The sequence below is a fragment of the Corynebacterium sp. genome (assembly GCF_030538285.1).
Lineage (GTDB): Bacteria > Actinomycetota > Actinomycetes > Mycobacteriales > Mycobacteriaceae > Corynebacterium.
On sequence record NZ_JAUNUG010000026.1, the window covers coordinates 1 to 40,537 of the forward strand.

At 65.0% G+C, this 40,537-nt stretch carries 49 protein-coding genes; 19 read left to right on the forward strand and 30 right to left on the reverse strand.

The genetic code is table 11. The annotated features are described in order from the left end of the window. Together Q4G50_RS09395 and panC are read left to right on the forward strand one after the other, a co-directional pair. A partial coding sequence (locus Q4G50_RS09395) for a 3-methyl-2-oxobutanoate hydroxymethyltransferase (protein WP_303377402.1) occupies nt 1–426 on the forward strand: 426 nt, incomplete at its 5' end. Further along, nucleotides 423–1,274, forward strand: coding sequence for a pantoate--beta-alanine ligase (panC, locus tag Q4G50_RS09400; RefSeq protein WP_303377403.1), 852 nt, complete (start codon nt 423–425; stop codon nt 1,272–1,274). The genes Q4G50_RS09395 and panC, both read left to right, overlap by 4 nt. On the opposite strand, the gene Q4G50_RS09405 is transcribed toward panC, so the two are convergent. Next, entirely contained in the window at nt 1,237–2,193 is a 957-nt protein-coding gene (locus Q4G50_RS09405; RefSeq protein ID WP_303377404.1) for an FAD-dependent oxidoreductase, read from the reverse strand. The genes panC and Q4G50_RS09405 overlap by 38 nt on opposite strands. A gap of 1 nt (nt 2,194) precedes the next feature. After that, complete coding sequence (locus tag Q4G50_RS09410; protein WP_303377405.1) at nt 2,195–2,509, reverse strand: helix-turn-helix transcriptional regulator; 315 nt, start codon at nt 2,507–2,509, stop codon at nt 2,195–2,197. Nucleotides 2,510–2,560: 51 nt separating this feature from the next. On the opposite strand from Q4G50_RS09410, the gene arsB reads away from it, so the two are divergent. Beyond that, complete coding sequence (gene arsB / locus Q4G50_RS09415) at nt 2,561–3,622, forward strand: ACR3 family arsenite efflux transporter (protein WP_303377406.1); 1,062 nt, start codon at nt 2,561–2,563, stop codon at nt 3,620–3,622. Continuing rightward, nucleotides 3,619–4,014, forward strand: a complete 396-nt coding sequence (locus tag Q4G50_RS09420) for a low molecular weight phosphatase family protein (RefSeq protein WP_303377407.1) — start codon at nt 3,619–3,621, stop codon at nt 4,012–4,014. Before arsB ends, Q4G50_RS09420 begins: the two co-directional genes overlap by 4 nt. Here the strand turns inward: Q4G50_RS09420 and Q4G50_RS09425 are convergent. Further along, nucleotides 4,004–4,540 carry a gamma carbonic anhydrase family protein gene (locus tag Q4G50_RS09425; RefSeq protein ID WP_303377448.1) on the reverse strand — a complete coding sequence of 179 codons (537 nt, stop codon included), beginning with the start codon at nt 4,538–4,540 and terminating at the stop codon, nt 4,004–4,006. The genes Q4G50_RS09420 and Q4G50_RS09425 overlap by 11 nt on opposite strands. Continuing rightward, nucleotides 4,519–5,097: an HAD family phosphatase gene (locus Q4G50_RS09430; RefSeq protein ID WP_303377408.1), complete on the reverse strand. Its 579-nt coding sequence runs from the start codon at nt 5,095–5,097 to the stop codon at nt 4,519–4,521. Before Q4G50_RS09430 ends, Q4G50_RS09425 begins: the two co-directional genes overlap by 22 nt. 32 nt (nt 5,098–5,129) lie before the next feature. Between Q4G50_RS09430 and Q4G50_RS09435 the strand changes: the two genes are divergently transcribed. Both Q4G50_RS09435 and Q4G50_RS09440 read left to right on the forward strand, forming a co-directional pair. Further along, a complete protein-coding gene (locus Q4G50_RS09435) occupies nt 5,130–5,684 on the forward strand; it encodes a DNA-3-methyladenine glycosylase (RefSeq protein ID WP_303377409.1) in 555 nt (184 codons plus the stop codon). Between the two features lie 194 nt (nt 5,685–5,878). Beyond that, on the forward strand, nt 5,879–6,385 hold the full coding sequence (locus Q4G50_RS09440) for a GNAT family N-acetyltransferase (RefSeq protein ID WP_303377410.1): 507 nt from the start codon (nt 5,879–5,881) through the stop codon (nt 6,383–6,385). Here Q4G50_RS09440 and Q4G50_RS09445 read toward each other — a convergent pair. After that, on the reverse strand, nt 6,382–6,906 hold the full coding sequence (locus Q4G50_RS09445; RefSeq protein WP_303377411.1) for a hypothetical protein: 525 nt from the start codon (nt 6,904–6,906) through the stop codon (nt 6,382–6,384). The two genes, Q4G50_RS09440 and Q4G50_RS09445, sit on opposite strands and share 4 nt — an antisense overlap. 33 nt (nt 6,907–6,939) lie before the next feature. Further along, nucleotides 6,940–7,602 (reverse strand): DUF1801 domain-containing protein, encoded by a 663-nt coding sequence (locus Q4G50_RS09450; protein WP_303377412.1) that lies wholly within the window; start codon nt 7,600–7,602, stop codon nt 6,940–6,942. 32 nt (nt 7,603–7,634) lie between these two features. On the opposite strand from Q4G50_RS09450, the gene Q4G50_RS09455 reads away from it, so the two are divergent. Both Q4G50_RS09455 and Q4G50_RS09460 read left to right on the forward strand, forming a co-directional pair. Continuing rightward, complete coding sequence (locus Q4G50_RS09455; RefSeq protein WP_303377413.1) at nt 7,635–8,207, forward strand: LppP/LprE family lipoprotein; 573 nt, start codon at nt 7,635–7,637, stop codon at nt 8,205–8,207. Nucleotides 8,208–8,241: 34 nt separating this feature from the next. Beyond that, a complete protein-coding gene (locus Q4G50_RS09460; protein ID WP_303377414.1) occupies nt 8,242–9,252 on the forward strand; it encodes an App1 family protein in 1,011 nt (336 codons plus the stop codon). Nucleotides 9,253–9,274: 22 nt separating this feature from the next. On the opposite strand, the gene Q4G50_RS09465 is transcribed toward Q4G50_RS09460, so the two are convergent. From Q4G50_RS09465 to Q4G50_RS09480, 4 genes are all read right to left on the reverse strand, one after another. Further along, complete coding sequence (locus Q4G50_RS09465) at nt 9,275–10,399, reverse strand: FUSC family protein (RefSeq protein WP_303377415.1); 1,125 nt, start codon at nt 10,397–10,399, stop codon at nt 9,275–9,277. Then, the gene (locus tag Q4G50_RS09470; RefSeq protein WP_303377416.1) at nt 10,399–10,779 is read right to left on the reverse strand and encodes a sensory rhodopsin transducer; all 381 of its coding nucleotides are present in this window, start codon (nt 10,777–10,779) and stop codon (nt 10,399–10,401) included. Before Q4G50_RS09470 ends, Q4G50_RS09465 begins: the two co-directional genes overlap by 1 nt. Next, nucleotides 10,776–12,002: a D-arabinono-1,4-lactone oxidase gene (locus tag Q4G50_RS09475; protein WP_303377417.1), complete on the reverse strand. Its 1,227-nt coding sequence runs from the start codon at nt 12,000–12,002 to the stop codon at nt 10,776–10,778. The genes Q4G50_RS09470 and Q4G50_RS09475 overlap by 4 nt, the downstream gene beginning before the upstream one ends. 89 nt (nt 12,003–12,091) lie before the next feature. Then, on the reverse strand, nt 12,092–12,646 hold the full coding sequence (locus Q4G50_RS09480) for an NADPH-dependent FMN reductase (RefSeq protein ID WP_303377418.1): 555 nt from the start codon (nt 12,644–12,646) through the stop codon (nt 12,092–12,094). A gap of 490 nt (nt 12,647–13,136) precedes the next feature. Here Q4G50_RS09480 and Q4G50_RS09485 point away from each other — a divergent pair, with 490 nt between their 5' ends. Further along, nucleotides 13,137–13,838, forward strand: a complete 702-nt coding sequence (locus tag Q4G50_RS09485; RefSeq protein ID WP_303377419.1) for a DUF3800 domain-containing protein — start codon at nt 13,137–13,139, stop codon at nt 13,836–13,838. 530 nt (nt 13,839–14,368) lie between these two features. On the opposite strand, the gene Q4G50_RS09490 is transcribed toward Q4G50_RS09485, so the two are convergent. Genes Q4G50_RS09490 through Q4G50_RS09500 form a run of 3 tightly spaced genes read right to left on the reverse strand, consistent with a single transcriptional unit; the run spans nt 14,369 to nt 17,093 of the window. Beyond that, a complete protein-coding gene (locus tag Q4G50_RS09490) occupies nt 14,369–14,956 on the reverse strand; it encodes an LUD domain-containing protein (protein ID WP_303377420.1) in 588 nt (195 codons plus the stop codon). After that, entirely contained in the window at nt 14,953–16,350 is a 1,398-nt protein-coding gene (locus Q4G50_RS09495; protein ID WP_303377421.1) for a LutB/LldF family L-lactate oxidation iron-sulfur protein, read from the reverse strand. The genes Q4G50_RS09490 and Q4G50_RS09495 overlap by 4 nt, the downstream gene beginning before the upstream one ends. Next, nucleotides 16,344–17,093 (reverse strand): (Fe-S)-binding protein, encoded by a 750-nt coding sequence (locus Q4G50_RS09500; RefSeq protein WP_303377449.1) that lies wholly within the window; start codon nt 17,091–17,093, stop codon nt 16,344–16,346. Before Q4G50_RS09500 ends, Q4G50_RS09495 begins: the two co-directional genes overlap by 7 nt. Nucleotides 17,094–17,157: 64 nt before the next feature. Here Q4G50_RS09500 and Q4G50_RS09505 point away from each other — a divergent pair, with 64 nt between their 5' ends. Continuing rightward, nucleotides 17,158–17,859, forward strand: coding sequence for a FadR/GntR family transcriptional regulator (locus tag Q4G50_RS09505; RefSeq protein WP_303377422.1), 702 nt, complete (start codon nt 17,158–17,160; stop codon nt 17,857–17,859). Here the strand turns inward: Q4G50_RS09505 and Q4G50_RS09510 are convergent. Next, nucleotides 17,856–19,010, reverse strand: a complete 1,155-nt coding sequence (locus Q4G50_RS09510; RefSeq protein ID WP_303377423.1) for a CaiB/BaiF CoA-transferase family protein — start codon at nt 19,008–19,010, stop codon at nt 17,856–17,858. The two genes, Q4G50_RS09505 and Q4G50_RS09510, sit on opposite strands and share 4 nt — an antisense overlap. Nucleotides 19,011–19,055: 45 nt before the next feature. Next, on the reverse strand, nt 19,056–20,504 hold the full coding sequence (locus tag Q4G50_RS09515) for a DASS family sodium-coupled anion symporter (RefSeq protein ID WP_303377424.1): 1,449 nt from the start codon (nt 20,502–20,504) through the stop codon (nt 19,056–19,058). A 263-nt stretch (nt 20,505–20,767) separates the two neighbouring features. Between Q4G50_RS09515 and Q4G50_RS09520 the strand changes: the two genes are divergently transcribed. Further along, nucleotides 20,768–21,430 (forward strand): GntR family transcriptional regulator, encoded by a 663-nt coding sequence (locus Q4G50_RS09520; protein ID WP_303377425.1) that lies wholly within the window; start codon nt 20,768–20,770, stop codon nt 21,428–21,430. 3 nt (nt 21,431–21,433) lie between these two features. Here Q4G50_RS09520 and Q4G50_RS09525 read toward each other — a convergent pair whose 3' ends face one another. Both Q4G50_RS09525 and Q4G50_RS09530 read right to left on the reverse strand, forming a co-directional pair. Beyond that, nucleotides 21,434–21,979: a MaoC family dehydratase gene (locus Q4G50_RS09525; RefSeq protein ID WP_303377426.1), complete on the reverse strand. Its 546-nt coding sequence runs from the start codon at nt 21,977–21,979 to the stop codon at nt 21,434–21,436. A gap of 14 nt (nt 21,980–21,993) precedes the next feature. Further along, nucleotides 21,994–23,163 carry an acyl-CoA dehydrogenase family protein gene (locus Q4G50_RS09530; protein WP_303377427.1) on the reverse strand — a complete coding sequence of 390 codons (1,170 nt, stop codon included), beginning with the start codon at nt 23,161–23,163 and terminating at the stop codon, nt 21,994–21,996. 149 nt (nt 23,164–23,312) lie between these two features. Between Q4G50_RS09530 and Q4G50_RS09535 the strand changes: the two genes are divergently transcribed. Both Q4G50_RS09535 and Q4G50_RS09540 read left to right on the forward strand, forming a co-directional pair. Continuing rightward, a complete protein-coding gene (locus Q4G50_RS09535; protein ID WP_303377428.1) occupies nt 23,313–24,095 on the forward strand; it encodes a CoA ester lyase in 783 nt (260 codons plus the stop codon). Between the two features lie 98 nt (nt 24,096–24,193). Then, nucleotides 24,194–24,472 carry a DUF1540 domain-containing protein gene (locus Q4G50_RS09540; RefSeq protein WP_303377429.1) on the forward strand — a complete coding sequence of 93 codons (279 nt, stop codon included), beginning with the start codon at nt 24,194–24,196 and terminating at the stop codon, nt 24,470–24,472. Between the two features lie 72 nt (nt 24,473–24,544). Here Q4G50_RS09540 and Q4G50_RS09545 read toward each other — a convergent pair whose 3' ends face one another. Genes Q4G50_RS09545 through Q4G50_RS09555 form a run of 3 tightly spaced genes read right to left on the reverse strand, consistent with a single transcriptional unit; the run spans nt 24,545 to nt 28,485 of the window. Continuing rightward, nucleotides 24,545–25,309, reverse strand: a complete 765-nt coding sequence (locus Q4G50_RS09545; protein ID WP_303377430.1) for a hypothetical protein — start codon at nt 25,307–25,309, stop codon at nt 24,545–24,547. A gap of 31 nt (nt 25,310–25,340) precedes the next feature. Continuing rightward, nucleotides 25,341–28,025, reverse strand: a complete 2,685-nt coding sequence (locus Q4G50_RS09550; protein WP_303377431.1) for an FAD-binding and (Fe-S)-binding domain-containing protein — start codon at nt 28,023–28,025, stop codon at nt 25,341–25,343. Then, nucleotides 27,922–28,485: a hypothetical protein gene (locus tag Q4G50_RS09555; protein ID WP_303377432.1), complete on the reverse strand. Its 564-nt coding sequence runs from the start codon at nt 28,483–28,485 to the stop codon at nt 27,922–27,924. The genes Q4G50_RS09550 and Q4G50_RS09555 overlap by 104 nt, the downstream gene beginning before the upstream one ends. A 220-nt stretch (nt 28,486–28,705) precedes the next feature. Between Q4G50_RS09555 and Q4G50_RS09560 the strand changes: the two genes are divergently transcribed. Then, nucleotides 28,706–29,833, forward strand: a complete 1,128-nt coding sequence (locus Q4G50_RS09560) for a 2-keto-3-deoxygluconate permease (RefSeq protein WP_303377433.1) — start codon at nt 28,706–28,708, stop codon at nt 29,831–29,833. On the opposite strand, the gene Q4G50_RS09565 is transcribed toward Q4G50_RS09560, so the two are convergent. Then, on the reverse strand, nt 29,799–30,680 hold the full coding sequence (locus Q4G50_RS09565; RefSeq protein WP_303377434.1) for a LysR family transcriptional regulator: 882 nt from the start codon (nt 30,678–30,680) through the stop codon (nt 29,799–29,801). The two genes, Q4G50_RS09560 and Q4G50_RS09565, sit on opposite strands and share 35 nt — an antisense overlap. A gap of 80 nt (nt 30,681–30,760) precedes the next feature. Here Q4G50_RS09565 and Q4G50_RS09570 point away from each other — a divergent pair, with 80 nt between their 5' ends. Further along, nucleotides 30,761–31,264 carry a type II 3-dehydroquinate dehydratase gene (locus Q4G50_RS09570; protein ID WP_303377435.1) on the forward strand — a complete coding sequence of 168 codons (504 nt, stop codon included), beginning with the start codon at nt 30,761–30,763 and terminating at the stop codon, nt 31,262–31,264. After that, on the forward strand, nt 31,264–31,776 hold the full coding sequence (locus tag Q4G50_RS09575; RefSeq protein WP_303377436.1) for a type II 3-dehydroquinate dehydratase: 513 nt from the start codon (nt 31,264–31,266) through the stop codon (nt 31,774–31,776). The genes Q4G50_RS09570 and Q4G50_RS09575 overlap by 1 nt, the downstream gene beginning before the upstream one ends. A 6-nt stretch (nt 31,777–31,782) precedes the next feature. On the opposite strand, the gene amn is transcribed toward Q4G50_RS09575, so the two are convergent. Both amn and Q4G50_RS09585 read right to left on the reverse strand, forming a co-directional pair. Next, complete coding sequence (gene amn, locus Q4G50_RS09580; RefSeq protein WP_303377450.1) at nt 31,783–33,204, reverse strand: AMP nucleosidase; 1,422 nt, start codon at nt 33,202–33,204, stop codon at nt 31,783–31,785. 127 nt (nt 33,205–33,331) lie between these two features. After that, nucleotides 33,332–33,844 (reverse strand): ferritin, encoded by a 513-nt coding sequence (locus Q4G50_RS09585; protein ID WP_303377437.1) that lies wholly within the window; start codon nt 33,842–33,844, stop codon nt 33,332–33,334. 63 nt (nt 33,845–33,907) lie between these two features. On the opposite strand from Q4G50_RS09585, the gene Q4G50_RS09590 reads away from it, so the two are divergent. After that, nucleotides 33,908–34,789, forward strand: a complete 882-nt coding sequence (locus tag Q4G50_RS09590) for a triacylglycerol lipase (RefSeq protein WP_303377438.1) — start codon at nt 33,908–33,910, stop codon at nt 34,787–34,789. Between the two features lie 22 nt (nt 34,790–34,811). On the opposite strand, the gene Q4G50_RS09595 is transcribed toward Q4G50_RS09590, so the two are convergent. From Q4G50_RS09595 to Q4G50_RS09605, 3 genes are read right to left on the reverse strand one after another with little or no spacing between them, the layout of a single operon-like run. Continuing rightward, nucleotides 34,812–35,753 (reverse strand): Sir2 family NAD-dependent protein deacetylase, encoded by a 942-nt coding sequence (locus Q4G50_RS09595; RefSeq protein WP_303377439.1) that lies wholly within the window; start codon nt 35,751–35,753, stop codon nt 34,812–34,814. 7 nt (nt 35,754–35,760) lie between these two features. Then, nucleotides 35,761–35,889 carry a hypothetical protein gene (locus Q4G50_RS09600; protein ID WP_303377440.1) on the reverse strand — a complete coding sequence of 43 codons (129 nt, stop codon included), beginning with the start codon at nt 35,887–35,889 and terminating at the stop codon, nt 35,761–35,763. A 10-nt stretch (nt 35,890–35,899) separates the two neighbouring features. Continuing rightward, nucleotides 35,900–36,640 (reverse strand): SDR family oxidoreductase, encoded by a 741-nt coding sequence (locus Q4G50_RS09605; RefSeq protein WP_303377441.1) that lies wholly within the window; start codon nt 36,638–36,640, stop codon nt 35,900–35,902. Between the two features lie 12 nt (nt 36,641–36,652). Here Q4G50_RS09605 and Q4G50_RS09610 point away from each other — a divergent pair, with 12 nt between their 5' ends. Continuing rightward, nucleotides 36,653–38,029 (forward strand): succinic semialdehyde dehydrogenase, encoded by a 1,377-nt coding sequence (locus Q4G50_RS09610; protein ID WP_303377442.1) that lies wholly within the window; start codon nt 36,653–36,655, stop codon nt 38,027–38,029. On the opposite strand, the gene Q4G50_RS09615 is transcribed toward Q4G50_RS09610, so the two are convergent. Together Q4G50_RS09615 and Q4G50_RS09620 are read right to left on the reverse strand one after the other, a co-directional pair. After that, on the reverse strand, nt 38,026–38,190 hold the full coding sequence (locus tag Q4G50_RS09615; RefSeq protein WP_303377443.1) for a hypothetical protein: 165 nt from the start codon (nt 38,188–38,190) through the stop codon (nt 38,026–38,028). The genes Q4G50_RS09610 and Q4G50_RS09615 overlap by 4 nt on opposite strands. A 2-nt stretch (nt 38,191–38,192) precedes the next feature. Further along, complete coding sequence (locus tag Q4G50_RS09620; protein WP_303377444.1) at nt 38,193–38,459, reverse strand: Rv0909 family putative TA system antitoxin; 267 nt, start codon at nt 38,457–38,459, stop codon at nt 38,193–38,195. Nucleotides 38,460–38,682: 223 nt separating this feature from the next. Here Q4G50_RS09620 and Q4G50_RS09625 point away from each other — a divergent pair, with 223 nt between their 5' ends. After that, nucleotides 38,683–38,847, forward strand: a complete 165-nt coding sequence (locus Q4G50_RS09625; RefSeq protein WP_303377445.1) for a hypothetical protein — start codon at nt 38,683–38,685, stop codon at nt 38,845–38,847. A 229-nt stretch (nt 38,848–39,076) separates the two neighbouring features. On the opposite strand, the gene Q4G50_RS09630 is transcribed toward Q4G50_RS09625, so the two are convergent. Together Q4G50_RS09630 and bioB are read right to left on the reverse strand one after the other, a co-directional pair. Beyond that, a complete protein-coding gene (locus Q4G50_RS09630) occupies nt 39,077–39,313 on the reverse strand; it encodes a hypothetical protein (protein ID WP_303377446.1) in 237 nt (78 codons plus the stop codon). Then, nucleotides 39,313–40,311, reverse strand: a complete 999-nt coding sequence (bioB, locus tag Q4G50_RS09635; protein WP_303377447.1) for a biotin synthase BioB — start codon at nt 40,309–40,311, stop codon at nt 39,313–39,315. Before bioB ends, Q4G50_RS09630 begins: the two co-directional genes overlap by 1 nt. Nucleotides 40,312–40,537 lie beyond the last annotated feature (226 nt).

The following is a 40,537-nucleotide window of genomic DNA, read 5'->3' on the forward strand; positions in this document are numbered from 1 at the left end:
CTCGTCGACGCCGGCATCCCCGTCATGGCCCACATCGGCTACACCCCGCAGTCCGAGCACGCCCTCGGCGGCCACGTCGTCCAGGGGCGCGGCGCGGCGGCGGCCCAGCTGCGCGCGGACGCCCTCGCCGTGCAGGAGGCGGGTGCCTTCGCCGTCGTCCTCGAGATGGTCCCGGCGGGCATCGCAGGCGAAATCTCCCGCGAGCTGGAGATCCCGACCATCGGCATCGGCGCCGGCCCGGACACCGACGGCCAGGTCCTCGTGTGGACCGACGCCTTCGGCCTCACCCGCGGCCGCACCCCGCGTTTCGCGCGGAAGTACGCCGACGTGGGCTCCGTGCTTCTCGACGCCGCCCGCGCCTACCTCGCCGACGTCGAGTCCGGCGACTTCCCCAACGCCGCCGAGTCCTTCGGGGACGAGAAGTGACCGTCGTCGCGCGGACGGTCGCGCAGCTGCGGTCCGCCGTGGCGGACTTGGAGGGCTCCGTGGGCCTGGTGCCCACGATGGGTGCCCTCCACTCCGGCCACGGCCGCCTGGTGTCCCTGGCCGCCGAGGAGAACGGATCGGTGGTGGTGAGCATCTTCGTCAACCCGCTGCAGTTCAGCGATCACGGCGACTGCGACGACTACCGCCACTACCCACGCGACCTCGACTCCGACGTCGCCTACCTGGAGTCTCTCGGCGTCGACGTCGTCTTCGCCCCCACGGTCGAGGAGATGTACCCCGGCGGGCTGCCGCAGGTGTGGGTGCGTTCCGGAGAGATGGGCGAGCGCCTCGAGGGAGCCTCCCGCCCGGGGCATTTCGACGGCGTGACCACGGTGGTGGCCAAGCTCTTCCACCTGGTTCGCCCCGACCGGGCCTACTTCGGGGAGAAGGATGCCCAGCAGCTGGCGATCATCCAGCGCATGGTGGCCGACCTCAACTTCGACCTGCGTATCCGCCCCGTGCCCATCATCCGCGGCGCCGACGGGCTGGCGGAATCCTCCCGCAACCAGCACCTGAGTTCCGAGGCCCGGGAGCAGGCGCTCGTGCTGCCGCGCACCCTGGCGGCGCTGCGGGAACGCGCCGCTGCGGGCGAGCCGCTCGATGTCGAGGGTGCCCGCGCCGCGCTGCGCGGTGCCGAAGGCGTGGAGCTCGACCACCTCGAGGTCGTCGACGCCGCCACGCTGCTGCCGGTCACCGAGGTCGGCGACGGCGCCCTTGTGGTCGCCGCGATCCACGTCGGTGGGACGCGCCTCATCGATAATGTGCGACTGCTGCCGCCACGCGCTTAGCGTAGGGGCCGACGCCGGCGAGGGTCGCTGAGCCGGGGCCCAGCCAGTCGCCGTAGCCGACCAGGTGCAGCGGCAGGCCCCGGTCGAGCACCCCGCGGAAGGGGCGCAGCGCGGGCCGGAAGCCGGTGCACCAGATGAGGTGCTCGGCGGTGAGCTCGTCGAGGCTGCGGAACTGCGGGGTCGTGGGCAGACGACCGGCATCGCGGGCCGCCTTCACGGCGGGCAGGACGACGATGTCGCCGAGGTCCGAGTCCGCCCCGGGGTCGTCCTCACCGCGCAGGATCGCGAGGGCGCGCAGGCGGTTGCGCCGGAAGAGCACGCGCCCGTCGACGTCGTCGGGCATCCACCGCGGCTCCGCGCGCGTGTACCAGGTGACGTCGGCAACCTCACTGAGTTCCGCGGCGATCTGCGCCGCGGAGTTCGCCGCGCCCACCACCGCGACCTGCTTGTCGACGAACCGTTCCGGCCCCGGGTAGTTCGCCGAGTGCCACTGCTCACCGTCGAACGTGCCCGGGTAGGCGGGCACGAAGGGCGCGGACCACGTGCCGGTGGCCGCCACCATCTGGCGGGCCCGCCACTGCCGTTCCCTGGCGTGGAGGGTGAAGGCGGCGCCGTCGTGGGTGACCTTCTCCACCGTGACGGGCCGTTCGACCTGCAGGTCGTAGCGTATCTCGTAGGCGGCGAGGTAGTCGATGACGTGGCTGGCCGGTGGGAAGCCGTCGTAGGCGGGCATCGGCATGCCGGGGAGGTTGGAGAACTCCGCGGTGCTGAACAGGGTCATCGACGGCCACGCGTGGTGCCAGGCGGCACCGGGGGTGGGGTGGGCGTCGATAAGCAGCGGGGTGATGCCCTGCCGACGGAGGTAGTACGCCGTGGCGAGGCCCGCCTGCCCGGCGCCGACGATGATAACTTCGTGCACGTCAGTCCAACTGGAGGACGCCGCGCAGTTCCGCGAAGGCCTCGGGAACGACGGTGTGGGTGGCGGTTTTACCCTGCTGCTCGCGGTTGATGAGTCCGCACTCGGTGAGCTTCTTAAGGTGGTGCGAGATGGTCGGCTGACTGAGGCCGATGCGCTCGGCGAGTTCATTGACAGTGACGGGGTCGCAGCCGCAGCCGGCGATCTCGGAGAGGATCCGCAGGCGGGCCGGTTCGGCGACGCAGGAGAACAGCTTCGCGTAGTGGGCGGCCTCGTCGTCGGAGAGAGGGCCGGAGTTGAGCGCGCAGCAGTCATCCATGCCTCCAGCATAGTACGATCACATTGACAACCATCAATACGAGAGGTTCCCATGTCTTTCCTTGATCGCTGGCTCCCCGCCTGGATTCTGCTGGCCATGGCCGCCGGCCTCATCATCGGCCGGACCGTCCCCGGCATCGCCGAGATCCTCAGCTCCCTGGAGATCGGCCAGATCTCCCTGCCCATCGCCCTCGGACTCCTCGTAATGATGTACCCGCCCCTGGCGAAGGTGCGCTACGACAAGGCCGCCGGCATCACCGCCGACCGCCCTCTGATGATCACCTCTCTGCTGCTCAACTGGCTGGTCGGCCCCGCCTTCATGTTCGCGCTGGCCTGGATCTTCCTGCCCGACCAGCCCGAGCTGCGCACCGGCCTCATCATCGTCGGCCTGGCCCGCTGCATCGCCATGGTGCTGATCTGGAATGACCTGGCCTGCGGTGACCGCGAGGCCACCGCCGTGCTCGTCGCCGTGAACTCGGTGTTCCAGATCCTCATGTTCGGTGTCCTCGGATGGTTCTACCTGCAGATCCTGCCCACCTGGCTGGGCCTGCCCACCACCGCCGCGGAGTTCTCCTTCTGGTCCATCGTCATCTCCGTACTGGTCTTCCTCGGCATCCCCCTGGCCGCCGGCGCGGCCTCCCGCATGTTCGGCGAACGCCTCCAGGGGCGCGAGTGGTACAACACCGTGTTCATCCCGAGGATCTCCCCGCTGGCGCTCATCGGACTGCTGTACACCATCGTCCTACTGTTCTCCCTGCAGGGCGAGAAGATCACCAGCCAGCCGTGGACCGTCGCCCGCCTGGCGATTCCTCTGCTCGGCTACTTCGTGGGCATGTTCCTCATCTCCGTGGCGGCCACGAAGATCGTCGGCCTCAACTACGAGAGGTCGGCGGCCGTCGCCTTCACCGCGGCGGGCAACAACTTCGAGCTGGCGATCGCGGTGAGTGTCGGCACCTTCGGCGCCACCTCCCCGCAGGCCCTGGCCGGCACGATCGGCCCCCTCATCGAGGTCCCTGTGCTCGTCGGCCTCGTCTACTTCATGCTGTGGTTGGGGCCGCGCCTCTACCCCGGCGACCCCTCACTCCCCTCCGAGAAGGAACTGGTGCACTCATGAGTTCTGTCCTGTTCATCTGCGTCGGCAACGGCGGCAAGTCCCAGATGGCCGCCGCCTTGGCGGAGAAGCACGCCCCCGGCTGGGAGATCCACTCCGCTGGCACGAAACCGGGGTCGAGGCTCAACGCCGAGTCCGTCGCGGCCATCGCCGAGATCGGCGCCGACATGTCCGGCGGCACCCCGAAGGCTGTCGACGAGGACCTGCTGCGCCGCGTCGACCACGTCATCATCCTCGGAGCCGACGCCCAGCTGGAACTCCCTGAGGACGCCACCGGAGGGCTCGAGCGCTGGGTCACCGACGAGCCCTCCGAGCGCGGGATCACCGGCATGGAGCGCATGCGCCTCGTGCGTGACGACATCGACGCCCGCGTGCAGTCACTCGTCACCGAGTAGCGTCCAACGCCGCGTGCCGCTTCGACAGGTCGACATAGCGGCCGGCGTGCGGGATGAAGCCCTCGTACTGCTCCGGCTCCAGCTCCCGGCGAATCTTCGCCGGCACGCCGGCCGCGAGCGTGCGGTCGGGGACCTCGAAGCCCTCGAGCACCACGGCTCCGGCGGCGATGAGTACACCCGAGCCGATGACCGAGCGCGAAAGCAGCGCCGACTTCATGCCGACGAGCGTCCCGTCCCCCACGGTCGTGCCGTGCACGAGAGCCATGTGCCCGACGGTGACGTCATCGCCGAGGGTGCAGGGGGCGTCCCGGTCGACGTGCAGCACCGAGTTGTCCTGGATGTTGGTACGGGCGCCGATGCGGATGGTGTTGACGTCGCCGCGGAGGACGCAGCCGTAGAACACGGAGCTGTCCGGCCCGATCTCGACGTCGCCGATGATGACGGCCGTCGGCGCGATCCACGCCGAGGGGTGGATCCGGGGAGCCTTGCCCTCGAACTCGATTATCACAGTGCCTCCTTGACTGATTCAATGCCGTCAAAACGCACGGTCGGCATACCCAACTCGGCGGCGACCGCGACATTGGCGGGGTCCGCGTCGACGAAGAGTACATCCTTCGCCGCCACCCCCATGGCGTCGAGCGCGACGGCGAAGGCCCGCGGATCCGGCTTGATGAGGCCGATATCGCAGGACATCGTCACCGCATCGAAGCTCCCCAGCCACGCGTGTTCGGCGCGGGCGCGTTTCGCCAGGCCGGCGGGGAGGTTGGAGAGGACGCCGGTACGGACGCGGGCGTCGATAAGCGAGAGCGCCAGCTCGACCATCTCGGGGTCCTCCTCCATGAAGGATTCCCAGTCGGCGGCGACGGCTTCGCTGATGTCGAAGGGCTCGAGCCCGGCGCGTACCTGCAATTGGCGCCAGAAGCGCTCGTCGCTGACGTCGCCGGAATCATAGGCGGGGCGCAGGTCTTCGTAGATGGGCCAGATGGCCGCGTCCCCACCGACGGCGCGTTCCACGCGGCGCCGTCCCGCGTCGGTGCGCTCGTGCAGCAGCACCCCGAAGAGGTCGAACAACACAGCTTTCATGCCCCCACTCTACGTAAATACACTGGGGCGCCATGATCGATTTCTCCCGCCCGGCCGATGTCGTCGCCCCCGAATTGCTCGGCTGCGTGATCACCCACGGCGGTGTGTCTGTGCGGTTGACCGAGGTGGAGGCCTATCTCGGCGCGGAGGACGCCGCCGCCCACACCTACCGCGGCATGACCCCGCGCAATGCCGCGATGTTCGGCCCGCCGGGCCGGCTCTACGTCTACCTCTCCTACGGCATCCACCTGGCGGGCAATATAGTCTGCGCCCCGGAGGGCACGGGACAGGGGTGTCTGCTGCGGGCCGGGGAGGTGGTTGCCGGACACGATATTGCTTATCGACGCCGCGGTGACGTCCCCGCCGCCCGCCTCGCTTCCGGCCCCGGCAACCTGGGGAAGACGCTGGGTTTATCGCTGGAGGACAATGGCACGCCGGTGACGCTGGAACTGCCGGAGGAGGCACCGGAGTGGGTGGCGGGGCCGCGGATCGGTATCTCGAAGAACGTCGACGCGCCTTGGCGTTTCTGGATCCCCGGCGATACGAGCGTCTCCGGCAGGCGTGGGCGGCCGCGGCGCAATAGCTAAACTCCCCGCACCAGAACTGCTCAACTTGGACAAAAGAGGGGAATATGTCCAAACTGCTGGGGAATTCCGGGGTGAGCTCACCCCGTCTCCTCAAGGACCTCACTGCAGGTCGTTTCGTCCTTTCTGCCGGCGGCAAGGAGTTCCTTGAGCTTCCTGACCCAGATGCCCGACTCTGAAGGTCGTATGCTTAGGGCATGAATAGCTTCACCATTCGCCGCGAGGCCGAGGCAGACATCCCGGCGATCCGTGATCTCACGTCCCGGGCGTTCGCGGACAAGCCCTATTCACGGCAGCGGGAAGCGGAGATCGTCGAAAGGCTCCGCGACACTGACGCGCTGACCTTTTCGTTCATGGCGGTCAAGGGCGCATCACTGGTGGGCCACATCGCGGCGTCGCCGGTGACGATGAGCGACGGCACCGCGAACTGGTTCCATATCGGGCCGATCAGCGTCGCCCCGGAGCGCCAGGGCGAGGGCATCGGTTCGCTGCTCATGCAGCGCGCACTCGATGAGCTGCGGGAGATGGGCGCGGCCGGTGCCGTGTCCGTCGGTGACCCGGCATTCCTGGAGCGTTTCGTGTTTGTGGAGGCGCCAAAGTTGGAGTTCCCACTTATTGAGCAGCAGTATTGCCGGGCCCGGCCGCTGGCCGCCGATGCCCTGCCCACCGGCACCGTCACCTACCACGAGGCTTTCCTGGGCTAGAGGGCAACTTCGCGACGCTCGTAGTCGTAGCGCCGCTTCTCACCTTCCTGGTAGTCGCGCGGCGGTGTCGGCAGCTGCACGTCGGGGCCGGTGAGCATAGCCACCTCAATGCTCACCGGGGACTTGCAGTGGATGACCAGCTGCTGGCCGGTATCCAGCTGCACCCGGATCCCGGAGTCGCGCCACCACTCCCATTCCTGCTCCCCGCTGAGTTTGTTGATCAGGGCCACTTTGTCCTGGATCCGGTCGATTCCGGTGATGGTGCCGACCAGGTCATTGGCCTCGCCGTCGGCCACGCCCGCACGGGCCTCCAGAACAGACTCGACGCGCTCGCCGTCGGCGAAATCCACGACCTGCTCGACGAATTCCAGCTCCACCACGCCGCGATCGGTGTCCAGCCACGCCCCGAAGGCACCGACCTGGTCGTCGAGTTCCAGGTCCGTGCCGAAAGCGCGTAACTGCGCGCCGAGGAGGTCGCGGAGGACGGTGAGGCCGGGATAGTTAAGAAAAGTGTCAGTCATGGTGTTCCTTTGCAGAGTTGTTGGGGAGTTGTTTTAGCAGCTCCCCGGATCAGTTTCCCAGGCATGCCGGATCAGTGCTTCGAGGACGTCGAGGTCAATGTCCTCCGGTTTGTTCACGTACACACACGACACCGCTGTTTGGTGTTTCCCCAGCTTGCTCAGCAGTTCCTCCGAACGCGGTAGCCCCTGCAAGCCGTACAGGGAGATCTTCGCTTTCCGCGGGCTGAAGCCGACGTGGAAGGTGTCCCCCTCCCGGCCAGTGGCGTATTTGTAGTGGGTCTGCCCGTAGCCGATCATGCTCGGCCCCCACATCACCGGCTGCTCCCCGGTGGCACGATAGAAGATCTCCAGAAGCAGTTTCCCGTGTTCCCGGCGGCGCCCCTCCAGCTTCTCGACGTAGCTTTCCGGCGACTCCTGCGTCTTCGCCGTCTTGAGGTCCGGGGAGTTGGTACCGGTATTGCCGCGGCTCCACTCCGCGGTCCGCTGTTCCGGTTCGGGGGCTCCGGACATGCTCAGGCCGCGTTCGAGCAGCGCCGCCTGGAGCCTTTCCAGACCCCGCACACCCACACCGTGCAGTGCCAGCACTTGCTCCCACTCGGCACCGTCGAGGGATGCCACGTCGGGGTAGCCGGCGGCGGTCAAGGCGTCGCGGGCCGGCCGACCGACCCCCGGAACCTGTGTGAAGGAAGTGTTCATAGCGGCCATCCTAGATGTGGTGAGATGTATATATGCGCTTATCGACGCCCGCTCTCCTCATCGTCGGCCTCATCCTCACCGCCTGCGGAACGAGCTCCCCCGCCCCGCCGGAACCGACCCTGACCACGGCTGCCACCGCGGAGGAATCCTGTCGGGACACCGCGCTGGCAGCCACCGGTTTCGGGCGGCACCTCAACACCGGGCGGATCGCGGCAACCGACACCGCTGACACCGGCGCCTGGTGGCATTTCGATGTCGTCGCCGACCACTTCGATCCCTGCGCTCAACTGAGCTGGGTGCAGCTGACGGGCATCTGGGGCCAGGAACAAGCCCCCGGGCCCGGTGCAGGCGAGACCCAGTCAGAGGCGGTCATTTTCTTCGCTGGGTCGGAGTTGATCACCGAGCCTGCCCCGGTGGTGCGGGCCCGCCTGGTGGGTGTCGAGCGTGCGGCCGACAACGAACTCACCGTCACGTGGCGCGATTGGGGCGAGAACTACTTCGACCCTTTCACCGCCCCGTTTAAAGCCTCGTACACGCTTGAGGGCACCCAGCTCCGGGTCGCCGGTGAGGGCCCAAGCGATACGCAGTTGGATCTCCTCCGCTGATTTCTTCACCGGATAATCACGTAATATTCGGAGCATGGGAATCGCCGATATTGCGCGCACGATTGAAGGCAAGATCAACGACGTGGGAGTGCGTCGAAAAGAAGCGAAGGGCTGGCAGCCGACCATCACCGGCTTCTACGGCTACGGCAGTGAAAAGCGGGTCCACGTCCTCGGGCGTCTCACCCTGCAGGATCCGGAGCCGCCGTCCACTGAGGTCCAGCGCGGGTGGCGCCAGTTCATCACCTACTCGCTGGAGGAGGTCCCCATTACGGTGCACTTCGGCGAAAAGACCATCGAGTCACACACGAACGACCAGGGCTACCTGGATGTCCTCGTGCACGATCATGGTCTGGAACCCGGCTGGCACGAGGCCACGATCGAGGCCGAGGGGGCGGAGCCGACGAAGGCACAGGTCCACATTGTGGATAGGAACGCGAAGTACGGTCTCATCTCCGACATCGATGACACCGTCCTGGTGACCTGGCTGCCGCGCGCCATGCTCGCCGCCTGGAACTCGTGGGTGAAAAAGACCAACACCCGCCAGCCCGTCGACGGCATGGCCGAGTTCTACGCCGAGCTCCTGCGCGACCACCCAGAGACCCCCGTCTTCTACCTCTCCACCGGCGCGTGGAACACCTTCGACACCCTAGTGAACTTCCTCGACCGCCACGGTTTGCCGAAGGGCCCGCTGCTGCTCACCGACTGGGGCCCTACCCCCACCGGCCTGTTCCGCTCGGGCGTCGAGCACAAGAAGGTGCAGCTGCGCAACCTCATCATCGAATACCCCGAGATCAAGTGGCTGCTCGTGGGTGACGACGGCCAGCACGACCCCCTCACCTACGGCGACTTCATCTTCGAGCACCCCGACCGCGTCGCCGGCATGGCGATCCGCCAGCTCAGCCCCCAGGAGCACGTGCTCTCCCACGGCACCGCCGCTCCGCTCGCGCAGGCCCGCCGCGAGGAGGTCTACGGCGTGCGCACCCTCCTCGGCGAGGACGGACACGAACTTCTCGCGGAGTACCGGAAGGATCCTTTCCTGACGTAGGTGCTTATCGACGCCCCCGGCGTCACCACCCGTCCACGTCGGCCCGCCCCGCCGCCTCCTCGAGGCAGGCGACGGCGGCGGCCTGCTCCAGGCCGGTGATCCGCAAAACGTCAACCACGGCGGAGCGGATCTGTCCCACCATCACGGCCGACGCCTGGGTGACCGGCCGTTGCCCGGAGGCCGTGGTGGCGGCCTGCAGCGCGAGTTGCCGGGCACGGTCCGCCCCCTCCTCGGTGTCGAGCCGGGGCAGCTGCTCCACGGCTACGACGAGCTCATCGACCGCCCTCGCCAGCCCCCGGCGCACCTGATCGGTGACCCCCGAGGTTTCGCCCGCGTGGCGCACCAGGTTCGCCCCGGCGCGGCACAGCCCACGACCCGTCGCGACGAGGATGTCGCCCCGCTCGGCGACAGCTTCGAAACCCCGGATGCTCTGCCTCCGCTCCCGGCGTGTGGTGCGGCTGAGGATGATGCGCTCGCGGGTGGCGGCGAGGGCATCACCAAGGTCATCGCGGACACTGTCCAGCGAGCTCATGTCGTTGAGGGACGCTTCCGCCTCGCTGAGCGAGCCCGTGCGCAGGCTGCCGCCGAGCCGCCGGAGGACAGCCGAGTAGTCCTCGACCACCCCGCTCACCGCGGACCGGGCGGAACGGTAGGGGTCGACGGGGACCACGGCGTTGAGGACCACCGCCACCGCCCCGCCGATGAGGGCGTCGACGACGCGGACCCAGGGGTCGGCGTCGAGAAGCGGGACCAGCGCGACAACGACCACGGCTGCGACAGCCGCCTGATTGGACATCAGCCCGCTGGGTCGGACCGCGACAGCGGCGGCCATCGCGAGCAGCACCGCGAGCGCGAGCTGGAGGGGGCCGAGCCCGATGAGGCGGGTGAGCAGGTCGGCGGCCACGATGCCCAGCACCACGCCGATCGAGATCTCGGTGGCGCGTTGCACCCGCTGACCGGCGGACAGCCCGGTGGCGACGACCGCCGCCACCGGCGCGAACACCGCGTCACCGGGCCCGACGACGAGGCCCGCCACGAAGAAGGCCACACCGGCGGCGGTCGCGGCGAGCAGCAGGGACACGGCGTGCGCGCGTACGCGACGCACCGCTGCCCGCACCCCGCCGCGCCATCGCGGGCCCGCCCCCATCAGCTGTCTCCGGGCAACCCGGAGGACAGTGCGACACCGAGTTCGGCCTGGCGGGTGTCCAGATGCCGCATCTGGATCACCAGCGGGACATCACTGGTGACGCTCAAACCGTAGGGCTCCCCGAGCGGGATCGCCTCTGGATCGACGAGATCGTTGATCCGGATGTGGCGCACACGCTGCGCCGCCACCTCTATCCGGTAGGGGCCGACCGGGTCCTTGTCGGCGTGGAAGACCGTCACCTCCGCGCAGGCCTCCTGTGTGCTTGTGTTGAGCAGGCAGAGCTCATCGCGGCTGGTGAACTCCGGTTCCCGCCCGGTTGAGCCGTCGGGCATGTGGCCGGCCGCGAAGGCCCACTGGGTCCGTCCCATGATGGCGGTCATCGATCATCCTCTCCGAGCAGGGTACGTAGATAGTCGTTGAGGAAGATGCCGTCGGGGTCCAGCTCCCGGCGGATCTCCTGGAAGCGGTCCCACTCCGGGTACATCTCACGCAGGTGTGCGGCCGTGCGGGTGTGCTTCTTGCCCCAGTGCGGGCGTCCACCGGCCTCGAGAAACAGCGGTTCCATGTCACGGAAGTACTCGTCGTGTTCCAGTGCCGCGTTGTGCAGCAGGGCGATGGTCAAGGTGTCGCGCTCCCGGGCATTGGACAGCATCGCGCTGTCCGGTGCGATGGTGCGCACCAGTACCCGCCAGGCCACATGCTTCCGGTGCTTCCGCTTGACCCGCTCGCGCACCTTCCGGAAGACGTCCAGACCGACCTCGCGCGGCAGCATGTACTCGATCTCATCGAACTTCAGCTGGCGGTCATTGGGGATGATCTGGTGCGAGGGCCCGCGGGTCTCCGTCTTCAGTTCGCCGGGGATGTCCAGGTCATCGAGGTTGCCCGGCTCATCGAGCACACGGATCTGGGCGAGGTCGCTGCGCGGATACCAGTAGAAGTCGACGAGCCGGTATCGGGAGGTGAGGCGGTCGAAGTTCTCCAGGGCCCAGTCGATGTGGGTGATGTAGTTGCGGCGGTGCAGGTCATAGGCGGGCCGCACCTGCAGCGTAAGGGAGGTGAAGATGCCGAGGGTGCCCAGCGACACCTGGGCCGCACGCGTCAGCTCGGAGTCCGTGGCCTCCCCCGCATCAAGCCCGAAGGGGACCACCTCACCGTTGCCGGTGACCAGGCGGCCCCCGACCAGGTCCGCGGAGACGTTGCGCAGCCGCTCCCCCGTACCGTGCGTTCCGGTGCCGATCGCGCCGGCGATGGTCTGGTAGTTGACGTCCCCGTAGTTCTCCAGGGCCAGGCCCGCATCCTCGAGCTCTTTCCCCAGGTCCTCCAGACCGGTGCCGGGAAGCACGGTGGCCAGGCACTTGTCGGTGTCGGTGGCCGTCACCCCGCTCATGTTCTCGAAGCTGACGAGCAGGTCCTCCGTCACCATCACCGGGGTGGAGGAATGGCCCGACCCGATGGGCCGGACGGTCAATCCCTCCTGCCTGGCGTAGCGCACGAGGTCGACGACCTCCTCCTCCGAGCGCGGGCTGATCTTTCCGCGCACGGTGAAGGAGATCGTCTCGGACCAGTTCTGACAATGCACGTCGTCCTGGCGAGGCGACTGCATGAACATCTGATTCCCACTTCCGGCAGGTCGGGGCGGGCCGTCCGGCCCATGAACACGTGCTTATACGTGCCCCACCGTACCTGCCGACCTCAGCGGACGGTCTTGAGCGCCTTCGACCAGGTCTCGACCTGCTCGTAGACAGAATCGAGGGCCTCGGTGGAGCCCTCGGACGGGGCGAACTCGGTCATGGAGGCGAAATCGTTGCCGAAGGTGAGGAACACCTGGGCGCGGACATCGGCCATCTGCAGCTCGGCGGCAATGAGGCGCCACGCCTCGACCGCGCGGGTGCCGCCGGCGGAACCGTAGGAAACAAAGCCGATGGCCTTGTTGTTCCACTCGGCGTAGAGGTAGTCGACGGCGTTCTTCAACGCGCCCGGCACGGAGTGGTTGTACTCGGGGGTGACAAAGATGTAGCCATCGAAGGAGGCGATCTTCTCCGCCCACTTCTTCGTGTGCTCGTTCTCGTACTGGCCCATGGCGGGGGGCATGGGCTCGTCGAGAAGCGGGAGGTCGAAGTCGGCAATGTCGACGAGCTCGTACTCGGCATTCGCTCGGTTCTGCGCGTTCTCAAACACCCACTCGGCGACGGCCGGGGCGTTTCGGTTCGGGCGGGTGCTGCCGACGATGACGGCGATACGGGTCATTGCTGTTCCTTACGTTGATGTACTTGGTGGACCAGCGCCCGCAGCCTTGTCACTACAGGCGCTGCTGGGACCCACGGTACATATTTCCCGCGAGGCATGCCGGTGCGGATCTCGGCAGGTTCCGGCAGGTGCACGCGTAAGCTTCCTTGAATTTTCGCAGTCGGATCCGCGCCCACGTTCCTTGCAGCGACAGATTCGCTTGTCGACGCACGCCGGTTCCCCAGCCTCACATTCATGTTCAAACGACAGGGCATGCCGGGTCCATGAATCCGCAACCTATCCACGATATGCTCTCCGGCAATCTTCGGTTGGCCGTCCTCGCTCTTCTCGCCCTGACCGGTTTAGCTGTACTCCAGGCCGCGCTCGTTAACGGGGTTCCCGTGGGGTTACAGATTCACTGCCCGTGCATCAAACCTCCAGGATGCGAAATACTCATCCACATCACCAAGCCAAAAAGCACGTGCACAGCTGTCAAGTACCGTCTGAAACCATGAACGAAATCTCTTCCGGTACGAGCCACCCGTCAACTTCGTTCGTCTTCTTGGATGAGTCCGGTGACATGCAGTTTGGTCCCCGTGGTTCCCAGCATTTTGTATTGACGGCGGTCTACACAGTCACGCCCGCCATCTCCGCATTCACTATGCAGTCGCTGAAATACTCGCTCTTAGCCGCCGGGAGCGAAGATGTCGAGTTCCACGCCACCAACAACTCGCGCGGGACACGGAAAAGGGTCATCGACACCATCGGCAGCATTGACTGCATTGGCGCGCACACGCTCTGGATCGACAAGACATACACACATCCGAAACTCCAGGACGAAATCTCTCTTCTGGGGCAGTTCGGAAAGTCGATGGGCCGGTGGATCTACCAGACTCAGTGCCGCCCAGAGTTCAGCCAGATCGAACAAGTGGTCCTTGTCTTTGACTCCGTCCTGACTGGAAAGAAGCAGGCCGCGTTTCTAAAACTGTTGAAACCTCAACTCGGCGCTCTCCCCATTCCCTACCGTGTGCTTTTCCATCCGGTAAAACAGGACCTCAACGGTCAGATCGCAGACTATTTCTCGTGGGCTTGGTACCGGAAGGTGGAGAGAGGAGATCCAGAACACGCGCGGGAACTGATGTCCCTCGCCGACTGGAGCGAGTTCAACCTGTTCCAGTCTGGTCATACTCCCTACTGGTCGCGGAACCAGTGAGAATGCGACCACCCCGCCTACCGGGGAACCGGAGAGCCCAGGGGCTCTTATCAGCGGGGTGGAACCTTTGAAGCCTCATTATTACAGCAAGGAGCACCCTCAGTCAATGGGAAAACCCCTGTTAGAGTGCTCCTAAGCAGAAGTAGCCCGAGCACGGTGGGGGCACAGCAGTGCGCAGCACTGGCCCGGCGCGCGGCCACTCACTGATGCCAGCCGGCAAGACATAGGGAAACTGCGCGACAACCTCCGGCGGCGACTCGATTCCGGCGTTCCATTGCCGTTTGGTGGGCATGAAAGAGAGCACTATCCGGGCAGAATTCGCCGACCTGCTCCACGGTACGACCCTGACTGCGAATCAGATCGGATTCGTACGATGAGTCGTCGACATGCTCGCCCGCAACGGGCGCCTGGTGTTCACCGGCGTCGGCGACGTGGTGACGTCGTTCGGCGAACCATAGGCGGTGAATCTCACCTGAAATCTCAACTGCACCGCATCAACAGCACCGCCGATGCGGTGAGCTGACCAGCCCCTACCCGAGGATCACCACGTCCAGCTGACGCGGCCCGTGGACGCCTTCGACGCGCTCGAGTTCGATGTCGGAGGTGGCCGACGGTCCGGAGATCATCGTGATCGGGCCCTCGAGCCCGGCGGCGATGACGCGCTCCCAGGCCTCCGGGAACAGTTCCACGATCGTCTCAGCAGGCACGATGCAGATGTGGTGGTCGGGGATGAGCGACAGGGCCCGGCGGCCTTCCGCGGGCTGTCCGGTGAGGATGATGGTGCCGGTCTCCGCGCAGGACACGGTCGAACTCGTCACGACGCACGCCGCGTCCAGGGGATCGGTCACCTCCTCGGCCAGGGGCAGCCAGGTGGGGTCGAGGCCGTCCGGTACCACGACGGCTCCGGTGATGAGGCTGTCGAGCAGCGCCGGAAGGTCTGCCTCGACCGCGGTGTGCACCGCGGCGCGATAGTCCACGAGGCGGTCGACGAGCATCTCGCGGACCTCTTCCGGGCTGCGGGCGGAGGAGCGTCGATAAGCACGCGGGACCTCGGGGGCGGCCGGGGCGTCGGACAGGGACGCACGCAGGCGGTTCATGATGTCAGCGCGGGCACTCATCGATTCTCCTTGAACCAGTGGCGGAAGGATTGCTGCGGGGGCTTGGGCACGCTACGTTGCTGCGTCCAGCCGCCCACCAGGCCGGGCAACCACCTGATGCGGAAGCGCGCGAGCGGCAGGGCCCGCTCAAGCAGGGACATGACGCGCCCGGAGCGCATGACCAGCGAGGCACCCTTCATGAGCACCGTCATCTGGCCGGGCTTCTCCACCTCTTCCACGGAGCGGGCGCGCAGGTGCACGAGGATGTCGGGAATATTGATCTTCACGGGGCACACGTCGTAGCACGCGCCGCACAGGGTGGAGGCGAAGGGCAGCGAGGCGTTGTGCTCCGATTCCAGGCCCGTGAGCTGCGGCGACAGGATCGCGCCGATGGGCCCGGGGTAGGTCGAGCCGTAGGCGTGGCCGCCGGCGTGCTCATATACGGGGCAGACGTTGAGGCAGGCGGAGCAGCGGATGCAGTGCAGCGCGGAGCGTCCGGCCTCATCCGCCAGCACGCTCGAGCGGCCGTTGTCCAGCAGTACGAGGTGAACGTTGCGGGGACCGTCGCCGTCGTGGACACCGGTCCACAGGGAGGTGTAGGGGTTCATCCGCTCGCCGGTGGAGGAACGCGGCAGGAGCTGCAGGAACACCTCCAGGTCCTCGAATGTCGGCACGATCTTTTCGATGCCCATCACCGTGATGAGCGTTTCCGGCAGCGTCAGGCACATCCGCCCGTTGCCCTCGGATTCGACGACGGCGAGCGTCCCTGTCGATGCCACCCCGAAGTTGGCTCCCGACACCGCGACCTTGGCGCGCAGGAATTTCTCACGCAGGTGTTTTCGTGCGGCCTCGGCCAGCACGCGGGGTTCATCTGTCAGGGGCCCGGGCATGTGAGGAGCGAAGATGTCGCGGATCTCGCGGCGGTTGCGGTGGATGGCGGGGACGAGGATGTGTGAGGGTTTGTCATTGCCGAGCTGGACAATGAGTTCGGCGAGGTCGGTCTCAATCGCGCTGATCCCCGCGGCCGCCAGGTGTTCATTGAGCCCGATCTCCTGGGTGGCCATGGATTTGATCTTGAGCACCTCGGTTTCGCCCGTGTCGCGCACCAGCTTCTCGACGATCGCGTTCGCCTCCGCCGCATCCCGCGCCCAATGCACCACACCACCCCGCGCGGTGAATTCGCGCTCGAACTGCTCGAGGAGTTCGGGCAGCCGCGCCATGACGGACTCCTTTATTGCCGAGCCAGCGGTGCGCAGTTCCTCCCAATCGGGCAATTCTTCGACCACTGCTGCACGTTTCCCGCGGATGGTGTGGGTGGCATGCCGGATGTTGGCACGCATCTGCGCGTTTTTCATTTCCTCCCGCGCGACGACGGGAAACGGCAGGGGTGTCGTGAGGTTTCCGGTGCCTACCATGGCTGCTCCTTGGTGGATGCGAGGATTTCCGCGAAGTGAACGGTCCGCTTATCGACGCCCCGTTTCTCCATCACCCCACCCAGGTGCAGGAGGCAGGCGGCGTCGCCGCCGGTGCAGATATCGGCACCGGAGGCGGTGACATTGTTGATTTTGGCTTCGGCCATCGCCCCGGAGACATCCGGGTTTTTGAAGGAGAAGGTGCCGCCGAAGCCGCAGCATTCGGCGGCGTCGGGAAGCTCGTGGACGTCGATGCCTTCGACGGTGCGAAGGAGGGAGAGCTGGCGGTCGCCCAGCTGCAACAAACGTTTACCGTGGCAGGAGGGGTGATAGGTGACCGCGTGAGGGAAATAGGAGCTGAGCTGGGAGGAATGGGTGACGCCGAGGACGTCGATAAGCAGCTGGGACAGCTCGAATGTGCGGGCGGCGACGTCGGTGGCGGCCTGCTCGAGGCCGGTGTCGCCGCCAGCGCGAGCGACCATTGGTTGCTGGTGGCGGGCGGAGGCAACGCACGAACCGGAGGGGGCGACGATGACATCAGCGTCCTCGAAAGCACGGACGTGATTGCGCACGACGGGCAGGGCGTCGGCCAGGTAGCCGCTGTTGACGTGCATCTGCCCACAACAGCCCTGACCTGCGGGGAAGATGACCTCGTGGCCGAGGCGTTCGAGGATGCGGGTGGTACTGATGGCCACGCGGGGAAACATCGCGTCGACGATGCACGTGGCGAAAAGCGCAATTTTCATGAAATCTCCCGGAAGCGTGACGTAAAGCACATCCGGGTCCATCGTACTGGCTAGAATCAGGTTCATGACTGGTACTCCGCGCGCCTACTCTGTCGTTCTCGACTGGCTCGAGGACCAACTGCGCTCCGGTGACATCGTCGTCGGAGACAAACTGCCGGGCGAGCGGGCGTTGGCGGAACAGTTCGGGATTTCGCGGGCGTCGGTACGCGAGGCCACCCGCATCCTCGACGCTATGGGGCTCGTCCGTTCCGGCGTCGGCTCCGGGCCCAACGCCGGGGCGATTGTCATCTCCGAACCTTCCGCCGCGCTGGCCTGGGCGCTGCGGATGCACGTGGCGACGCAGGCGCTGCCCGTCGCCGACCTCGTCAATACCCGCGTGCTGCTGGAAACCCAGGCCGCCCGCACCCCCTCCCCCGAACACGTCGACCGCGCGGAAATCCTGCGCCAGGCCGGGGAACTGCTCGATCAGATGGATCACCCCGGCATCCCCACCGCCGAGTTCCACGCCCTTGACGCCCAATTCCACATCCTGCTGACCTCCCTGGCCGGCAACGTGGTGGTGGAAACCATGATGGGCTCGCTGCGCGAAGCAACCGTGGGCTACCTGCGGGAAAAGGTGGCCACCCTCGATGACTGGGCGTCCATCAGGCGTGATCTGCAAGAACAACACCGGGCGATTTTGGCCGCCACCGAAGCAGACGACGGTGAGCGCGCTGCCACTCTGCTGCGCGCCCACATCACCGAATTCCCGGAGCTGGGAAGCTAGTCCAGGCCGAACTCCTTGAGGACCGCGTCGGTGTGCTCCCCGAGGGCTGGTACCTTGCCCCAGCGCGGCTCCACACCCACAGGCAACGACGAGGGCAGCAGCGCACGCGCGCTGGAACCCGTGCTGGTGATCACCTCGCGCCAACGGTCACGTTCCGCCAGCTGCGGGTGGTCGTTGTACTCGAACATGTTGCGCAGACGCGCATTCGCGATACCGATCGAATCGAGACGCTCGAGCAGCTCCGCAGCGGTGAGGCGCCTGGTGGCGGACTCGATGATCTCCGTGAGTTCCTCGCGGTTCTCCGCACGCCGCGCATTGGGGGTGAAGCGGGGATCAGTGCCCAGCTCGGGACGCTCAATGACACTCTCGCAGAACGCCGCCCACTCACGTTCGTTCTGTAGACCGAAGAAGACATTGCCGTCCGCGGCCGGGAACGGCCCATAGGGGGCGATGGTGGAGTGCGTTGCGCCGGTACGCTTAGGCAACTTGCCGCCGTTGTTGGCGTAGAGGTGCGGCTGGCTCATCCATTCGCCGAGACTCTCGAGCATGGAGATCTCCAGCACTGCACCCTCGCCCGTCTTCCCGCGCTGCAGCAACGCACCAAGGACACCCGAGAAGGCGTACATACCAGCGGAAATGTCCGCAATGGACGGACCCACCTTGGAGGGTGTCCCCTCCGTGCCGGTCACCGATACCATTCCGGCCTCGCACTGAATGATGAGGTCATAGGCCTTGCGGTCGGTGTAACTACCACCCGGACCGTATCCGGAGATAGAGCAGTGGATGAGTCCCGGGTTGAACTCATGGCAGGCTTCGGAGCCGAAGCCGAGGCGCTCGACGGCACCGGGCTTGAGGTTGGAGACAAATACATCTGCCTGCTCAAGCAGGGCGCGTAGGGCCTGGCGCCCCTTATCACTCTTCATGTCCAGCACCACGGACTCCTTGGTGCGGTTGAGCCAGACGAAAAAGCTGGCGTCACCGTCGACGGCCTCATCGTAGGTGCGGGCGAAGTCGCCGGTATCACGTTCGATTTTGATGACGCGCGCACCCAGGTCTGCGAGCTGGCGGGTGGCGAAGGGGGCGGCCACGGCCTGTTCGATGGAGACAACGGTAATGCCATCGAGCGGCAGAGCGGGATTGGAGGTGTTCACTGCGGGGTTCCCTTCCGAAATGGGGTGGGGTGCTGTTGAGAATAATCAGCCGATGATGAGCGGGACGAGGGTGAGGGAGATTGCCGAGACCAGGACGATGGAGACGAGGTTCATCCAGATACCGGTGCGCATGAGCTGCGGCATGGTCAGCGCACCGGTGGCGAAGGCGATGGCGTTCGGCGGGGTACCCACCGGCATCATGAATGCACACATGCAGCTCAGGCCGGCGGCAACAGCCATGATGACCGGGTCGAAGCCAAGACCGATGGCCAGGCCACCCATGACGGGGACGAAGGCGGCGGCGGTGGCGGTGGAACTGGTGAACTCAGTGAGGAAGAGCAGGACCGCGACGATCGCGATGATGAGCAACCACTCCGGGGCAGCCCGCAGAGCAGTGAGAGACTCACCCATCCACACAGCCAGGCCGGTCCCGGTGATCTGCGCAGACAAAGCGAGGCCACCACCAAAGAGCAGGAGGACACCCCACGGGATTTCCTTGGCGTCCTGCCAGGTCAGCAGCATGACTCCGCGGGAGGGCCGGGCCGGCAGCAGGAGGAGGGCCAGACCGGCGAGCAGGGCGATGATGGTGTCGTTGGCCCAGGAGCCCGGGAAGAGCAACGGGATGAGCACCCACGCGGCGGCAGTGAGGGAAAAGACCAGACCGACCAGACGCTCGCCGGAACTCATCGGACCGAGCTGCTTGAACTGTTCCTCAAAGAGGGCGCGCCCACCGGGCAGCTCGTCCACTTCCGGCTTCCACAGGACGAAGGCGATGAGATACCAACCAATGGCCAGAAAGACCACCATGAGCGGAACACCGATGGACATCCACTGCAGGAAGGTGATCGGGTACTCCAGGGTTTCGCGGATGTAGGCGGCGATGATGACGTTCACCGGGGAACCGATGAGGGTGCCGAACCCGCCGATGGTCGCACCGTAGGCGACGGCGATGGTCAACCCCACTCCGAAACGGGACTTCTTCTGGATGCCTCCTTGGCTTTCCACGAGCGCAACCATGGACATGGCCATGGGGATCATCATCATGGCAGTTGCGGTATTGGAGACCCACATGGACAAAAACGCCGTGGAGATCATGAAACCGGCGATCAACCGGGTGGGCTTGGTGCCGATGGCCAGCACGATGATAAGCGCGATGCGCTTGTGCAGGTTCCAGCGCTGGAGTGCCAAAGCGATAAGGAAGCCGCCGAGGAACATGAGGATGATGCTGTTGGAGTAGCTCGGTGAGACGACTCCCAAGTCAGTGACTCCGAGCGCGGGGAAGGCGACGAGCGGGACAAGTGCGGTGGCTGGTAGCGGCACTGCTTCGGTGATCCACCAGGCCCCCATGAGGACGGCGATGGCCGCGGTCATGCGGGCCTCGTGGGGAAGATCGTGGGAAATCGTCATGCCGACCAGCACCGCGAGGGCAATGCCGACAAAGAATCCGACGAAACGGAAATTGCGGGTCTTCGTGGGGATGCCCTGATCCCGCATTCCTTCCGATGGTTCGAAGGGCGCCGGCTGGGGTGGGTCGAGTGCGCTGTCTCTGTGAGTAGCTTGCATCTGATATTTCCTCTCGAGTGCAGGTAGCTCGCGAAATCAGGTGACCTCATGAACTAAATATATTGGCGTTCGGGTAAGTGTGGCGCGCGTCACTGGGCGAGTCAATAGTTAACAGAAAACACGTGTATGATCTGGGAAAACGCTGCGCGCAAGGAAGGTCGCGCGTTGATATAGGCAACGATTAGGGAGACATAATGAGCGACGTGCAGAACGTGCAGAAGGCCAGCCGCAAGGCGCCGTTGTCGACGATCGCGGGTGCGCACGTGCGCGAGATGATCCTGTCGAAGCTGCTACCGGCGGGCTCCGTGGTGCGCCCTGAGGATGTGGGCCGTGAACTGGGGATCTCCCAGACCCCCGCGCGTGAAGCACTGCAAACGCTAAAGACGGAAGGGTTCCTGCAGCTCCAACAGGGCGTCGGCTTCGTCGTATCCCCCCTGACAGCGCAGGACATCCGAGACATCTACACCGCACAAGGCATGCTCGCCGGGGAGATCGCCGCCCGGGCGGTCACCCACGCCAGCGAGGACGACATCCTCGAGCTCGAGGCCATCCACTTCGAGCTGCTGGCGGCTTCCCGGCGCAAGGCGAAAGACGTGGTGGAGGAACGCAACCACGCCTTCCACCGTCATATGTCACTGCTCTCGCAGGCCCCGAAACTGGTGCATCTGCTGGGCATCGTCAGCCACTATGTGCCACGTACTTTCTACGCGGAGGTCGATGGATGGGTGGACGTCTCCGCCGAGGACCACCAGGAGATCATCGATGCCTTCCACGCCCGCGACCCGGAGGCGGCACGACGGGCGATGGTCGAGCACATGCACAATGCGGGAGACATGCTCGCACGCACCTTTGACTAGCGGTTATTCGATGCCCGCGGCCTTTTTGGCCCGCTCGTCCCACACGGGCTCCACGGTCGCCAGGCCGGGCGCGAAGGCCCTCTTGAAGACCATCATTGTCCGCTCGAAGGTGATGACGATGGTGCCGTCCTGGTTGTAGCCGATGGTGCGCACTTTGAGGATGCCGACGTTGTCGCGTGAGGAGGACTCCCGCTTCTCCAGCACCTCGGTCTCGGAATATATTGTGTCGCCTTCGAAGACGGGATTAGGCAGTCGCACCTTATCCCATCCGAGGTTGGCCATGACGTTCATGGAGATGTCCGAGACGGACTGCCCGGTGACCAGCGCCAAAGTGAAGGTCGAGTCGACGAGCCGCTCACCGAATTCAGTCTTCGCGGCGTAGGCGGAGTCAAAGTGGATAGGGTTGGTGTTCTGGGTGAGCAGGGTCATCCAGGAGTTATCGACATCCAGGACCGTACGGCCGAGGAGGTGCTTATAGACGTCTCCCACCTGAAAGTCCTCGTAGAAGCGGCCTTTCCAGCCTTCGGTGGACACACGCTGTTCAGTCATGCTCTGCTCACTTTCTAGTAGCTACGGGGCATCCCGAGGACTTTGGTCCCCACGAAAGCCTTGATGAGGTTATTGTTCACCGGCGCGACCTGGTACATCCGGGTTTCACGGAACTTGCGCTCCACGTCGTACTGGTCGACGAAGCCGTACCCGCCGTAGGTGTTGAGGCAGACGTTCGCGGCCTCCCAGCTGGCCTCGGAGGAGACATGCTTGGCCATGTTGGCCTCGGCACCGACGGGCTCGTCGTTATCGGCGAGGACGCACGCCTCCCAGCGGAGGGCATCGGCGGCACGGACCTTCATGTAGGCATCCGCGATGGGGAACTGGACGCCTTGGTTGACACCGATTTTGCGGTCGAAGACCTCGCGGGTGGAGGCGTATTTCACCGCCCGGTCAATGAACCAGTAGCCGTCGCCGATAGCCTCGGCGGCAAGGAGAATGCGCTCAGAGTTCCAGCCGTCGATGACATAGCGGAACCCACGGCCGACCTCGCCGACGACAGCGGAGTTGGGGACCCGCACTCCGTCGTAAATGACCTGGTTGGTGGCGTAGTTGAACATGGTGCGCACCTTGATGGGGCGGAAGGCATCGGGCTGGTTCGCGCGGACTTCCCGCAAGTCAACAAGGAAAAGCGTGAGGCCGCCAGTGCGGTCATTAGCGTCGAAGTCACTGGTACGGGTGAGCACGAGGACCAGGTCGGATTCGTCGACCCTCGATGTCCAGCTCTTGTGCCCGGTAATAACCCAGTCGTCTCCGTCACGCACCGCGCGGGTCTGAATCGCCGCTGTGTTGGAGCCTGCGGCCTCCTCCGTGATGGAGAAGCCCTGCAGGCGGATGGATCCTTCAGCCAGACCATGGAGGTAGGTATCCTTCTGCCACTGCGTACCGTGGTTGAGCACGGCCTTCATGGTGTAGAGCTGGGCGTGGCAAGCGGCGGCGTGTCCACCGGATCGGTTGATTTCCTCCATGATGACGGAGGCCTCGGTAATGCCCAGGCCCAGCCCGCCGTACTCCTCGGGGATGAGCGCGGCGAGGAGGCCAGCTTCGGTCATGGCATCAACGAACTCCTGCGGGTACTCACGCTGCAGGTCCTTCTCCCGCCAGTACTGGTCGGGAAAGTCGGCACAGAGCTCGCGTACGCGAGTGCGCAGCTGAGCCAGATCGGGACGGTCTTGTGGTCGCATGGCTGCTCCTAGCAGTCGGGGGGGTGTGGGGAGGTGATCATGAGTGATCTACACCTCATATCGGGCAATATATTGCAGCGAGCCTACTTGCGCAAGGCCCTGCAGAATAATCCTTGTTTACTGCACCTTTTCGAATATAGTGAACTGCCATGAGCATTCTGCATACCGCCCGCACTGCCCTTTTCACCCCCGCCAATCGCCCCGATCGGGTCCGCAAGGCTCTCGATGGGCCCGCCGACCTGGTCATTATCGATCTGGAGGACGCTGTCGCTCCCGATTCCAAGGATGAGGCACGAGCCCTGCTTATCGACGTCCTCGCCTCCCCCTCCCCCCGCGAGATCATCATCGTGCGCATCAACGACCCCTCTTCATCGGTGGGCGCCGCCGACCTGGAGGCCTTGCAGGGGCGGGATGTGTCGGTGATGATCCCGAAGATCAGCGCCAGCACCCCCCTGCCCAGCGGCGTCCCCGTCATCGGCCTGGTAGAAACTGCAGCCGGGGTGCGCGATCTGCACCAGATTGCTGCTCTTGAAGGCATCGAACGGCTCGCACTCGGGGCTGTCGACCTGTCCGCGGAACTGGGCTGCAAATCGAATTCCACCACCATCGATGCCATCCGCGCCCAACTGGTTGTAGCCTCCGCGGCGGCCGGGCTGCCGGCTCCGCTGGAATCACCCTGTGTGAACTTCCGCGACGCGGAGGTCGTCGAAGCTGCCGCCGCCCGCGCCCACCGGGACGGCTTCGGGGGCATGCTGTGCATTCACCCCGCGCAGTTGGCATCCGTCACCGCAGCTTTCCAACCGACCGCAGACGAGATCGCCTGGGCCACTCGTGTCTTGGCCGCCGGCGAGGACGCCTCCGGACTCGACGGGGAGATGATCGATCGCCCCGTCCTGCTCCGCGCGCAGCGGATACTTAGCGCGTCAAGTTAGCCTAAGCTTCCTTGTCTGCCCAGTTCAGAGTGCATAAAATGGGAGATATCAGATACGCGGATGACCTTGTACCACCTAATCCCAAGGAGATTCGCACCATGTCCACCATCACCCAGATTTCTTCCTGCACCACCACCGCCTGCGCCTTCAACAACGAGGGCTGCACCGCGTTCGCGATCAATGTCGGTGGCAGTGAGAACCCCAGCTGCGCCACCTTCACCACGATTGATCTGCGGGCCGGACTCGCGGAGGCCGAGGGCCAGGTGGGGGCCTGTCAACGCTTGGACTGCGCGCACAATGATGACCTCATGTGCACGGCGGCCAGCATCACTGTGGGCGGTGACGCCGCCCTCTGCGAGACCTACCAGGCTCGCTGACCTGCTCCAACAAAGACAAAGAACGCGCGGAACCCATCACTGGGCTCCGCGCGTTCCCCCGGTTTCCGGCTATCAGATACGCGGTGAGGCGTGCCGGACCGAGGTGTAGGTGGCGAGGGCATCAACCGCCCCCGCCAGGTCTGTGATGGTGTCCACCTGTTCCGGGAAGGAGACCAGGACGGTGGTGAGGCGGGCGTCGACAAGCTTGAGCAGGACGATTCCGCTGTGATCGACGTCGACGATCCACAACCGATCCCCGCTGGGTGTGCATCCCGCGAGATCGCGTTCGCTCAGCAGCATTCCCGGTCCCATCCCGACGAGGGCATTGGAGTGCAGGGTGGATAGCTGGCTGTCGGACAGGCGGGTGACTTCGTCGCGGGCGTCGAGCTCGCGGGAGGTGAGCTCGTGGGGGCGATCATGCGCTAGGAGTTGCTGAGGCGAGGTCCGGGTGACTCCATTCGGCCCATGCACCAGGACGGATTCGGTTTCCAGGTGCCCGAGTGCCAGGTGGGGGCCGAGGGTGAGGCCGAGGACCTCGCTGCCTTCTTCCACCGGAAGCCACGTGAGTTGGGCCAGGGCATGGAGGCTGGCGACGGTGATGTCGGCGTCGAACTCGAGGGCCTTTTTCACCCCGTCCACCCGCACCTCGGACGCGCCCATGAGTGCTGCGTCCGAGGCGGGGACGATGACCAGGAGCCGTCCGAGCGCGTCGACTCCGTGGGCCAGTACCTCGACGTGGAGCAGGGGGTCGACGCGGTACGGCACCAGAGTCAGTGCTCCGGCGCCGGTGAGGATCCGTCGGGCGAGGTTGTCGCCGTAGGCGGATGGGCTGGCCATAGACACTCCCTTACGTTGAGGTAAGGCTAACCTAGCTTAGGGTGACCTTCCCGTCAAGCGCGTCGCGGACCACCTCCGCGAGATGCCTCGCCCGCCGCCCCGTGCCCTGCTCAATCTGCGTCCGGCAGGAAAAGCCATCGGCGATGACCTCACCCGCCGCGGCCCGCACCCGCGGGAACAGCTCCCGCTCCCCCAACTCCAGCGACATCTCCCCATGCCCCGGCTCGAAACCCCAGTTGCCGGCCAAACCACAACACCCGGTGGCGATCTGCTCCTCCTCCACGCCCAGCGCCCGCAGGATCGCCGCCGCATGCTTTGGCGCACCCACCGCCCGCTCGTGGCAGTGGACCTGCGTCAACGCCTGGATCCCGTCCGCCGACACTCCCAGCTCCGCCAGTTTCGGCCCGACGAACTGAGCCCAGGAAACCGTGGCCGCCGCCAACCTCGCAACGTCGGGATCGTTGGTGAGGGAGGGGGCGTCGATAAGCATGGCAGAACAGGACGGCTCCACCGCCACCACCGGCAGACCGCGATCGAGATAGGGCCGCATGACCCGGGCGGTGCGGTGCAGCACGCGACGCACCATGCCCAACTGCCCCGTGGAATGCCAGGTCAGACCGCAGCAGACGAACCCCGTAGGGATCTCGACGCGGTAGCCGAGGCGCTCCAGCACCTCCACCGCGGCCTGCGCGGCCGTGGCGTCCATGCGACTGAAAGTATCGGGCCACAGGACGACAGGTTCACCGGCACCACCCGCCCGAAGACGCCCACCCCGCAGCCGCGGCAGCGGGCGAGCCGGATCCAGACCGAGTACCCGCGCCATCCCCGGCAGGCGCAGCACTATTCCCGCCAGCCAACGCGGCACCCGCAGCAGCACCGGCAGCCACCCGAGGGTGTAATGCGCGCGGGGGCGCAGGCCACGGTGGTGTTCGTGAAGGAATTCGGCCTTGTAGGTGGCCATGTCCACGCTGACGGGACACTCGCTGGCGCACGCCTTGCACGACAGGCACAGGTCGAGGGCTTCCGCGACCTCCTGCGAGTGGAAACCATCGAGAGTCTCACCCCGCATCGCCTCCGACAGCAGGCGGGCGCGACCGCGGGTGGAATGCACCTCATCGCCCGTGACCTGGAAAGACGGGCACATCGCGCCGGTGTGGGAGCGACAGGAACCGACACCGACGCACCTGTTGATGGCATTGACCAACGAGCCGCGATCCCGCTCCAGGGCGTGCACGGGCGTGACCTCAAGACGTCGCTGCGCCCGCCCCATCCGCAGCCCCTCCCCGAAATCCTCCGCCCACACGAGCACACCGGGGTTGAGCACGCGCTCGGGATCGAAAATGAGCTTGAACTGCTCGAATACATCACGCAACGCAGGTGAGTACATATGGCGCAGGAGGGAGGAGCGGGCTCGCCCGTCGCCGTGCTCCCCGGAGAGGCTGCCGCCGTAATCGGTGACCAAGCGGGCAGCGTCGCGCATGAAACGCCGGAAGGTGCGCAGCCCCTCCTCGGATTCGAAATCGAAGCTGATGCGCACGTGTACGCACCCCTCCCCGAAGTGCCCGAAAGGTATGCCGCGCAGCTCGTGGAAGGCCATGAGGTCATAGAGTTCGCGCAGGTAAGCAGCCAGATTCTCGGGCGGGACGGCAGAATCCTCCCAGTTGGGCCAGGCCTCACCACCATCGGGAAGCCGGGTGACAATCCCAGCCGCCGCCTCCCGGATCCGCCACAGCGCGCGCATCTGCTCCGGGTCCGTGACAATCCGCTTATCGACGCCGTGCGCGATCCCCGCCGCCCGAGCCTCCGCCTCCGCGGTGGTTGCGGCGGTGACTTCGCAGAACAGCCAGCCCCCGGCGTTGGCACCGGGCAGATCCGGGTTGGTGCCCAGGGCGTCGACGAGGTCGCCGCCCATGCCCTCGATGGTGGCGATTCCGGGATGAGTGCGCAGCTGTGCACCAGCCTGCGCTGCGTCGAAGACCGTGTCAAAGGCCAGCACCGCCAGTGCCTTCGCTGGGGGAAGTTCGACCAGGCGGACCGTCGCCTGCGTGATGATGCCCAGTGTCCCCTCCGAACCGGCGATCGCCTTGACCGGGTTCGTGGCCAGGTGGTGTAGGCCGTAGCCGGAGGTCTGACGGGAAAAATGGCCGAGCTCATTGTCGATGAGATCGCCGTGTTCCTCCGCCAGCCGTCGCAGCGCCGCGTCGATCTCCGGGTCGTCGCAGCCGTGCTCGTTGATGGTGACGAGGCGGCCGCCGGCAAGCATCATCGTCACAGAGACGAGGTTGTCGGCGGTGGTGCCGTACGCCACGGAATGCGAACCGCACGCGTTGTTCGCGATCATCCCGCCGATTGTCGCCCGCGAATGCGTCGACGGGTCCGGGCCGAAGGTCAGGCCATATTCGGCTGCGGCAGCGCGGAGGTCGTCGCAGATCACCCCCGGTTCTACCGTCGCGGTGCGCTGCTGCGGGTCGATCGACAGGATGCGGTGGAAATGGCGGGAGGTATCGATGATGAGCCCCTCACCGATGGCGTTACCCGCCACCGAGGTACCGCCCCCGCGGCCGACGACGGGCCATCCCATCGTGCGGGCATGTTCCAGGGCGGCGCGTACCTCATCGATGCTGGCCGGCTCTGCGACCGCCGCAGGCACACGCCGGAAGATCGACGCATCCGAGGAGTACGCGGCGCGGGTCATCATGTCGGTACGCAGGCGCATGGTTTCCATTGTGCCTGCTCTCCGCGGTGATGTCGCAGTGATTTCGCGGGGCACTATGCCGCTGCCCGGTAGTCCAGGGATTCAGCCCCGGGCAGCGCAGCAGGCGGCCCATCAGCTCCCCCTTGAAGGCGTCGCGGCACGCGTTCCACGTCTCCGTGAGCTTCCCACCGCTGACGACATCCCGGACGAGAAGCCCGGGGAACACCGCAGCCTGCTCCCGCAACAGGTCGGGGACCACCTGGTCCGAGGCGAAGACGATGAGGCCGGCCGCACCGTGCGCTGCCCACAGGCGGAAGAACTCGTCAATGACCAGCTCCCGGGCGTTGTACCCCATATGCCAGCGCGTCGTGGGGTCCAATCCGTGGGCACAGCTGGCCACCGGCACCTGACCGCGGGAGGTAACCGACCGGAAACGACGGTGGTGGATGACGGTGACGAGGGTCTGAGTGGTGATGTTCATACTGAAAGTGGCGCCTGCGTCCACGACACGTGTCAGGGGTGGATAGTACGGGCCCGCGAGCTACCGAACCCCTTTCTATATTCCTAACGTCTTTCTTACAACCGATTAGGTATTTCTGTTGACCGAATAAACCTGTCTACTATGACCTCGGACACATGCCCGGTGATTTACGTTCGATCTCTCACCCGGGCTTCACTACTCAGAATTGGATGGAACTCGAATGGACAACGTCTTTAGGTTGATCGGAAGGATCCCAGGCGCACTTATGATCGTGCCGCTCTTCCTGGGTGCAATGATCAACACCTTCTTTCCGGATCTGCTCCAAATCGGTAGCTTCACCACGGCTCTCTTCAAAGAAGGTACGGCTGTTCTGATTGCCCTCTTCTTCATCTCTGTCGGTTCTCAGATCAATCTGAAGACGGCTCTGCCCTCCCTCGAAAAGGGCAGTATTCTCCTGCTCGCCAAGTTCGGCATCGCAGTCTCTGTGGGCCTCGCAGTCGCGTTCCTTACCCCTAACGGCACATTGTGGGGTCTCCTCCCGCTCGCCATCATCGCCGCGATGTCCAACTCCAGTGGATCGCTCTTCGTGGCACTGACGTCTCAGTTCGGCTCCAAAACGGACAAGGGATCCATCTCCGTCCTTTCCGTCAATGACGGCCCCTTCCTCACCATGATCGCGCTGGGTGCAGCCGGTCTCGCGGACTTCCCCCTCATGACGCTGCTCGCCGCCATCTTCCCGATGATCCTCGGCTTCATTCTCGGCAACACCTCGGAAATCGCACGCAACTTCCTCGCCCCGGGCGAGAAACTCATCATCCCCTTCGCCGGCTTCGCCATCGGTGCGGGCATCGACTTCGGCGAGCTCATCCGGTCTGGACTGATCGGCGCCGTTCTCGGCCTCGTCGTCCTAGTCTTCTCGGGTACCTTCACCATTCTCGCGATCTACGTGTGGCACCGGGTCCGCCGTCACCCGAAGGAGACGCGCAACCTCGTTTCCGGAGCAGCTGAGTCTGCAGTTGCGGGCAACGCCATTGCGACACCTGCTGCCCTCGCTGCGATTGACCCCTCCCTTCAGTCCATCGCGGGAGAAGCAACTGCTCAGATCGCGACCGCCGTCATCGTCACTACATTCATCACCCCCTTCCTGGTCGCATTCGTGGCCCGGAAACAGAAGCAGTACGGGATCAGTCCGGCTGCCGAGGATGCGATGTTCGAAGGCAAACTCGGAAGACTGCGTGCCGACAACACCGAGCCAATTCCTACAACCCACCTCACATACAGCCGTCCTCCGGGCAGTGCTGATACAGGCTCAGCTACTCCACAATCGCCCGACGAATCGCCTCACTGATCTGTTTCACGATGGGGTTTCTGGACCCCCGTCGGGTACAGACCGCCAAGCCGATGGGTTCTATGCCGGTCAGTGGCCGAGACACGACCTCTGACCGCGCCCCATCCAGCGCTCCTTCCGGAACCGCAGCAATCCCGGCCCCTGCGCCCACCAGGGTCAGCAACGTCGACGTCTTATCCGCCTGGTGCGCAACCCTCGGCATGAATCCCGCTTTCTTGGCCGCTGCGAAGAGACTGATCGCTGCGGCCGCATTGGCCGGATAAGAGACGAAATCACAATCCCGCAGATCAGCCATATCGATCGGGCCGGAATCGATGGAGAGCGGATGGTCTTCGGGCATTGCAAGCACGAAAGGGTCTTTTCTCAGCAGTTCCAGCACGGTGTCCTCGCCTGTTACGGGAGGTCGAATGATTCCCAGATCCAGTTCCCTTCTCCTCAATCGTTCTTCGATGTGCGGAGTCAGGAGTTCCGTTTCCACATGGACGCGGATGTCAGGAAGCGCATGCCGCAGGTACTTGACTACATCGATGAGAACGTCGTAACTCGCTGAACCCACGAATCCGATACGCACCACGCCCCGGGCCCCCGTGGAGATGTCCCTCGCTTCCGCAACCACACGGGTAGTCTGATCGAAAATGCCCGGTAATCTCTCATACAAGTATCTACCAGCGGGGGTCAGTTCCACTATCCGCGTAGTGCGGCTGAATAGGCTGAACCCCAGCTCAGACTCCAGCGCTTTAATCTGCTGTGACAGTGGGGGCTGAGCCATGTGAAGTCGCTCGGCAGCACGAGTGAAGTTCAGTTCTTCCGCGACCATGAGGAAGTACCGGATCTGGCGAAACTCCATGTCGACTTCCTCCCACGTAGTGAACGTATATAGAACCTAACTTCGCCGATACACAAATCCAACCAGACAATGGAGCACACATGGATATGAATCCTCAGAACTCAAACCAAAAGCTGCGTATCGCAGTCCTCGATGGGCCCAACATCGCGAACATTGGCAATGAACCGGACCATCGGTACCACACCCTGCATGATTGGGAAGAACTTCGCGATCTTGTCGCGCGTGTGGCGGACACTCTCGACCTCGATGTCACCCATATCGCCACCAACTACGAAGGCAAGCTGCTCGAATGGCTGCACGCCAATTCACAGAGTTTCGACGGCATCGTCATCAACCCAGGAAGCCTGACCTCCTACAGCGAAGGTCTGCGTCACGCACTCGAGGAGACCCGCAAGCCGTTCGTGGAGGTCCACTTCTTCAACACTGTGAAGCATTTCGCTCGCGTGTCCCCCCACATCAGACTCGAATCCAGAATCACTGCCTCTGCGACAGGAGTCGTTTCGGGTTTCGGCCAGCATTCCTACACCGCCGCACTTTTCGGTCTCACCAGTTGGCTTCGCGACCAGGCCGGAGGTGAGGGCTGATGTCCAGGAACTCCCGCTCATTGAGGATGAGCGACACAGTGTGGACCATCGGCATTATCGACGGGCCAAACATGAGCCAACTGGGAAAACGTGATCCCACAAAGTACGGAACCATCACCTGGGCTCAACTGGAAGCACAGAACCAGACATGGGCTGAACAGCTCGGAATCCGTATCCTGTCCATCGCCGCTAACGAAGACGGTGAGATCATTGACTGGATCCACACACACCGAGACACGGTGGACGGCTGGATCGTCAACCCGGCCGGAATGCAGACGTACGCAGAAGGTCTCCGACAGGCCTTCGAGATGTCGGGTAAGCCCTACGCCGAAACTCACTTCGCCAATACAGTGCGGCATTTCGCCCAGGCATCACCTCATGTCCGGCTGGAATCAGGGCTCACCAGCCAGGCTCAGAGTCTGGTGATGGGCCTGAGGCAACACAGCTATCTGACATCACTCGTCGGGCTCACACTGCATCTCGACGAACATGCGCAGGTGGGTGAAGACTAGGTCCCCCTACCTGAACGGCACCTCACCGATCGCGCGGCGCAGCTTGCGGGTGCGCAGGCGCTCCGGGTCCTCGGCCAAGGACTCCACGGCGCGGACCGCGCACATGACGTGCGCCTGCTTGGAGTTGGAGTAGAAGGCCTGCGCCTGGGCTGGCAGCTTCGGCACGGCGTGCAGTGGCAGGTCAGAGACCGAGAGCAACGTGCCATAGGGAACCCGGTAGCGGTAACCATTGGCGGCCAACGCGCAGGACTCCATATCGACGGCCGCCGCGGTGGAACCGCGCAGGTTCTCCCACAGCTCGCGCGGGGTATGCCACTCCCAGTTGCGGTCGGCGGTGGATAGGACGGTGCCGGTGCGCATGAGGGAATTGTCATCGCCGTAGATCTCCTCGACGGCGGCCTCCAGCGCGATTTGGATCTCGGGGATGGCGGGGATGGGGATCTCGCGGGCGATGTGGCCGTCGAGAATATTGTCCTGGCGCTGGTAGGCGTTGCCGAGGATGAGATCCCCGATGCGCATGCGGCCGTCCATGCCGGCGCAGTGGCCGATCATGATCCACGCCTCCGGGCGCAGCACCGCGAGGCAGTCGGTGATGGTTTTCGCGTTGGAGGGGCCAACACCGATGTTGATCATGGTGATGCCGTCGCCGTCACGGGTGCACAGGTCATAGCGCGGCATCTGGAAGGCGGAACCGAGGTCGAGGGAGGGGGCATCAATTCGCGCGGCATTGTCCCGGGAAATCTGCCGGCCGGAGGGCAGCAGCAGATCGGTGTAGCGCGAATCTTCGCGGGTGAGTTCGTGCAGCCCGAAGTCGACGAACTCGGTGGTGTGCATGTCGTAGTTGGTGAACAGGATGAAGCGCTGGAGCGTCTCCACCTCGATGCCGGTGTAATGCTCGATGCGGGCACACGCGATGTCGAAACGCTGCGGGCCGAAAAGAAACAGCGGCTTCTCCGGCCCGTGGAAGGCATCCCATTCGCCGTCGACGATGCCGTCGTGGACGTCATCGAGCGTGGGGCGCGGGATCTCCGCGGCGCTGTCCCCGGCGCGCCGCGCCTCGGAAATGCCCTCGATGCCGCGGATGTACTCCGGTGGGATTCTTTGCGACGACGGGCCGATGAAAATCTCGCACGGGTAGTTATCCGTCAGCCGGGTGAGCTGTTCGCGCAGGTAGTCGCGGATAATGTGAGGCTTCGAGACGATAGCTGAGTAGCGGCCGGCCTCATCGACATAACCGAAGGGTTCGTTGCGGTCGATGGGGCGCCACGACTTCACGTCCACGATGATCTTGGGGTAGGTGACATCGCGGTAGTCGTCGTAGGTGCCCTCATCGAGGATGGTGCGGGCCAGGGCGGTCGCGTGGTCGTATAGCTCGACGAGGCCGTCAACAGCCTCGTCGACATCGTGAACCTGTTCCATGGGCGCCAGCCTAATGAAATGAGGCGGGAACCGGAGTGAACCACCACGTCCACCGGTTCCCGCCTCAGTCCAGAAGAGGTTGGAGCCCCCTCAGCATAGGTTAGGCTACCCTTGCCTGTCTAGGGGGTGGGGGAAATTACTCCTGCGGAGTAGTGGGGGTGCGTTCGGCGCCGAGGCGGGCGTCGATACGCAGCAACCCTGCGCCATCCTCACCGACCATCTTCAACTGATCGATAATGCCGCCCACCGTGTCCTCCTCCTCAATCTGCTCGTTGAGGAACCAGTTGACCAGCGTGCGCGAATCGAAATCCTGCACCTCATCCGCGACGCGGGCCAGGTTGCGAATCATCTCCGACACCTTCTGCTCATGCTGCAACGCAATCGAGAAAGCATCGAGCGCGGAATCCACGGTGAGGTCCGGGATCTCAATACTCGCCAGCTGCACATGCCCCCCACGCGCCAGAATGTGATCCGCGATCTTGCCGGCGTGCACACGCTCCTCATCCGCCTGCGCCGCCATCCACGTGCTCATCCCATCGAGCGACAAAGCAGAAAGTTCATAGGCCAGCTGCTGATAGATCAGCGCCGCCTCGTGCTCCGCCGTGACCTGCTTGTTCAGTGTGTCCAAAAGCTTCTCATTGATCTGCATGGTCCCATGCTAGGGAAAAACCATGGCTGCTGTGGCTGAGGTCTCTTCGTTAGGCTCGGACCCATGGCCACCGACTACCTCGCAGACCTCACCCGCGACCTCAACGATCGGCTGCAGTGGTTCCGGCCCTCCACACACGAGGGCGATGCCGAAAACCCCCCGGCCCGCGTAGCCACCAAACCCGACCTCCCGCTCGTCGCCCGGCTACCCGCTCGCGGCCACTATGAAGACGACTGGCGAGCCCGCCCCACCCCCGACCGCCCCTGGCCCGTCATCCTCATCCACGGCACCGGCGACACCAACGGAATCTGGCAACATCTAGCCGTTGACCTGCGCAAAGAAGGGTGGGCAGTGTTCGCCCCCGAGTTCGGCCAACGATGCACCGCCCGCGTCGAGGAATCCGCCGAACAGGTCGGCGCCTACATTGACGTCGTCATGGCCACCACCCGCGCACAGCAAGTCGTGCTCGTCGGCCACTCCCAGGGAGGCGTCCTGGCCCGCTACTGGATGCGCATCCTCGACGGGGCTCCCAAGGTCCGCCACCTGGTCACCCTCGGCGCACCCAACCACGGCACCACGATGGGCGGCATGCTCTCCTCGATCGCCAACACCAAACTCGGCGAATCCATGATGTCCTCGGCGATCTCCTCCTGGTTCGGGCCCTCCGGATTCCAACTGATCACCGGGCATCCACTGCTGGATGAGATCAACTGTGACGGCGACACCGAGGAAGGGGTCGGTTACACCAACATCGCGACCAAATTCGACACCCTCATCCAGCCGCTGGAGACATGCTTCCTCGAATCCGATGACCCGGACGCGGACATCACCAACATCGTCGTCCAGGACCTGGAACCGAAGTCCCGCGTGCTTCACGTCGAGCTCCCCGGTGATGCGCGAGTGCGGCACATCGTCCGCGAGGCATTGAACACCATCACGCTATAAGCAGGGTGCGCGAGAACGCGGGCTACAGACCGAGCTCATCCAGCAGCGCATCAAAGGCGGGTGCGACCGGGGTGCGCCACAGCACATCAACACGCGGGTCGGCCCGCCCGGGCCCACCGTTGATCACTGCCACGCGCTTTCCCTGCCGCTGCGCCTCCAGGACAAAGCGGTAGCCGCTCATCACCGCCAGCGAAGACCCCACCACCAGCAACGATGCCGCTCGATCCAGCATCGAGGCTGCCCGTTGCTTCCGTGCCACCGGCACCGGCTCCCCGAAGTACACCACGTCTGGTTTCAGCCGCACCGAGCCACAGCGCACGCATCCGACCATGACGAAACGATCCACCGCCGACTGCGGCAGCGTGACATCACCGTCCGGGTTGACCATCGACGGATCGAAAGCAATAGAGGCCAGATAACCGGGGTTGGCGGCCTCCAAGCGCTCCCCGAATACTCGCCGGTCCTCGCGCTTCTCACAGTCCAGACACATGACGGTATCCAGGTCGCCGTGCAGGTGCAGCAGATTCCCGGAACCGGCAGCGCGGTGCAGCCCATCGACGTTCTGGGTGACCACGCCACTGAGGTGCCCGGCGCGCTCCAACTCCACGAGGGCAAAGTGGGTGCGGTTGGGGGAGGCCTCGTCCATCTGCCGCCAACCGACGAAAGAGCGCGCCCAGTAACGGTGGGAGGCCGCCGGGTCGTGCCGGAACTCCTGATACGTCATCGGCCGGTGGCGGCTGAGTGACCCGCCGGGTCCGCGGTAGTCGGGGATGCCGGAGTCCGTCGACACTCCCGCGCCGGTGAGCACCAGCGCGGGGCCGGCACTCAGCTGCTCGGTGACCTGAGCTAACGCCCGCTCCGGCGGGGTCGGTTCGGCGGTCTCGGCCACGACTCTCTGGATCGAGCGCAGCGCGGAGCGGTGCGAGGAGTTGATCGCGGGATCCTCTGAGAGGGGCGAAATCATGGCCGCCCTATCCGAGCAGCTTCTCAATGAGCTCCTCGTGGGAGTTGACGTCCGACACCTCCTGGGGCGTGGGGGCCGGTTCGGGGTCGGTGCCACCGACCGCGGCCAGAATCGCCTGTTCCAATGGGGAAGTCATGGGTGCGATCCTACCCCGCCAGCACCCGGGTCAGCGCCCGGGCAACGCGGTCCGGCGCCAGGGATCGGCCCAGGTAAAGGGCCTTGTCCAGGCCGGATACCCCGTAGTGGACCTGGCCGCGGGCCCAACGTCCCTGCGCGGTTGCCGCGCGCCACACCACGTCGGCTACCTGCTCCGGGGTCAGCCGCACCCCGAGCCTGCGTACCGACGCCGCCTCCACGTCCGCCATCCCAGTCCGCGTCCACAGGGGCCACACGTCGACGACACGGATACGGTCGCGGCGCCACTCCAGGCCCAGCGCCTCGGTGAGCCCGGCGACGTAGAACTTCGATGCCGAGTACGCGGCGATCTGCGGCTGACCGTAGATAGCCGACGCCGAGGACATGTTCACCAGCGTGCCGCCCCCGCGCAGATACTCATAGGCTGCCCGCGCACCGAGGGTGACGCCGAGGCAGTTGACGTCGAGAAGCTGCTGCAACGCCTGTGGGTCCGCCTGCGCGAGCGGACCGTCGACGATGACGCCGGCGTTGTTGTCCACGACGTCGATACGCCCCGCGACGGCGGCGAAATCCGCGAGGGCGGCGTCCCAGGAGGCCGCTGAGCGGACGTCGATTAGCCCTGCATGAACTTCAGATGACCAGGTCACCGGGTTGATGTCATAGGCACCGACCACCCAGCCCGCGGCGAGGAAGCGTTCGGCGACGGCGCGGCCGATACCGGTGGCCCCTCCCGTAATGAAGATCGATGGCATAGGTTGAAGCCTATGACGTTTCTGGCAGCTCGGCACGCACAAGCACAGTGGTCCGCCACCCCGGTCGCCGATAGGAAGGCCATCATGTTGGCCTTCCATGACCTGGTGCTCGAGCGGCAGGCGGAGCTTCTGGACGTCATCCAGCTCGAAACAGGCAAGGCCCGCGCCCACGCCTTCGACGAGGTGCTCGATGTCGCAGTCACTGCCCGCCACTACGCGTTCCGCGCCGCCCGCCTCCTGCGTCCGCAACGCGCTAAGGGAGCGTTACCCCTGGTCACCTCGACGCGGGTGGACCGGGGGCCGAAGGGTGTCGTCGGTATTATCGCGCCGTGGAACTACCCGCTCACCCTCGCGGTCTCGGACGCGATCCCCGCGCTGTTGGCTGGCAACGCGGTGGTGCTCAAGCCGGATGAGAAAACCACCGGCACGGCGCACCTGGCGCTGGCGTTGCTAAAGGAGGCAGGGCTCCCGGCGGATGTCATGCAGATCATCGAGGGCGGTGCCGACGCCGGGCAGCAGGTCGTCGCCGAATGCGACTATCTCATGTTCACGGGCTCCACGGCGGTCGGCCGGAAGCTGGCGGCGCAGGCCGGGCAGCGGCTCATTGGGTTCTCTGCGGAGCTCGGCGGCAAGAATCCGCTCATCGTCCTCCCGTCCGCGGATATTGAGCGTACGGCCCGTGGCGCTGTGGCGGCGTGCTTCTCCAACGCCGGGCAGCTGTGCATCTCGATCGAGCGGATCTACGTCCACGACGAGGTCGCCGATGACTTCATCGCGGAGTTCGTCGCGCGGACAAAGCAGCTGCGTCTCGGCCTGGCCTGGACCGATGACGTCGGCCACCTCATCTCGCCGGAGCATTTGGAGCGCGTCGCCGAGATGGTCGCATCCGCCGTGTCCCAGGGCGCGCGGGTGCTCACCGGCGGTAAGCACGAGGAGCTGTACTACTCCCCCACCGTGCTTATCGACGTCCCCCACCACGCCGATCTCTATACCAACGAAGTTTTCGGCCCGGTCGTTTACATCGAGCGCGTGCCCAGCGTTGAGGAGGCCGTGACCAGGGCCAATGATAGTGACTATGGCCTCAATGCCTCGGTGTGGGGCTCGGTCCGCGAGGCCCGGGCCGTCGCCTCGCAGCTGCAGGCCGGCACCGTCAACATCAATGAGGGCTTCGCCGCCACATGGGGGTCCGTCGATGCGCCGATGGGCGGCTGGAAGCAGTCGGGCGTGGGCCGTCGGCACGCGGACGAGGGCCTGCTGAAATTTACCGAGTCCCGCACCGTCGCCGTCCAGCGCCTGGTCCAGATCAGCGGGCCGACGGATCTATCCCGCCAGGGATACGCGAAGACGCTCACAACCGCGCTGCGGCTAGGTAAGCGTCTGTTGCGTTAGGGCTCGTCCTGGACGGGCCCGCCAGGTTCCTGCTCCTCGTCGGCTCGCTCCACCGCCTGTTCGGCGACGTCCTGCATGCTTTCCGACGCCGGCTCCTCCCGATCGTTCGTGGTCATCCGGAAGGCGTTGATGTTCTCGCCGTCATGCTCTGGATTCGTCATGGTTATCGCGCCGGCGGGGTGTCGGGGCTGGACTGGTTCGGATCCGCCAGGTCCCCCGGGTCAGCCTGTTCTTCGGCGGTGGGACGGTTGGAGCCGATGCGCTCGTCCACGGCGTCGCGCGCCTTCTGAATGTGCTCCGCCTTGTCCTCGCCGAAACGGTCGGTGGCACGCTGCTGCGCGTCGTCGAGGAGCTCGTCGGTCCTCTTCTCACCCTCCTCGGACTGCAGGTAGTCATTGGCCTTGTTCTTTGCGTTCTCGAAGATGCTCATGGCCCCGACGGTAGCCACGGGCGTGCGGCGACCGCCACCTTCTAGCGGGGTTGTTACGGGATGTTTATAGCTGCCGCTCAACGCAATTCGAGGCTGCACCGAGTTGACGAGTGGAGACTCTCCTCTGGAACCTGATGATTTCGGGATCGGACAACCATTGTTCGGGTAGGAGCCAGAATGGGAATCATCCTCGATGCGGGGCCGGTTTTGAATTTTTCTGGCCGTGAGCCAACAAAACATTCTCATCAAACTCGCGGAAGCCCAAGGTTTGCAGCTTGCGGTTCCCGAGATCGTCAGTTTCGAGATCAGCCGCAAATCCACCCGGGATGCGCTGTTTGCACGGACCCCCGCAGCCGCAACGTGGCAGAAGCTCACGACGACCCAATGAGTGGAGGTGCTATCGGGCGATCGCTCGTATCAGCGGGAAACCCGCCCGTGAACGATTGCGGGAACCCGAGAGCTTGGGGGAGATCCTGGTGATCGCGCATGCTTCGATATTGGCACTGCAAGGAACTGACGTGTTCCTGCTTATCGACGACACCGATGGCCGACAGCGTGCCCTTGCGGAAATTTGATGCTGGACTCGTGCCCCTCGACGTATACCTCGAGAGCGGTCACTAACGCTCAAACAGAACCGAGTCGAGTTCCCCGTGCCGGGAGCATTCCGCCCGCCAGCCCATGGGATGGACCTGAACCTTCATGCGTCGGCCGCAAATCTGGCAGTAACGCGGGGGCTCCAGGCCAGCGGCCGCGCCGACGGATAGCGGGCGTTCCTCCACGCCCAGCTCGGCGCCGGTGTTCGGGTGGAAGAGCGGCGCCTCCCCGGCAGCACAGGCGGCGGCAAGCTCGCCCATCAGATGACCTGGCCGACGGCCTTGATCGGGATGCGCAGGCCGTCGAGCATGTCGACGTCCTTTTCCATGGGTCGACCCAGGGTGGTGAGGTAATTACCGACGATCAACGCGTTCGCGCCTCCCTTCAGCCCCTGCTCGACGCCGAGGTCACCGAGGGTGAGCTCGCGGCCTCCGCCGAAGCGCAGGGTGGCCTTCGGCATGGCCAGCCGGAGCATGGCGGTGGCTTTGAGGGCTTCGGCGGCGTCGATAAGCGGGCGATTGGCGAAGGGGGTGCCGGGACGGGGATCGAGGAAGTTGATGGGCACCTCCTCCGGGGCGAAGGCGGCGAGCTGGACAGCGAACTCGGCGCGCTGCGCCAGTGATTCACCCATGCCGAGGATGCCGCCGGAGCAGACCTCGATGCCGGCATCGCGGATCATCTCGAGGGTGCGGTGGCGCTCATCCCAGGTGTGGGTGGTGGCCACGCGCGGGAAGAAGGAGCGCGCGGACTCCAGATTGTGGTTGTAGCGCTTGACACCGGCCGCCTTGAGGCGTTCGACCTGCTCCTGGGTGAGAATGCCCACGGAGACCGAGACGTGGATGTCCACCTCGGCGTAAACGGCAGCGACGGCCTCCTCGAGCTGGACCATGAGGCGCTCGTCCGGACCCTTGACCGCGGCGACGATGCAGAACTCGGTGGCGCCGGACTTCTGCGTCTGCTTCGCGGCCTCCACCAGCTCGGCGATGTCGAGCTGCACGGCGCGGACCGGGGATTCGAACAGGCCCGACTGGGAGCAGAAGTGGCAGTCCTCGGGGCAGCCGCCGGTCTTGAGGGAGATGATGCCCTCGATCTCCACCTCCTCGCCGCACCAGCGCAGGCGCACCTGGTGGGCCAGGTCGAGCAGCTCGGGGAGGTGGGTGTCGTCGAGTTCGAGGATCTCGAGCAGCTCGGGCTCGGTGAGGCCCTGGCCTTGTTCGAGGGCGGTCTCGCGGGCGCGGGTGAGGATGTCGGGGGTCATGCGGCTCCTAAGCTTGAACGGTGTTCAAGGCAGTGTAGCCGATGTGTTGAACGATGTTCAGTGATAGGCGAATGAGGGCTGGCCCTGAAAGGCTTACATCAACCACCCTGCCCGGGAGCATCGCCCCAGGTCAGGAATGGTCGTATGTAAGATTTTCAGGGCCAGCCCAAACCAACCGGACGCTAGAAGCAGAAGATCGCTCCCGCCGCGCGCTCCTCGTGGAAGG

What these genes read in the sequence shown, in the direction of transcription:
- Q4G50_RS09615 (WP_303377443.1), bottom strand. Translation starts at nt 38,190, where the DNA reads ATGACGAATCCAGAGCATGACGGCGAGAACATCAACGCCTTCCGGATG.
- Q4G50_RS09585 (WP_303377437.1), bottom strand. Translation starts at nt 33,844, where the DNA reads ATGCAGATCAATGAGAAGCTTTTGGACACACTGAACAAGCAGGTCACG.
- Q4G50_RS09545 (WP_303377430.1), bottom strand. Translation starts at nt 25,309, where the DNA reads ATGGCCAGCCCATCCGCCTACGGCGACAACCTCGCCCGACGGATCCTC.
- Q4G50_RS09525 (WP_303377426.1), bottom strand. Translation starts at nt 21,979, where the DNA reads ATGACTGAACAGCGTGTGTCCACCGAAGGCTGGAAAGGCCGCTTCTAC.
- Q4G50_RS09455 (WP_303377413.1), top strand. Translation starts at nt 7,635, where the DNA reads ATGCGCTTATCGACGCCCGCTCTCCTCATCGTCGGCCTCATCCTCACC.
- Q4G50_RS09435 (WP_303377409.1), top strand. Translation starts at nt 5,130, where the DNA reads ATGATCGATTTCTCCCGCCCGGCCGATGTCGTCGCCCCCGAATTGCTC.
- Q4G50_RS09440 (WP_303377410.1), top strand. Translation starts at nt 5,879, where the DNA reads ATGAATAGCTTCACCATTCGCCGCGAGGCCGAGGCAGACATCCCGGCG.
- Q4G50_RS09595 (WP_303377439.1), bottom strand. Translation starts at nt 35,753, where the DNA reads ATGATTTCGCCCCTCTCAGAGGATCCCGCGATCAACTCCTCGCACCGC.
- Q4G50_RS09550 (WP_303377431.1), bottom strand. Translation starts at nt 28,025, where the DNA reads ATGCGCCTGCGTACCGACATGATGACCCGCGCCGCGTACTCCTCGGAT.
- Q4G50_RS09560 (WP_303377433.1), top strand. Translation starts at nt 28,706, where the DNA reads ATGGACAACGTCTTTAGGTTGATCGGAAGGATCCCAGGCGCACTTATG.
- Q4G50_RS09470 (WP_303377416.1), bottom strand. Translation starts at nt 10,779, where the DNA reads ATGACCGCCATCATGGGACGGACCCAGTGGGCCTTCGCGGCCGGCCAC.
- Q4G50_RS09495 (WP_303377421.1), bottom strand. Translation starts at nt 16,350, where the DNA reads ATGGTAGGCACCGGAAACCTCACGACACCCCTGCCGTTTCCCGTCGTC.
- Q4G50_RS09590 (WP_303377438.1), top strand. Translation starts at nt 33,908, where the DNA reads ATGGCCACCGACTACCTCGCAGACCTCACCCGCGACCTCAACGATCGG.
- Q4G50_RS09465 (WP_303377415.1), bottom strand. Translation starts at nt 10,399, where the DNA reads ATGGGGGCGGGCCCGCGATGGCGCGGCGGGGTGCGGGCAGCGGTGCGT.
- bioB (WP_303377447.1), bottom strand. Translation starts at nt 40,311, where the DNA reads ATGACCCCCGACATCCTCACCCGCGCCCGCGAGACCGCCCTCGAACAA.
- Q4G50_RS09530 (WP_303377427.1), bottom strand. Translation starts at nt 23,163, where the DNA reads ATGCGACCACAAGACCGTCCCGATCTGGCTCAGCTGCGCACTCGCGTA.
- Q4G50_RS09460 (WP_303377414.1), top strand. Translation starts at nt 8,242, where the DNA reads ATGGGAATCGCCGATATTGCGCGCACGATTGAAGGCAAGATCAACGAC.
- Q4G50_RS09555 (WP_303377432.1), bottom strand. Translation starts at nt 28,485, where the DNA reads ATGAACATCACCACTCAGACCCTCGTCACCGTCATCCACCACCGTCGT.
- Q4G50_RS09475 (WP_303377417.1), bottom strand. Translation starts at nt 12,002, where the DNA reads ATGCAGTCGCCTCGCCAGGACGACGTGCATTGTCAGAACTGGTCCGAG.
- Q4G50_RS09620 (WP_303377444.1), bottom strand. Translation starts at nt 38,459, where the DNA reads ATGAGCATCTTCGAGAACGCAAAGAACAAGGCCAATGACTACCTGCAG.
- Q4G50_RS09610 (WP_303377442.1), top strand. Translation starts at nt 36,653, where the DNA reads ATGACGTTTCTGGCAGCTCGGCACGCACAAGCACAGTGGTCCGCCACC.
- Q4G50_RS09430 (WP_303377408.1), bottom strand. Translation starts at nt 5,097, where the DNA reads ATGAAAGCTGTGTTGTTCGACCTCTTCGGGGTGCTGCTGCACGAGCGC.
- Q4G50_RS09565 (WP_303377434.1), bottom strand. Translation starts at nt 30,680, where the DNA reads ATGGAGTTTCGCCAGATCCGGTACTTCCTCATGGTCGCGGAAGAACTG.
- Q4G50_RS09605 (WP_303377441.1), bottom strand. Translation starts at nt 36,640, where the DNA reads ATGCCATCGATCTTCATTACGGGAGGGGCCACCGGTATCGGCCGCGCC.
- arsB (WP_303377406.1), top strand. Translation starts at nt 2,561, where the DNA reads ATGTCTTTCCTTGATCGCTGGCTCCCCGCCTGGATTCTGCTGGCCATG.
- Q4G50_RS09540 (WP_303377429.1), top strand. Translation starts at nt 24,194, where the DNA reads ATGTCCACCATCACCCAGATTTCTTCCTGCACCACCACCGCCTGCGCC.
- Q4G50_RS09575 (WP_303377436.1), top strand. Translation starts at nt 31,264, where the DNA reads ATGTCCAGGAACTCCCGCTCATTGAGGATGAGCGACACAGTGTGGACC.
- Q4G50_RS09505 (WP_303377422.1), top strand. Translation starts at nt 17,158, where the DNA reads ATGACTGGTACTCCGCGCGCCTACTCTGTCGTTCTCGACTGGCTCGAG.
- Q4G50_RS09535 (WP_303377428.1), top strand. Translation starts at nt 23,313, where the DNA reads ATGAGCATTCTGCATACCGCCCGCACTGCCCTTTTCACCCCCGCCAAT.
- Q4G50_RS09480 (WP_303377418.1), bottom strand. Translation starts at nt 12,646, where the DNA reads ATGACCCGTATCGCCGTCATCGTCGGCAGCACCCGCCCGAACCGAAAC.
- Q4G50_RS09445 (WP_303377411.1), bottom strand. Translation starts at nt 6,906, where the DNA reads ATGACTGACACTTTTCTTAACTATCCCGGCCTCACCGTCCTCCGCGAC.
- Q4G50_RS09570 (WP_303377435.1), top strand. Translation starts at nt 30,761, where the DNA reads ATGGATATGAATCCTCAGAACTCAAACCAAAAGCTGCGTATCGCAGTC.
- Q4G50_RS09490 (WP_303377420.1), bottom strand. Translation starts at nt 14,956, where the DNA reads ATGAGTGCCCGCGCTGACATCATGAACCGCCTGCGTGCGTCCCTGTCC.
- Q4G50_RS09500 (WP_303377449.1), bottom strand. Translation starts at nt 17,093, where the DNA reads ATGAAAATTGCGCTTTTCGCCACGTGCATCGTCGACGCGATGTTTCCC.
- Q4G50_RS09450 (WP_303377412.1), bottom strand. Translation starts at nt 7,602, where the DNA reads ATGAACACTTCCTTCACACAGGTTCCGGGGGTCGGTCGGCCGGCCCGC.
- Q4G50_RS09410 (WP_303377405.1), bottom strand. Translation starts at nt 2,509, where the DNA reads ATGGATGACTGCTGCGCGCTCAACTCCGGCCCTCTCTCCGACGACGAG.
- Q4G50_RS09520 (WP_303377425.1), top strand. Translation starts at nt 20,768, where the DNA reads ATGAGCGACGTGCAGAACGTGCAGAAGGCCAGCCGCAAGGCGCCGTTG.
- Q4G50_RS09630 (WP_303377446.1), bottom strand. Translation starts at nt 39,313, where the DNA reads ATGGGCGAGCTTGCCGCCGCCTGTGCTGCCGGGGAGGCGCCGCTCTTC.
- Q4G50_RS09600 (WP_303377440.1), bottom strand. Translation starts at nt 35,889, where the DNA reads ATGACTTCCCCATTGGAACAGGCGATTCTGGCCGCGGTCGGTGGCACC.
- Q4G50_RS09485 (WP_303377419.1), top strand. Translation starts at nt 13,137, where the DNA reads ATGAACGAAATCTCTTCCGGTACGAGCCACCCGTCAACTTCGTTCGTC.
- Q4G50_RS09420 (WP_303377407.1), top strand. Translation starts at nt 3,619, where the DNA reads ATGAGTTCTGTCCTGTTCATCTGCGTCGGCAACGGCGGCAAGTCCCAG.
- Q4G50_RS09515 (WP_303377424.1), bottom strand. Translation starts at nt 20,504, where the DNA reads ATGCGGGATCAGGGCATCCCCACGAAGACCCGCAATTTCCGTTTCGTC.